Annotated in this window: 55 protein-coding genes (1 of these 55 cut by a window edge); 26 read left to right on the top strand and 29 right to left on the bottom strand. The window is 72.5% G+C overall.

Translation table 11 applies throughout. From position 1 onward, the window contains the following. Window positions 1–15: 15 nt before the first annotated feature. Window positions 16–894 (bottom strand): ABC transporter ATP-binding protein, encoded by an 879-nt coding sequence (locus ACTVAJ_RS00655; protein WP_470386010.1) that lies wholly within the window; start codon window positions 892–894, stop codon window positions 16–18. Beyond that, window positions 894–1739 (bottom strand): ABC transporter permease, encoded by an 846-nt coding sequence (locus ACTVAJ_RS00660; protein WP_470386075.1) that lies wholly within the window; start codon window positions 1737–1739, stop codon window positions 894–896. The genes ACTVAJ_RS00655 and ACTVAJ_RS00660 overlap by 1 nt, the downstream gene beginning before the upstream one ends. 341 nt (window positions 1740–2080) lie before the next feature. Here ACTVAJ_RS00660 and ACTVAJ_RS00665 point away from each other — a divergent pair, with 341 nt between their 5' ends. Together ACTVAJ_RS00665 and ACTVAJ_RS00670 are read left to right on the top strand one after the other, a co-directional pair. Further along, on the top strand, window positions 2081–2842 hold the full coding sequence (locus ACTVAJ_RS00665) for an IspD/TarI family cytidylyltransferase (RefSeq protein ID WP_470386011.1): 762 nt from the start codon (window positions 2081–2083) through the stop codon (window positions 2840–2842). Next, window positions 2839–3624: a glycerophosphodiester phosphodiesterase gene (locus ACTVAJ_RS00670; RefSeq protein ID WP_470386012.1), complete on the top strand. Its 786-nt coding sequence runs from the start codon at window positions 2839–2841 to the stop codon at window positions 3622–3624. The genes ACTVAJ_RS00665 and ACTVAJ_RS00670 overlap by 4 nt, the downstream gene beginning before the upstream one ends. Window positions 3625–3643: 19 nt before the next feature. Here ACTVAJ_RS00670 and ACTVAJ_RS00675 read toward each other — a convergent pair whose 3' ends face one another. Then, window positions 3644–4648, bottom strand: coding sequence for a glycosyltransferase family 2 protein (locus tag ACTVAJ_RS00675; protein ID WP_470386013.1), 1005 nt, complete (start codon window positions 4646–4648; stop codon window positions 3644–3646). 282 nt (window positions 4649–4930) lie between these two features. Here ACTVAJ_RS00675 and ACTVAJ_RS00680 point away from each other — a divergent pair, with 282 nt between their 5' ends. The 4 genes from ACTVAJ_RS00680 (at window position 4931) to ACTVAJ_RS00695 (ending at window position 9786) form a co-directional block, all read left to right on the top strand. Next, a complete protein-coding gene (locus tag ACTVAJ_RS00680; protein WP_470386014.1) occupies window positions 4931–6433 on the top strand; it encodes an LCP family protein in 1503 nt (500 codons plus the stop codon). Window positions 6434–6453: 20 nt separating this feature from the next. Continuing rightward, entirely contained in the window at window positions 6454–7185 is a 732-nt protein-coding gene (locus ACTVAJ_RS00685; RefSeq protein ID WP_470386015.1) for a YIP1 family protein, read from the top strand. 257 nt (window positions 7186–7442) lie between these two features. After that, complete coding sequence (locus ACTVAJ_RS00690; protein ID WP_470386016.1) at window positions 7443–8774, top strand: UDP-glucose dehydrogenase family protein; 1332 nt, start codon at window positions 7443–7445, stop codon at window positions 8772–8774. A 229-nt stretch (window positions 8775–9003) separates the two neighbouring features. After that, complete coding sequence (locus ACTVAJ_RS00695; RefSeq protein WP_470386017.1) at window positions 9004–9786, top strand: TNT domain-containing protein; 783 nt, start codon at window positions 9004–9006, stop codon at window positions 9784–9786. A gap of 91 nt (window positions 9787–9877) precedes the next feature. Here ACTVAJ_RS00695 and ACTVAJ_RS00700 read toward each other — a convergent pair whose 3' ends face one another. The 4 genes from ACTVAJ_RS00700 to ACTVAJ_RS00715 form a co-directional block, all read right to left on the bottom strand. After that, window positions 9878–10288, bottom strand: coding sequence for a VOC family protein (locus ACTVAJ_RS00700; RefSeq protein ID WP_470386018.1), 411 nt, complete (start codon window positions 10286–10288; stop codon window positions 9878–9880). 48 nt (window positions 10289–10336) lie between these two features. Beyond that, a complete protein-coding gene (locus tag ACTVAJ_RS00705; RefSeq protein WP_470386019.1) occupies window positions 10337–10753 on the bottom strand; it encodes a helix-turn-helix domain-containing protein in 417 nt (138 codons plus the stop codon). 100 nt (window positions 10754–10853) lie between these two features. Beyond that, window positions 10854–11360, bottom strand: coding sequence for a 5-(carboxyamino)imidazole ribonucleotide mutase (gene purE, locus ACTVAJ_RS00710; protein WP_470386076.1), 507 nt, complete (start codon window positions 11358–11360; stop codon window positions 10854–10856). Between the two features lie 41 nt (window positions 11361–11401). Beyond that, on the bottom strand, window positions 11402–12559 hold the full coding sequence (locus tag ACTVAJ_RS00715; RefSeq protein WP_470386020.1) for a 5-(carboxyamino)imidazole ribonucleotide synthase: 1158 nt from the start codon (window positions 12557–12559) through the stop codon (window positions 11402–11404). 221 nt (window positions 12560–12780) lie between these two features. Here ACTVAJ_RS00715 and ACTVAJ_RS00720 point away from each other — a divergent pair, with 221 nt between their 5' ends. After that, window positions 12781–13302, top strand: a complete 522-nt coding sequence (locus tag ACTVAJ_RS00720) for a GtrA family protein (protein WP_470386021.1) — start codon at window positions 12781–12783, stop codon at window positions 13300–13302. A gap of 121 nt (window positions 13303–13423) precedes the next feature. Then, window positions 13424–14026: a TIGR03086 family metal-binding protein gene (locus tag ACTVAJ_RS00725; protein WP_470386022.1), complete on the top strand. Its 603-nt coding sequence runs from the start codon at window positions 13424–13426 to the stop codon at window positions 14024–14026. Window positions 14027–14058: 32 nt separating this feature from the next. On the opposite strand, the gene ACTVAJ_RS00730 is transcribed toward ACTVAJ_RS00725, so the two are convergent. Further along, on the bottom strand, window positions 14059–15075 hold the full coding sequence (locus ACTVAJ_RS00730) for a CPBP family glutamic-type intramembrane protease (RefSeq protein WP_470386023.1): 1017 nt from the start codon (window positions 15073–15075) through the stop codon (window positions 14059–14061). A gap of 425 nt (window positions 15076–15500) precedes the next feature. Between ACTVAJ_RS00730 and ACTVAJ_RS00735 the strand changes: the two genes are divergently transcribed. Beyond that, the gene (locus ACTVAJ_RS00735) at window positions 15501–16640 is read left to right on the top strand and encodes an Mrp/NBP35 family ATP-binding protein (protein WP_470386024.1); all 1140 of its coding nucleotides are present in this window, start codon (window positions 15501–15503) and stop codon (window positions 16638–16640) included. Window positions 16641–16806: 166 nt separating this feature from the next. Here ACTVAJ_RS00735 and ACTVAJ_RS00740 read toward each other — a convergent pair whose 3' ends face one another. From ACTVAJ_RS00740 to sigE, 4 genes are all read right to left on the bottom strand, one after another. Continuing rightward, a complete protein-coding gene (locus ACTVAJ_RS00740; protein WP_470386025.1) occupies window positions 16807–18255 on the bottom strand; it encodes a S1C family serine protease in 1449 nt (482 codons plus the stop codon). Window positions 18256–18659: 404 nt separating this feature from the next. Next, the gene (locus ACTVAJ_RS00745; RefSeq protein WP_470386026.1) at window positions 18660–19760 is read right to left on the bottom strand and encodes a transcriptional regulator; all 1101 of its coding nucleotides are present in this window, start codon (window positions 19758–19760) and stop codon (window positions 18660–18662) included. Continuing rightward, window positions 19757–20539 carry a zf-HC2 domain-containing protein gene (locus ACTVAJ_RS00750; protein WP_470386027.1) on the bottom strand — a complete coding sequence of 261 codons (783 nt, stop codon included), beginning with the start codon at window positions 20537–20539 and terminating at the stop codon, window positions 19757–19759. Before ACTVAJ_RS00750 ends, ACTVAJ_RS00745 begins: the two co-directional genes overlap by 4 nt. Window positions 20540–20541: 2 nt before the next feature. Next, window positions 20542–21117, bottom strand: coding sequence for an RNA polymerase sigma factor SigE (sigE, locus tag ACTVAJ_RS00755; protein WP_470386077.1), 576 nt, complete (start codon window positions 21115–21117; stop codon window positions 20542–20544). A 355-nt stretch (window positions 21118–21472) separates the two neighbouring features. Between sigE and ACTVAJ_RS00760 the strand changes: the two genes are divergently transcribed. Beyond that, the gene (locus ACTVAJ_RS00760; protein WP_470386028.1) at window positions 21473–22063 is read left to right on the top strand and encodes an O-methyltransferase; all 591 of its coding nucleotides are present in this window, start codon (window positions 21473–21475) and stop codon (window positions 22061–22063) included. Window positions 22064–22349: 286 nt separating this feature from the next. On the opposite strand, the gene ACTVAJ_RS00765 is transcribed toward ACTVAJ_RS00760, so the two are convergent. From ACTVAJ_RS00765 to ACTVAJ_RS00795, 7 genes are all read right to left on the bottom strand, one after another. Further along, window positions 22350–23840 (bottom strand): leucyl aminopeptidase, encoded by a 1491-nt coding sequence (locus ACTVAJ_RS00765; RefSeq protein ID WP_470386029.1) that lies wholly within the window; start codon window positions 23838–23840, stop codon window positions 22350–22352. Window positions 23841–23942: 102 nt separating this feature from the next. Then, on the bottom strand, window positions 23943–24110 hold the full coding sequence (locus ACTVAJ_RS00770) for a DUF3117 domain-containing protein (RefSeq protein ID WP_017596980.1): 168 nt from the start codon (window positions 24108–24110) through the stop codon (window positions 23943–23945). 380 nt (window positions 24111–24490) lie between these two features. Further along, the gene (locus tag ACTVAJ_RS00775) at window positions 24491–25075 is read right to left on the bottom strand and encodes a hypothetical protein (protein ID WP_470386030.1); all 585 of its coding nucleotides are present in this window, start codon (window positions 25073–25075) and stop codon (window positions 24491–24493) included. Window positions 25076–25262: 187 nt separating this feature from the next. Beyond that, complete coding sequence (locus ACTVAJ_RS00780) at window positions 25263–25727, bottom strand: hypothetical protein (RefSeq protein ID WP_470386031.1); 465 nt, start codon at window positions 25725–25727, stop codon at window positions 25263–25265. A 142-nt stretch (window positions 25728–25869) separates the two neighbouring features. Next, window positions 25870–26643, bottom strand: coding sequence for an LOG family protein (locus ACTVAJ_RS00785; RefSeq protein WP_470386032.1), 774 nt, complete (start codon window positions 26641–26643; stop codon window positions 25870–25872). 152 nt (window positions 26644–26795) lie between these two features. Continuing rightward, on the bottom strand, window positions 26796–27860 hold the full coding sequence (dapE, locus tag ACTVAJ_RS00790; RefSeq protein ID WP_470386033.1) for a succinyl-diaminopimelate desuccinylase: 1065 nt from the start codon (window positions 27858–27860) through the stop codon (window positions 26796–26798). A 160-nt stretch (window positions 27861–28020) separates the two neighbouring features. Further along, entirely contained in the window at window positions 28021–28857 is an 837-nt protein-coding gene (locus tag ACTVAJ_RS00795) for a 2,3,4,5-tetrahydropyridine-2,6-dicarboxylate N-succinyltransferase (RefSeq protein WP_470386034.1), read from the bottom strand. Window positions 28858–29048: 191 nt separating this feature from the next. Here ACTVAJ_RS00795 and ACTVAJ_RS00800 point away from each other — a divergent pair, with 191 nt between their 5' ends. Further along, window positions 29049–29930, top strand: coding sequence for a hypothetical protein (locus tag ACTVAJ_RS00800; RefSeq protein WP_470386035.1), 882 nt, complete (start codon window positions 29049–29051; stop codon window positions 29928–29930). An 81-nt stretch (window positions 29931–30011) separates the two neighbouring features. Here the strand turns inward: ACTVAJ_RS00800 and dapC are convergent, their stop codons facing one another. Together dapC and fdxA are read right to left on the bottom strand one after the other, a co-directional pair. Continuing rightward, window positions 30012–31121, bottom strand: a complete 1110-nt coding sequence (gene dapC, locus ACTVAJ_RS00805; protein ID WP_470386036.1) for a succinyldiaminopimelate transaminase — start codon at window positions 31119–31121, stop codon at window positions 30012–30014. A gap of 178 nt (window positions 31122–31299) precedes the next feature. Beyond that, on the bottom strand, window positions 31300–31617 hold the full coding sequence (gene fdxA, locus ACTVAJ_RS00810; protein WP_017596988.1) for a ferredoxin: 318 nt from the start codon (window positions 31615–31617) through the stop codon (window positions 31300–31302). Window positions 31618–31803: 186 nt separating this feature from the next. Between fdxA and ACTVAJ_RS00815 the strand changes: the two genes are divergently transcribed. From ACTVAJ_RS00815 to ACTVAJ_RS00825, 3 genes are all read left to right on the top strand, one after another. Continuing rightward, the gene (locus tag ACTVAJ_RS00815; protein ID WP_470386037.1) at window positions 31804–32061 is read left to right on the top strand and encodes a putative acetyltransferase; all 258 of its coding nucleotides are present in this window, start codon (window positions 31804–31806) and stop codon (window positions 32059–32061) included. A 242-nt stretch (window positions 32062–32303) separates the two neighbouring features. Next, the gene (locus tag ACTVAJ_RS00820) at window positions 32304–33665 is read left to right on the top strand and encodes a hypothetical protein (RefSeq protein WP_470386038.1); all 1362 of its coding nucleotides are present in this window, start codon (window positions 32304–32306) and stop codon (window positions 33663–33665) included. A 158-nt stretch (window positions 33666–33823) separates the two neighbouring features. After that, a complete protein-coding gene (locus ACTVAJ_RS00825; protein ID WP_470386039.1) occupies window positions 33824–34843 on the top strand; it encodes a site-2 protease family protein in 1020 nt (339 codons plus the stop codon). Window positions 34844–34856: 13 nt separating this feature from the next. Here the strand turns inward: ACTVAJ_RS00825 and ACTVAJ_RS00830 are convergent, their stop codons facing one another. Together ACTVAJ_RS00830 and mshB are read right to left on the bottom strand one after the other, a co-directional pair. Further along, on the bottom strand, window positions 34857–35321 hold the full coding sequence (locus tag ACTVAJ_RS00830; protein ID WP_470386040.1) for a hypothetical protein: 465 nt from the start codon (window positions 35319–35321) through the stop codon (window positions 34857–34859). Window positions 35322–35368: 47 nt separating this feature from the next. Continuing rightward, window positions 35369–36235, bottom strand: coding sequence for an N-acetyl-1-D-myo-inositol-2-amino-2-deoxy-alpha-D-glucopyranoside deacetylase (gene mshB, locus ACTVAJ_RS00835; protein WP_470386041.1), 867 nt, complete (start codon window positions 36233–36235; stop codon window positions 35369–35371). Window positions 36236–36379: 144 nt separating this feature from the next. On the opposite strand from mshB, the gene ACTVAJ_RS00840 reads away from it, so the two are divergent. After that, window positions 36380–38590: a S9 family peptidase gene (locus ACTVAJ_RS00840; protein ID WP_470386042.1), complete on the top strand. Its 2211-nt coding sequence runs from the start codon at window positions 36380–36382 to the stop codon at window positions 38588–38590. A gap of 62 nt (window positions 38591–38652) precedes the next feature. On the opposite strand, the gene ACTVAJ_RS00845 is transcribed toward ACTVAJ_RS00840, so the two are convergent. Next, window positions 38653–40521: a serine/threonine-protein kinase gene (locus ACTVAJ_RS00845; RefSeq protein WP_470386043.1), complete on the bottom strand. Its 1869-nt coding sequence runs from the start codon at window positions 40519–40521 to the stop codon at window positions 38653–38655. 36 nt (window positions 40522–40557) lie between these two features. Further along, complete coding sequence (locus ACTVAJ_RS00850) at window positions 40558–42291, bottom strand: serine/threonine-protein kinase (RefSeq protein ID WP_470386044.1); 1734 nt, start codon at window positions 42289–42291, stop codon at window positions 40558–40560. 239 nt (window positions 42292–42530) lie between these two features. Between ACTVAJ_RS00850 and ACTVAJ_RS00855 the strand changes: the two genes are divergently transcribed. The 5 genes from ACTVAJ_RS00855 to ACTVAJ_RS00875 all read left to right on the top strand — a co-directional run bounded on the left by ACTVAJ_RS00855 (window position 42531) and on the right by ACTVAJ_RS00875 (window position 45513). Next, the gene (locus ACTVAJ_RS00855) at window positions 42531–42905 is read left to right on the top strand and encodes a DUF3054 domain-containing protein (protein WP_470386045.1); all 375 of its coding nucleotides are present in this window, start codon (window positions 42531–42533) and stop codon (window positions 42903–42905) included. 46 nt (window positions 42906–42951) lie between these two features. After that, on the top strand, window positions 42952–43350 hold the full coding sequence (locus ACTVAJ_RS00860; protein ID WP_470386046.1) for a hypothetical protein: 399 nt from the start codon (window positions 42952–42954) through the stop codon (window positions 43348–43350). 10 nt (window positions 43351–43360) lie between these two features. Further along, entirely contained in the window at window positions 43361–44035 is a 675-nt protein-coding gene (locus ACTVAJ_RS00865; RefSeq protein WP_470386047.1) for a TrmH family RNA methyltransferase, read from the top strand. Window positions 44036–44141: 106 nt separating this feature from the next. Next, window positions 44142–44777: a GNAT family N-acetyltransferase gene (locus ACTVAJ_RS00870; RefSeq protein ID WP_470386048.1), complete on the top strand. Its 636-nt coding sequence runs from the start codon at window positions 44142–44144 to the stop codon at window positions 44775–44777. A gap of 91 nt (window positions 44778–44868) precedes the next feature. Then, complete coding sequence (locus ACTVAJ_RS00875; protein ID WP_470386049.1) at window positions 44869–45513, top strand: GNAT family N-acetyltransferase; 645 nt, start codon at window positions 44869–44871, stop codon at window positions 45511–45513. Between the two features lie 202 nt (window positions 45514–45715). On the opposite strand, the gene ACTVAJ_RS00880 is transcribed toward ACTVAJ_RS00875, so the two are convergent. After that, a complete protein-coding gene (locus tag ACTVAJ_RS00880; protein WP_470386050.1) occupies window positions 45716–46312 on the bottom strand; it encodes a TetR/AcrR family transcriptional regulator in 597 nt (198 codons plus the stop codon). 89 nt (window positions 46313–46401) lie between these two features. Between ACTVAJ_RS00880 and ACTVAJ_RS00885 the strand changes: the two genes are divergently transcribed. Genes ACTVAJ_RS00885 through ACTVAJ_RS00895 form a run of 3 tightly spaced genes read left to right on the top strand, consistent with a single transcriptional unit; the run spans window position 46402 to window position 48795 of the window. Further along, window positions 46402–47937: an FAD-dependent monooxygenase gene (locus ACTVAJ_RS00885; RefSeq protein WP_470386051.1), complete on the top strand. Its 1536-nt coding sequence runs from the start codon at window positions 46402–46404 to the stop codon at window positions 47935–47937. Then, window positions 47934–48602 (top strand): MBL fold metallo-hydrolase, encoded by a 669-nt coding sequence (locus ACTVAJ_RS00890; protein WP_470386052.1) that lies wholly within the window; start codon window positions 47934–47936, stop codon window positions 48600–48602. Before ACTVAJ_RS00885 ends, ACTVAJ_RS00890 begins: the two co-directional genes overlap by 4 nt. 25 nt (window positions 48603–48627) lie before the next feature. Then, window positions 48628–48795: an AAA family ATPase gene (locus ACTVAJ_RS00895; RefSeq protein WP_470386053.1), complete on the top strand. Its 168-nt coding sequence runs from the start codon at window positions 48628–48630 to the stop codon at window positions 48793–48795. Between the two features lie 80 nt (window positions 48796–48875). Here the strand turns inward: ACTVAJ_RS00895 and ACTVAJ_RS00900 are convergent, their stop codons facing one another. The 3 genes from ACTVAJ_RS00900 to ACTVAJ_RS00910 are packed head-to-tail and all read right to left on the bottom strand — an operon-like array spanning window position 48876 to window position 52222. After that, a complete protein-coding gene (locus ACTVAJ_RS00900; protein ID WP_470386054.1) occupies window positions 48876–49622 on the bottom strand; it encodes a succinate dehydrogenase/fumarate reductase iron-sulfur subunit in 747 nt (248 codons plus the stop codon). Further along, the gene (locus ACTVAJ_RS00905; protein WP_470386055.1) at window positions 49619–51565 is read right to left on the bottom strand and encodes a fumarate reductase/succinate dehydrogenase flavoprotein subunit; all 1947 of its coding nucleotides are present in this window, start codon (window positions 51563–51565) and stop codon (window positions 49619–49621) included. The genes ACTVAJ_RS00900 and ACTVAJ_RS00905 overlap by 4 nt, the downstream gene beginning before the upstream one ends. Then, the gene (locus tag ACTVAJ_RS00910; protein WP_470386078.1) at window positions 51566–52222 is read right to left on the bottom strand and encodes a succinate dehydrogenase cytochrome b subunit; all 657 of its coding nucleotides are present in this window, start codon (window positions 52220–52222) and stop codon (window positions 51566–51568) included. A 131-nt stretch (window positions 52223–52353) separates the two neighbouring features. Between ACTVAJ_RS00910 and ACTVAJ_RS00915 the strand changes: the two genes are divergently transcribed. The 3 genes from ACTVAJ_RS00915 to ACTVAJ_RS00925 all read left to right on the top strand — a co-directional run. Then, entirely contained in the window at window positions 52354–53373 is a 1020-nt protein-coding gene (locus tag ACTVAJ_RS00915) for a LysR family transcriptional regulator (protein ID WP_470386056.1), read from the top strand. A gap of 302 nt (window positions 53374–53675) precedes the next feature. Beyond that, window positions 53676–54488 (top strand): hypothetical protein, encoded by an 813-nt coding sequence (locus tag ACTVAJ_RS00920; RefSeq protein WP_470386057.1) that lies wholly within the window; start codon window positions 53676–53678, stop codon window positions 54486–54488. 26 nt (window positions 54489–54514) lie between these two features. Further along, window positions 54515–55585, top strand: partial view of a fumarate reductase/succinate dehydrogenase flavoprotein subunit gene (locus ACTVAJ_RS00925; RefSeq protein ID WP_470386058.1) — the 5' portion only. It continues 858 nt past the right edge of the window; only the first 1071 of its 1929 coding nucleotides appear in the window; it begins with the start codon at window positions 54515–54517; its stop codon lies off the right edge, out of view.

A 55585-nucleotide genomic window follows, 5' to 3' on the forward strand; every position in this document is an offset into this window, starting at 1 on the left:
GGGTCCTCGGGCCGGTCAGGCGGCCTGACCGCCCGTGGGCCCCTCGCCGTCCTTGCGCTCGGCCTCGGCCGCGCGCTTCTTCTTCTCCGCCTCGCGCTTCTTGCGCTCGGCGATCTCGGCCCTGGTGTCCTCGTTGTAGGCGTCCAGGGCCGCCTCGATGTCGGTGTCCAGGGCGAGCCCGCCGCCCTTGACGTACAGGCCCCGGTTGCAGAACCTGCGCAGGTCCTTCTCGCTGTGGGAGACCAGGACCATGGTGCGCTGGTTGGCCAGCATCCGGTCGATCGCCTCGTAGCACTTGCGCTTGAACGCCTTGTCGCCGACCGCGAGTACCTCGTCGACGAGCATGATCGGGTGCTCCAGCTGGGAGATCAGGGCGAAGCCCAGCCGCACCTTCATCCCGCTGGAGTAGTGGCGTACCGGGGAGTCGATGAACTTCGACTTGATCTCGGCGAAGTCGACGATCTCCTCGAAGCGCTCGTCGATCTCCTTCTCGGACATGCCGTGCAGCGAACCGACCAGGTACACGTTCTCGCGGCCGGTCAGGTTGTCGTTGAACCCGGCCCGCAACTCCAGCAGCGGCGCGACCTTGCCGCGCACGTGGACCTCGCCCTCGTCGGGCATGAGCACCCCGGCGATGAGCTTGAGCAGGGTCGACTTGCCGGTGCCGTTCTTGCCGACGATGCCCACGCAGTCACCGCGGGCGACCTCGAAGGAGACGTCGCGCAGCGGCCAGAACTCGTCGCCCTCGGCGTTGGGGTCGCGCTTGGAACCGTGGATGAACATCTCGCGCAGGCTGCGCTTGCGGCGCCTGTTCACGGCGAACCTCACACCGAGCCCCTTGGCCTCGATGACCGGTCCGCGGGTGCCCTCGGCGCCGTAGGTGGTCTGCGCCATCACAACTCCTTCAGGACGGACATCTCCAGGCGGCGGAACGTCCAGTATCCGATGATCAGCATCAGGACGGAACCCACCACCGAAGAGGTCAACGCCAGGGTGGTCGGCGTGAGTTCCTCGAACCCAGCGAACCACACCGTCCGGTGCATCTGGAAGATCCCCATCAGGGGGTTGAGCTGGAAGACCGTCGCCACCCAGCCCGGGACGCCGTCCTCGTCCAACACCATGGAGGCGGGGAAGAGGATCGCCGACCCGTAGAAGAGCAGACGGGTGAGGATGCGCGTCAGGCGCTCCACGTCGCGCAGCAGGACGTTGACCGAGGACAGGAACAGCGTGACGCCGAGGCCGAACATGAACGTGAGCACGACGGCCAGCGGCAGCCACAGGAGCAGGCCCTCGACCGAGGGGCGCCCGCCGAGGGCGAACACGAAGACCAGCAGCACGGGCCAGGTCAGCAGGTACTCGACGAACTTGGTGCCCACGGTCGCCGCGGGGAAGATCTCCCGCGGCACCTTCATCGTGGTGATCAGCTTGGAGTGCGTGATCATCGCCCGGGGGGCCTCGCCGAGGATCTGTCCGAAGGTCGTCCACGGCAGGATGCCCGCGACCAGGAACAGCAGGAACGCGCCCTCTCCCGCGTCGGCCGGCATCCCGCGGTTCGCGTTGAGGATGATCCCGAAGACGAAGAAGTAGACCAAGGTCATGGCCATGGGTTCCAGCATCGTCCAGGCGTAGCCGAGTACGGACTGCTGGTACTTGACCTTCAGGTCGCGCCGGACCAGGAGGCCGACGACCTTCCGGTGCTCCCAGACGGCCAGCGTCCTTGACGCCACCGCCACCTCCAAGGGTTGATTCACGTCCGGGTGGCGAAGCGCTCCGGACGGGCGTGTAGGTACTCACCTGCGCGCACCGGGCCGAACGATCACGGTCCCGCCCCCACCGGCCCACGGCACGGTGGGGGCGTGTCCGAGCGAGTGGGGGATGTCGCGGACCGTGCCCGGCCTCGCGACCGTGTCAGAGAAGGTCCGGGCCGAGCACGCCATACAGGCGTCCATAGGGTACCGCCGGGAACGACGGGACGAACCACCGGCCGGGTGCGCATCGCAGGTGTCCAGTAGTGTCGGCGACTGGATTCCCCGTGCGCACTCCCCCGAGCCCGCGCACGCGTCCCGAGAAAGGCGAAGAGATGTCCGCAGCTGCGCGCGTGATCGCCGCGGTCCTGGCCGGAGGGGTGGGCGCGCGCATGGGCGCGGCCACGCCCAAACAGCTGCTCCCGCTGGCGGGACGGCCGATCATCGAGCACTCGATCGCCGCCTTCGAGGCCTGCCCGGAGGTGGACGAGATCGTCGTCCTGATGGTCGCCGAGTACGTGGGCCGCGTGGAGGACATCGTCTCCGGCGCCGGGTTCACCAAGGTCAGCCGGGTGCTGCCGGGGGGCGCCACCCGGACCGAGACCTCCTACGCCGCGCTGACCGCGATGGGGTCGGCCGCCGACACCGACCTGGCCCTGCTGCACGACGCGGCGCGACCGCTGCTGCGCCCGGCCACGGTCACCGCGTGCGTCTCGGCGCTGGGTGAGGCGGGCGCGGTCGGTGTGGCCGTGCCCAGCACGGACACGACCGTGCGGGTGGCCCCCGGCCGGACCGGCGGTGAGGCGATCGTGGCGGTCCCCCCGCGCGCCGAGCTGCGGAGGATGCAGACGCCGCAGGGGTTCCGCCTGGGCGTGCTCCGCCGCGCCTACGGGCTGGCGATGGCCGACCCCGGGCTGGTCGCCACCGACGACTGCGGGGTGGTGCTGCGGTATCTGCCCGAGGAGGAGGTCCGGATCGTTCCGGGTGACGAGGGCAACATCAAGGTGACCAACCCGGGCGACGTCGAGATCGCCGAGACCCTGCTGCGCCGGGCGGGTTCCCCGCACGGGGGCGCGGGCGGGGAGGCGGCGCGGTGAGCAAGCTGTTCGCACCGACCGAGGTGATCGGCCACCGGGGCGCCGGGCGCGGCGTGGTCGGCGGTGCCGCGGAGAACTCCCCGGCCTCCTACGCCGCCGCGGCCGCGGCCGGCGCCGACTGGGTGGAGATCGACGTGCGGCGCACGGTCGACGACGCACTCGTCCTGTACCACGACGCGGCCCTGGCCGACGGGCGGGCGATCGTGGACCTGACCGCCGAGGAGTGCGCGGCGGCGGGGCTGGTCGGCCTGGAGGAGGGGCTGGCCGCCGTCCCGCCCGGGGTGGGCGTGGACGTGGACGTCAAGTCGGTGATGGAGGACGCGGTCGACGCGCCGTCGCGCCGCACGGTGTCGCTCCTGCTCCCCCACCTGCGCAGGGAGGCCCGGCGGCGGCGCGTGTTCGTGTGCTCCTTCGACCCCGGCGTGCTGCTCGCCGTGCGCGAGGACGCGCCGGAGGTACCGACGGCGTGGATGCCCTACGTGCGCAACCCGCTGGACCAGGCGGTGGCCGGAGCGGCGCGGATGGGCTGCCCGATCGTGGCGGTCGACGCGCGCTCGCTCGGGCGGACCGGTGACGCGCCGCGGCCGGGCCGCCGTTCGGTGGCCTACACCGTCGACCTGGCGCACCGGGCCGGGCTGGAGGTGATCTCGTGGTGCCCGGACCCGGTGGACGCGGCCCGGTTCGCCGAGGCGGGGATGGACGCGGTCGTGGTGGACGACGTGCCCGGAACGGTGTCGGCACTCAGGGCGGCCTCGGCGGACGGGCCCGCGACGGTCGGCTGAGCCCGCCACGCACCGGGGGTCAGGAGCTCGCGGTGCGCGACGCCCGCGCGGTGCGCGAGTCGGCGCCGAGCCCGGGCGGGCTGGTGATGAAGCCGACCCCCCAGGACATGTGCATCGTCGCCAGGGCCAGCGGGACCATCGGCAGGCCGGCGGCGGGCAGCCCCTTGGCGAGCGGCACCGACGCCGCCGTGATCAGGGCCAGGTAGGCGGCGGGCACGAGGAACAGCGGCCACCAGAACACGCCGCCGACCAGTCCGGCGACGATTCCGGCCACGGCGACGGGCGGGGCCAGGTAGCGCAGGTTGATCGTGCCCCTGTGCTGGCGGGCGACCACGCGCCGCCAGCGCCCGTAGTGGAAGTACTGCCTGGCCAGCAGGCGCACGTTCCGGCGGGGGCGGTAGGAGACCCGCATCCGCGGCTGGAACCACACCGTCCCGCCGCTGGTGCGGATGCGGTGGTTCATCTCCCAGTCCTGCGCACGCAGGAAGGCCTCGTCGTAGCCGCCGACCCGGTCGAGCGCCGACCGCCGGAAGACGCCCAGGTAGACGGTGTCCGCCGGGCCGCCCTCACCCCCGGTGTGGAAGCGCGCGTTGCCCACGCCCACCTTGGAGGTCATCGCCGCCGCGACGGCCTTCTCCCACGGCGTGGTCCCCTCGGCCGCCATGATCCCGCCGACGTTGTCCGCGCCCGTCTCCCGCAGCGTCTCCACGGCCACCCGCAGGTAGTCCGAGGGCATCATCGCGTGCCCGTCGATCCGGGCCACGACGTCGTGGCTGGAGGCGCCGATGGCCGCGTTGAGTGCGGCGGGGGTCCTGCCCGTGGGGTTGTCCACCACCTTGACCCGGGGGTCGGCGGCGGCGATCCCGTCGGCGACCTCGCGGGTGCGGTCGGTGGAGGGCCCCACACCCAGCACGACCTCCAGTTCGCCCGGGTAGTCCTGGGCGAGGACGTGCTCCACGGCGGCTGCGAGGTGGCGCTCTTCGTTGAGGACGGGCATGACGACGGAGACTGACGGCCAGGACACGGGCACTTCCCAAGGTCAAGACGTGTCGGGACTGGAGGTACGCGCGTCAACGGTACTGCACGCCCGAGGCCCGCTCCGCCGCCCGCTCGCGGGCCCCGGGCACGGGGCGCCGCCCCCGGGGGTTTCCACCCGTTCGCTCCGCCGTGAACGGTTCCCGGCCCGGCCGCGTCACACCCAAACGGGAGAACAACACGCCGGGGGTTGACATCCCGCGCCCTTCGGCGGATCGGGTGACAACCTAAGGATGATGGACACCGCTGCACGGGTGGGACGGGGACACCGATGAGCGACGACAACGCCGGTCGGCAGGGAACGCCGGAGGAGTTCCGGCGTAAGCGTTCCCAGCCGCTCCCACCCGACCAGCACCGCTCGCCCCGGTCGGGGCGGGTGCGGGTGCCACCGGCGGCGGTGCGCCGCCGCCGGACGGGTCTGCTGGTCATGGGGGCGCTGTCGGCACTGGTGCTGCTGGCCTCCGGCACGTCGTGGGCGATCACGGGCTGGATGTCCGGGGCGCTCAACCGCTTCGACGTGTTCGGGGCGCTCTCCGAGGACGGACGCCCCCAGCACGGCTCCGGCGGGCTCACCTTCCTGGTGATCGGCTCCGACTCGCGCGGGGAGATGAGCCGGGAGGACCAGGACGCGCTGAGCGTGGGCTCCACCCCGGGCCGCAGGTCCGACGTCATCATGCTGGTGCGCGTCAACGACGACCGCGACCGCGTCACCGTGGTCGGTATCCCCCGCGACCTGTGGGTCGACATCCCCGGCGAGGGCGAGGACAAGATCAACGCCGCCTACGCCTACGGGGGTCCGACGATGACCGTCCGGACCGTGGAGGCCCTGACCAACGTCCGTGTCGACCACTACGTCGAGGTGGACTTCGAGGGCTTCGTGGACGTGGTGGACGCCCTGGGCGGTATCGAGGTGTGCCTGCCCGAGGCGATCGACGACCCCAAGGCCCACCTGGACATGGCGGCGGGCACGCACGAGGTCGACGGCGCCGAGGCGCTCGCGTTCGCCCGCACCCGCGCCACCGCGCGCGGCGACCTGGACCGCATCGACCGCCAGCAGCAGGTGCTGTCCGCCATGCTCGACCGGGCGATGAGCACCGAGACCCTCACCGACCCCGCGCGGCTGGCCACGTTCCTGGAGAGCGCGCTGTCGTCGGTGACCGTCGACGAGGGGCTGGACGGGGGCGCGCTCAACGAGCTGGCGTACCAGCTGCGCGACCTGGACCTGGAGGAGGTCTCGTTCACCCAGGTGCCCATCGCCGACATGAACCACTGGACACCGCGCGGGGACGTCGCGCTGCTGTGGGACGAGCCCGCGGCGCGCGACCTGTTCGCCGACGTCGGCGCCGACCGACCCATCAGCGGGGGTGAGCCGTCCGAGGACGCCTCACCCGAGCAGCCGGACCCGGCGGACGTCCGGATCCGCGTGTTCAACGGGACCGCCACGCCGGGCCTCGGCGCGCGGACGGACACCAACCTCGGCCGGGCCGGGTTCGACGTCATCGCACCGGCGGCCAACTGGGACCGCCGCGACCTGGCCACCACGCAGATCCGCCACGCCCCCGGGGCCGAGGCCGAGGCGGAGTTCGTCGCCGGGGTCTTCCCCGGGTCGGAACCGGTGGAGGACCGTACCCTGGAGGACGAGATCCAGGTCGTCCTCGGCTTCAACCACACGACGTTCGACGCCCCCGAACGACCGGAGCCCGCGCCGGAGGAGTCCTCGGCGCAGGACGGCCCGCTGGCCACGACGACCGCCCGGGAGAACATCTGCGGGTGAACCCCGAAGGAAGGTGACCCGTGCTCCGCCATCTGGTCGGTCTGCTGGCAGGCATCGCCCTCGCCCCGGTCCTGTGGATCGCCGTCGCCTGGGGCGCCGACCTGCTCCCCCGGATCACCGACGGCGACGTGACCGTCTCCTCCGTGTCGGCCGCGGCGGTGCTGTGCCTGACGGGTGCCGCAGGGGCCTATCTGGTCGCGGGGCGCGTGTCTCCGCTGTGCGCCGCCGCCGGAGGCGCCCTGCTGACGGCGCTCGCGCTGTGGCCGGTCACCGCCCCGGCCTCGGTCGACGCCGCGCTGGACTGGCTCGACCCGGAGGTCTTCCTGTACCCGGGCGGCGCGGGGGCGGCGGTGGCGCTGCCGTTGGGCGTGCTGCTGCTGTGCTCGGCGATGACGCCCACCCGGTGGCGGGCCCTGCGGGACGCCCCCGGCCCCGGACGGGTGGTCGCGAGCGCGAGCCGGGACGACGTGCGCCGCGACGGGGCCGACGGCGTCAGGTGGGGGGACGGGGGGACCGGGCCGGACCGGGCGGGGCACGGTGACGGGGCGGCCCCCGCTGCGACCGACACCATCGAGGACGAACTTCCCGGTGTACCGCACGCCCGTCGGTCGCGGTCCGCGGGTGACGGGTTCGACGGCGACCCCGACCGGACCACCACACCGTTCCGCCGGGGCGGTGGCAGCGGTGCCGTGTGGACGCCGCTCGACGCGGATCCCGAGGAGTTCGGCACGCCCGGCGACGACGGCCGCTGACGTCCGCACCCGCGGTCGGGCGGGTCGCCGACCCCGACCCGGTGCATACCGCCCGCTTCGCACCGGTAATCTGTGCGCCTGACTGTTCACGCCCTGTTGGGGCACGCGCCACACCCCGGCGCGTAGGGTGATGCAACCCCAATGCAGCACCTGTCGGCCCCAATGCCCGTTTCCTGCCCCCGACCGGGGTGCTGACCACATCGAACGGGCACAACCAGCACACGGGCGCGGACGGCGAGCACGGAAGGACTCCACCAGTGGTCGAAGCGGAACGAATGCGCGTCTCGGTCATCGGCACCGGCTACCTCGGCGCGACGACGGCGGCCTGCCTGTCAGAGATGGGTTGCGAGGTTCTCGGTCTCGACGTCGACGAGGCCAAGATCGACATGCTCCGCTCCGGCCGGGTCCCCTTCTACGAGCCCGGACTCGACGAGCTGCTCACCGCGAACCTGCGGACCGGGCGGCTGTCCTTCACGACCTCCTTCGCCGAGGCCGCCGAGTTCGCCGACCTCCACCTCGTCTGCGTGGGCACGCCCCAGCGCGACGACTCGGGCGCGGCCGACCTCACCTACGTCCACTCGGCGATCGAGCAGCTCGCCCCCCACCTCACCCGTCCCGCCGTGGTCGTCGGACGGTCCACCGTCCCGGTGGGCACCGCCGCGACCCTCACCGCCCGGCTGCACGCACTGGCGCCGGTCGGCGAGGAGGCCGAGCTCGGCTGGAGCCCGGAGTTCCTGCGTGAGGGCTTCGGCGTGGAGGACACCCTGCGGCCGAACCGGATCGTGATCGGCACCGACTCCCCGCGCGTGGAGAAGGCCGTCCGCGAGCTGTGGCGGCGCCAGGTCGACGACGGCGTCCCCTTCCTGGTGACCGACCTGCAGACCGCCGAGCTGGTCAAAGTGTCGGCCAACGCCTTCCTGGCCACGAAGATCTCCTTCATCAACGCCATGGCCGAGGTGTCCGAGGTGGCCGGAGCCGACGTCATCCAACTGGCCGAGGCCCTCTCCTACGACGACCGCATCGGCGGCAAGTTCCTCGGCCCCGGCCTCGGCTTCGGCGGCGGCTGCCTGCCCAAGGACATCCGCGCGTTCATGGCGCGCGCCGACGAACTCGGCGTGGAACCCGCCCTGTCCTTCCTGCGCGAGGTGGACGCGATCAACCAGCGCCGCCGCGCGCGGACGATCGACATCGCGCGGCAGCTCATCGGCGACGGCTTCGCCGGTCGTACGGTGACGGTCCTGGGCGCCGCGTTCAAACCCAACTCCGACGACATCCGCGACTCGCCCGCCCTGGACGTGGCCTCGACCATCGCCTCGCTGGGCGCGCAGGTGACGGTGTACGACCCGGCCGCGCTGGACCGGGCCCGCGAGGCCCACCCCGAGCTGCGGTACGCCTCCTCCATGCTGGAGGCGGCACGCGGCGCCGACGTGGTCCTGCTGCTCACCGAGTGGGCGGAGTTCCGCGAGGCCAACCCGGACGAGCTGGGCGAGGTGGTGGCCGCCAGGCGGATCGTGGACGGCCGCAACGCGCTCGACCCGACCTACTGGCGCGCCTCGGGCTGGACCTACCGGGCGCTGGGGCGCCAGTAGGGCCCTCCCGCCGCCCACCGCCCCCAACCGACGCCTGGCGGCGCGGTACCCCTCCCCAGCCCCTCCCCACCGAACTCCACGATCGGCCGGTCCCACGGGACCGGCCGATCGTTCTCCGCCCTCTCCGTGCGTTCGTCCTCCCGGCCGGGACCGCCGTGATTCACTACTTTCCGTAGTGTTTCCGTGACGCCCGGAGGCTCCCGGGTGTCCGAGGACCGAACGGAGTCCGATGGTGAAGATCGCACCGGTGGTCGGTACGGCCATGGCCCTGCTCCTGGCCGGGACACCCGCCCACGGGGAGACGGTTCACGGGGGGACCGGTCCGGAGCGGACCGCGCCCGCGGCCGCGGCCGCGGCCGCGCGGGAGTGCCCGCCGCTCGACCCACCGCCCACGCCCGAGGACCTGGCGGCCCACGTGTGCGGCGACCGCCGCCTGGGCCCGGCGGAGCTGCCCGAGGAGGGGCCGGTCGCCGCCCTGGTCGAGGGGTACGAACCGCTCGGCGGCCTCTCCCCCGTCGAGTTCCTGGACCGGTGGTGGGTGGAGGACCGGGTCGACCCGGAGACCGGTGAGACCTGGAGCGGCTGGGACTACCCCGAGCACAACGGCTTCGTGGTGGTGGAGGGCGAACCGGTCAACGAGCTCCGGGCCCTCGAACCCGGGGCGATGCTCGACCGCTTCGGCTCCCCGTGGGGGACGTTCATGGCCCCGGCGGGCGACCCGTACCAGGCGCGCGCCCTGCCGCCGGACTCCCTCAACACCTGGCCGGAGGGCCCCGAGCACAACTACCACTGCTACGCGGTCACGACCGGGATCACCGCCCTGGTCGGACCGATCGCCCCGCACTTCGAGCAGCCGGGCGGCGGTGAGCAGCTGCTCGTACCCGCCGAGGAGGTCCCGGAGAAGGAGGGTGACGGGTTCGTCCCGGTGAACGAGCTGCTGGAGTGGGACTACCTGGAGCGGCGCCCGGCCGGGGAGTGCGTGTCGCACGACCGGTACTACCTGGCGGGCTGACCCTCCGCGCGGACGGAGCCCGCCGGGGCCTGCGCACCGGCTCCGACGGGTAGCCGTCGCGAGGCGCTGCTCCGGCCCCGGCGGACCGGGCTCAGACGGTCACCTGGGTGATGCGGATGCCGTTGCCGAACGGGTCGCGAAGACCGCAGTCGATGCCGTACGGACGCTCGGTGGGCTCCTCGGTGAACTCGACGCCGCGCGCCAGCAGCGTCTCGTAGGTCTTGCGGCAGTCGTCCGTCGTCAGGATGAACCAGCCGCCCGTCGCGCCCTTGGTCACCAGGTCCCGGACCCGCTCCGCCGTCTCCTCGGACATCCCCGGACCGCCCGGCTTCTCCAGCAGGATCTCCCGCCCGGGCTCGCCGGGGACGCGGACGGTCAGCCACCGCATGACCCCGAAGTCGACGTCGGCGCTGACCTCCATGCCGAGCTTGCCCACGTAGAAGTCGAGGGCCTCGTCCTGGTCGAGGACGAACATCTGTGAGTGCGTGATCGTGTTGAACATGTGTACGACCTTAGTGAGCAGGCCGGAAGAAGACTTATCCGAAACCGCTCAGTCGCCGTCCGGCTCGGCGGGCGCCCCGGACGGCCTCGCCCACGCCATGGCGAAGCACGACGGCACGGCCGCGGCCGCCCCCTCCCGCCGGAACTCCCTCGGCGACCTCCCGACGATGGCGCTGAACGTGCGGCTGAACGTCCCCAGGCTCCCGAAACCGACCTCGAAGCAGATGTCGGTCACGCTGCGGTCGGTCGCGCGCAGCAGGAACATCGCGCGTTCGACACGGCGGCGCTGGAGGTAGCGGTGCGGGGACTCCCCGAAGGTGGCCCGGAAGGTGCGCGAGAAGTGCGCCTCCGACACGTGGGCGATCCGGGCCAGGGCCGGGACGTCCAGGGGCTGCGCGTAGGCGCGGTCCATGGCGTCCCGCGCCCGGAGCATCCGGCGGTTGCTGTCCTCGGTGGCTCGGCTCATGGTGTCATGACACCACGGCCGACCGCCTCCCGCGACCGGCGCCGCGGACGGAACCCGGCTGTCCGGGACCGGCCCCGGACAGCCGTCACGCAACGGCCGGTCAGCGTCCGAGACCGAACCCGGCGGGCCTGCCGTCCTCGGCGACCTCCCGGCGCAGCCGCTCGCCCTTGGCGTAGGCCTGCGACCTGAGCCCCTCCTGGAACCGGGCCATCCGCTCGGACAGGTCCGGGTCACCGGCGGCCAGCATGCGCACGGCCAGCAGACCGGCGTTGCGGGCGGCGCCCACCGCGACGGTCGCCACCGGCACGCCCGCGGGCATCTGCACGATCGACAGCAGCGAGTCCATGCCGTCCAGGTACTTGAGCGGAACCGGGACGCCCACCACCGGCAGGGTCGTCACCGACGCGAGCATGCCCGGCAGGTGGGCGGCGCCGCCCGCCCCGGCGATGATCACCCTCAGCCCGCGACCGGCAGCCTCCGTCCCGTACCGGATCATCTCGTGCGGCATCCGGTGCGCGGAGACGACGTCGGCCTCGAAGGGGACGTCGAACTCCCGCAGGGCGTCGGCGGCCTCGCGCATCACCGGCCAGTCGGAGTCCGAGCCCATCACGATCCCCACGACGGGGCCCCGCCCGTTGGCGCTGTCGGTCACTGGTCGTCTCCTCGCAGGTAGTCGGCGGCGTCGCGGGCCCGCTCCAGCAGGTCCCGGTAGTCGTCGCCCGTCACGGTGACATGCCCGATCTTGCGGCCCGGACGCACGTCCTTGCCGTAGAAGTGCACCTTCACCTCGGGGTCCTTGGCCATGACGTGCAGGTAGCGGCGGTAGACCTCGGGATCCGCGCCGCCCAGCAGGTTGGCCATGACGGTGTAGGGGGCCGTGGTGCGCGGGGCGCCCAGCGGCAGGTTCAGCACCGCGCGCAGGTGCTGCTCGAACTGGGAGGTGCGGGCGCCCTCGATCGTCCAGTGGCCGGAGTTGTGCGGCCGCATCGCCAGCTCGTTGACGACCACGCCGTCGGCGGTCTCGAACAGCTCCACGGCCAGGACACCCGTGACGTCCAGGGCGTGCGCGATCTCGATCGCCAGTTCCTGGGCCCGGGTGGCCTTCTCCTCGCCGAGGCCGGGGGCGGGGGCGATCACCTCGTGGCAGATGCCGCCGCGCTGCACGGTCTCCACCACCGGGTACACCGCGACCTGCCCGTGCGGGGAACGGGCCACCTGGACGGCCAGCTCGCGGGAGAAGGCGACCTTCTCCTCCACCAGCAGGGGGACCTCCTCGGCCACGGCGCGCTCGACGACCTCCGCCGCCTGGCCGGGACCGTCGGCGATCCACACGCCCTTGCCGTCGTAGCCGCCGCGCGCCGCCTTGAGCACGACCGGCCAGCCCGCCTCCTCGGCGAAGGAGGCCACGTGGTCGACGGTGGTGACCGGACGCCACCGCGGGGAGGGGGCGCCGAGTTCGGCCATCCGGGTGCGCATACGCAGCTTGTCCTGTGCGAAGCGGAGGGCGTCACGGCCCGGGCGCAGCAGTCCGCCCGCCTCCTCCACAGCGCGCAGGACGGGTTCGGGCACGTGCTCGTGGTCGAAGGTCACCACGTCGCAGGCCTTGGCGAAGGCCAGGACGTCGTCCAACCCCCGGTCGTCCCCCAGGGTGACGTCACCGCAGACCAGGGCGGCGCTGTCGGTCGGACTGGCGGCCAGGACCGAGAAGTCCACCCCCAGTCCGATGCCCGCCTGGTGGGTCATCCGGGAGAGTTGTCCGCCTCCCACCATTCCTACACGGGGGACAGTGCGGTTACGCTCGCTCACAGTTCCTCAACTCATGCTCGTCCACCGCGGTGACGGGACGGCTCCGCGTGGTGCGGAACCTGGCCGTTTCGGCTCGGAACCCGCGGCCGGGGTCCTGCTCCAGTCCCCGGCTAGAGTCTAGGGCGTGCCCGCTCCGTGCCCCCGAGGGCCCACCCCGCCCCAGGTGGGCGACCCGCCGGGACGTGACGAGCAGACCCCCAACCCGACGGGAGATCCAGTCCGTGCGTGAGTTCCGCAGACGGCACCCCCGCATCGCCGGGCTCACCGGCGAGGTGGGACGGTTCGGCTCCGTGGGGGCCGTCGCCTACGTGATCCAGCTCGGTGTGACCAACCTCCTGTGGGGGCTCGGCACGGACCCCCTCCCCGGCCAGGTGGTCGGCACCGCGTGCGCGATCGCGGTCGCGTTCGTGGGCAACCGGTTCTGGACCTACCGGCACCGGGCGCGCACCGGGTACGCACGTGAGACGGTGCTGTTCCTGGTGATGAACGGTGTCGGGATGGGCCTCCAGCTGGGCTGCCAGGCCGTCGCGGTGTACATGCTGGCGCTGGAGAGCCAGGTGGCGCACAACATCGCGGGCAACGTCGTCGGCGTCGGTCTGGGGACGCTCTTCCGGTTCTGGTCCTACCGGACGTGGGTGTTCCCGCCCCAGGAGCCGGCCGCGTGGGAGGGCGCCGACGAGGCGGCACCGGGCCGGGCCGGGAGTCCGCCGGACACGGACCCCGCGGCGAACCCGCGCCTGTGACGGCCGCCCGCGGCGGCGAAGCCGCGCACGGTGGCGCGGAGCCGGAACGTCGGCACCGGGTGCGACACTGACCGGGTGCCAGGCCGTGTACCCGGCGTTCCCACCGTTGGCGGAGGACCCCATGACGACCGATCCGCGCCCCGTGACCACCGCGGCCGCCGACATCGTGCGGGGGGTGCGTGACGACCGGCTCACGTCCCCGACCCCGTGCACCGGCATGACCGTCGGCGCGCTCCTCGACCACGTCGACGGCCTGTGCGCGGCCTTCACCGCCGCCGCGGCCAAGGAGTTCGGCGGGACCGGCGCGGGTCCCGCGGCCCCCGACGCGTCGCGTCCGGACGCGGGCTGGCAGAAACGGATCCCCGCCCGGCTCGACGGACTGGCGCACGCGTGGCTCCCGGAGGCGGCGTGGGCCGGCATGACACGGGTGGGCGGCCTCGACCTGCCGGCCGAGGTCGCCGGTGCCGTCGCGATCGACGAGGTCCTCGTCCACGGCTGGGACCTGGCCGTCGCGACCGGCCAGGCCTTCCCCGGTGCCGACCCCGCGCTGGCGGACGCGGTCCGGACCGCCCTGGACTGGGTGCGGCGGACGGCGGCCGACAACCCCGGGGGCAGCCCGGGCCTGTTCGGACCGCCGGTGGCCGTGCCGGACGACGCGTCTGCGTTCGACCGGTTGCTCGGACTGACCGGACGGGACCCCTCCTGGAGCCCGGACCGGAACTGAGCCCGGCGCCGCGCACCGCCGCGGGGGCCCGCTCAGGCCGCCGTGACCGCGCTCGTCCGGCGCAGACCGGAACGCCGGGCGAGCCACATGACGGTCAGGGCGTAGCTGGCCATCAGGCCCGCGGCGAGGGCCAACCCGAACGGGCCGCCCATCCCCGGCGGCCCGGCGCCGATCACGATCCCCGTGCCGATCGCCGCCGTCCGTCCCTCCAGCACGCACAGGACGAGCTGGACGAGACCGTTGACCAGGTGCAGTCCGACCGCCGCCTCCAGCCCTCCGGTACGCCAGGTCAGCCACGCCGTGCTGGTCCCCATCACCGTGAGTGTCGCCGTGGTCCACACGTCGCCGGGGTAGGCGGAGGCGTACAGCGCGGCGAACAGGGTCCCGCTGGCGAGGATCGCCGGGGCCGGCGATCTCAGCACCCGGGCGATCGCACGGTCACCGCCCGGGGCGCGGGCGGGCGAGCCGAGTGAACCGACCAACTGCATGACCAGGCCCCGCAGGGTGACCTCCTCGGCCACCGACTGGAAGGGCACCAGCAGCAGGATGACGAGGACGGACACCGACACCGCCGCCACCTCGGCCCCGCCGGACACGCCGCCGGACATCGTCCCCGTCCGGAAGTCGTCCGACAGCAGCAGGTAGAGCAGCACGCTCACGGCGACGGGAACCAGCGCCAGGGCCACGCAGCGCCCCAGCCACGCCCACCTCATCCGTCCCTCGACCGACATCAGCGTGCCGACGCGACGCCACTGCACCACCCGTACGACGAGCAGCACGATGGGGATGAGCAACGCGGCCGAGACCAGACCGATCGCCAGGCCCGCGATCTCCCCCACGCGGGCCGAACCCGTCCCGAGCCCGGCGCCCTCCGCGAGGGCGACGATCGTCATCGCCAGGGTGACGGCCACCCAGAGGAAGAACAGCAGGAACGCCAGGACCAGGATCGACAGGGGCGGCACCCACCAGCGGTACCGCGAGCCGCGCGCGAGCCTGTGATAGGGCTCACCCTCCGGCGCGTCGGCGGGGGTGAACCCGCTGGTCCGCACCGGGCGCGGCGGCGGCCAGGCCCACACGCCGGGATCCGGGTTGACCGCCGGATGCCCTCCCGGGGGCGTCAGCCGGCCTCCCCCGGGCGGTCCCGCCCAGGTCTGCTCCTGAGCCCACGCACCATCGGACCGCCCCTCCGGCCCCTCCGGGGCGGCGGGCCAGGACGAACCAGGCGGTGGTGGCGCATTTCCCATGGTGCGCAGAGACTACTATCCGGGCTTGTATTGCCAGCGTTAAGGGCACGCCGTTAACGCCTGGTCACGGTAGGGATCGTCCCTTCCGGTCCCCTGTTCGGCCGCCCCGTCCGCTCCCCCGGCCCCTACCGTCCCGGAATAGCCCCGCACCCGCCCCCCGTTGGAACGGATGGCACGTGGGAGCGACACCACAGGCCAAGACCCCGTTCCGCTGACCTACGATTGGGTACATGTCCTCCACACCATCCACCGAGCAGGTGCACAAGGCCCTGGCCACGGTGCAAGACCCGGAGATCCACCGCCCCATCACCGACCTCGGCATGGTCAAGAGCGTCGACATCGCCGACGACGGTGCCGTGCGTGTCGGCATCTATCTCACGGTGGCCGGCTGCCCCATGAAGGGCCGCATCGAGAAGGACGTGACCGAAGCGGTGACCAAGGTCGCCGGGGTCACCTCCGTCGCGGTCGAACTCGACGTGATGAGCGATGAGCAGCGCAAGGAGCTCCAGACCAAGCTCCGCGGCGGCCAGGCGGAGAAGGAGATCCCCTTCGCCAAGCCGAACTCCCTGACCAGGGTCTTCGCCGTCGCCTCGGGCAAGGGCGGGGTCGGCAAGTCCTCCGTGACCGTCAACCTGGCCGCCGCGATGGCCGCCCAGGGCCACAAGGTCGGCGTGGTCGACGCCGACATCTACGGCCACTCGGTGCCGCGCATGCTCGGCGCGTCGGACTTCCCGACCAAGGTCGAGGACATGATCCTGCCGCCGACCGCGCACGACATCAAGGTCATCTCGGTCGGCATGTTCACCCAGGGCAACCAGCCGGTCGTGTGGCGCGGCCCCATGCTGCACCGCGCACTCCAGCAGTTCCTCTCCGACGTCTTCTGGGGCGACCTCGACGTCCTGCTGATGGACCTGCCCCCCGGCACCGGTGACATCGCCATCTCCGTCGCGCAGCTCCTGCCGTCGGCCGAGCTCCTCGTGGTGACCACCCCGCAGCAGGCCGCCGCCGAGGTCGCCGAGCGCGCGGGCGCCATCACCGCCCAGACGCACCAGCGCATCGCCGGTGTCATCGAGAACATGTCGTACTTCGTTCCGCCGGAGGGCGGCGAACCGCTGCACCTGTTCGGCGAGGGCGGCGGCCGGACCGTGGCCGACGCGCTGACCAAGACCCTCGGTACCGACATCCCGCTCCTGGGCCAGGTTCCGCTGGACACCCGCCTGCGCGAGGGCGGCGACGAGGGCAAGCCCCTCGTGCTGACCGACCCCGACGCCGAGGCCAGCACGGTGATCTCGTCGATCGCCGAGAACCTGGTGGGCAAGCCGCGCGGACTGGCCGGCATGCAGCTGGGTATCTCGCCCGCCGGTCGCTGACCTGTGCTTGTTGTGGGCCGCCGCGTCGCCCTGGCCCGTGTTCGGACGGTGAGCGGCCGGACCGGCCGATAGCGACGGCGACGCTCCGTGGGAGTGGACGACGCGGCGCAGGCCCCGGAACCGCGTTCCGGGGCCTGCGCCGTCTCCGCCCTCCCGCGGGCGTCCGTCAGTCGTTGGAGGAGCCGAGCACGACGGTGGTCGTCTCCTCCGCGCCGTCGCGCACGTACCCGACCTCGATCTCGTCACCCGGCGAGCGGTCCCGCAGCATCGCGAGCAGCTCCTGACCGGAGTTGACCCTGCGGCCGTCGAAGGACGTGATCACGTCGCCCGCGGCCAGGCCCGCCTCGTCGGCCGGACCGCCGCGTTCCACGGCGTCGGAGCCGTCCGCGATGACCGCCCCCGCCCGGGGGCTCTGGAGGTCGAGCTCCACCCCGATGTCGGCGTAGGCGGCGGACCCGTTCCCGATGAGCCGCTCGACCACGCTCTGCGCCTCGGAGGACGGGATCGCGAAACCGAGGCCGATGTTGCCGGAGCCCTCGCCCATGGAGCCGCCCATGGTGACGATCATCGAGTTGACCCCGATCACCCGCCCCTCCAGGTCGACCAGCGGCCCCCCGGAGTTGCCGGGGTTGATCGCGGCGTCGGTCTGGAGCGCGTAGAACCGGCTGGCGTTCTCCCCCTCGGGGCTCACCGGCCGGTCCGTGGCGCTGATGATGCCCTGGGTGACGGTGCCCGCCAGGCCCAGGGGCGCGCCGATCGCGATGACCTCGTCGCCCACGATGACCTCCTCCGAGTCACCGAACTCCAGCGGCTCGACGTCGATCGGATCCGCCAGGGACAGCACCGCGAGGTCGGAGCTGGGGTCGGCGCCGACGATGCTCGCCTCGGACAGGCTGCCGTCGCTGTACTCGATCTCGATGCCGTCCTCCTCCAGCACCGAGGACACGTGGTCGTTGGTGACCACGTAGTTCCCCTCGATGACGAAGCCCGATCCGCCTCCGGGCACACTGGGGTCGGCGCTGCCGATGTACACGACGCTGGGGCTCACGCGCTGGGCGACGCCCGCGATGGTGTCGGGGTCGCGCTGGGGCGCCTCGGGCGGCGGCTCGTTCATGACCGGCCCCTGGTCCTCGGGCGCGGCCTCCTGCCCGGCCCCCGGGTTGACCAGTGCGCCCGCGACCCCGCCCGCGCCGCCGGCGATGAGGGCGACGACGAGCATCCCGGTCAGCGCCATCCACACGGGCACGCCGCGCCTGCTCCGTCCGGGCCCCGCCTGCGGTGGCACCCGGACGCCAGCCGGGCCCTGCGGGGCCGGGACCGGCTGGGTGTGGAACTGCTGCGCCTGGGGCTGCTGGTTCTGCTGGGAGGCGGGGGTGAACTGCGGCGGCTGGTTCGGCTGTGCCTGCCCTCCCTGGGGACCGTGCGCCCCCGCCGGGACCTGCGGCGCCTGCTGCTGGGCCTGTGCCACCTGGTGCTGGCCCACCTGGGCCGTCCGGACCGGTGGGGGCTGACCGTACGGGTGCGCCGCACCCGGGTCGTGCTGGTTCGGTGGGGGGGACGGGTTCGGCGTGGTCCCGGACTGGTCGCCCGGGCCGGGGGTCGGGGTGGGGTTCATGGGATCTCCGCTGCCGGGGGGCGAGTGCTGGGGGAAGGCGTTGCCGCGGCCGGGGGAACCGGCCGCCTGTCGGGAGCCGACGGCCGTGGTGGAGGCGCCCGTCGGCGGGAAGGCGCCGACGAGAGCGCCCTTCCCCTGGTGCGTGGGGTCGGTGTGGGAGGGGGCCGGTGACCCACCGGGGGGCGGGGACGGAGTGGCCGGAACCGGCCACCGGGGGAGTTCCGCAGGTTCCTGGCCCGGGACGGACACGACACCGCGCCCGCCCGGCTCGGGGGTTGTGCCACGGCTCGACGGGGCGGCCGCGTCCGGCTCCGCCCCCCGCGCAGAGCCGCCGTAGTCCTCGCTCAAGACCTGCTCCGTACGTCTGTTGGTCGGGGTCGGCGCGCGGCGCGTCCGGATGGGCGTCAGGGAACCCCCCACCTGGACAGACCACGCTGCACTCTGGCCCAGAACCCGGAGCCCTCGGGCCCCGGCAGCGCGGTCACCGCGGAGGAGGCCAGCCCCGCGGGTGCGTCCGCGAGGACCGTGAAGACGAACCCGTCGGACTGCCACACGCTCTGGTACTGACCGACGTCACCGCCGAAGATCGTGTCATGTTGTGTTGTGACGTCACTTCCCCCCGCCCCGGTTCCGGCGTATCCGTCACGAAGTGTGGAGGGATGTTCCGTTCCCAGCTTCCCACGCTGAGTGAAGACGGACACCTGGGACAGACCATCCGAATAGATGGCGTGTACGACACGCTGCTCCCCCAGGTAGGTCGACCTGGCGTCCACCAGCCGCAGGTTCCACGTGAGGTATTCGGGAAGACACCATCCGCGTTCTCGGAGCCCGTCGCGTTCGGGGACGGTCAGGGCGTCGCCCCAGGGCTCTCCCCCGACGGCACCCTCCGGCCAGTCGCCCTCGCCGACACGTACACCGGTCAGCCGCGAGCTGAGGGCGACCTCGCCGGACTCCGTGTGGACGGTGCGGCCGAGGAGGACCCCTGTCTCGTCGTCCACCCAGAACCGGCCCGCGACGGAGCCGTCCGAGCGGTCGGCCTCGACCAGCCTGACCGGACGCCCGTCCAGTTCGGCGGGCCCCTCGTCGGTGACGCGGTAGGTGTCCTCCAGCATCCGGAGCAACCGGTCGTCGAGTGACTCCAGCGCCGAGGAGTCGGACACCACGAAGGCGCCCTCGCGGTCGTGGAGGGGCGCGAGCGCGATCCCCTCCCCCGGACGGCTCACCACGCGCAGACGGATCTCCCACGCCGTGTTCTCGTCGTCCTCACCGTTGGCATGGATCCCGGGAGCGGCCCCGGACACCGTGCGCACCGCGGTGTAGGCGAGTTCGTCCTCGGTCTCCGCGGCGCGCCGCAGCACCGGCATCCCGTCGTCGGCTCCCTCGGCGGGCACCCCGGAGGACGCGGGGTGCGCGGCGGCGGTCAGGCACAGGGCGCACAGCACCACCAGGGCCAGCAGGGCCGCCGGAGCGGAGGACGGACGGGAGGAGGGCTCCTCCGCGCTCACCGGGTGGTGTTGGTCCGGTCGGCCGGGTCCGGCTCCCCGATGGTCTGGGACTGGCCGCCCAGAGTCCCCACGGACTCGGGCGCCTCCACCTGCGGCTCCGTGGCCGAGGGACCGACCACCGGGATGTTCCGGCTGGTCACCGCGTGTTCGACCGCGTAGTCGGCGAGCCGGGGTTCGATGACCGGGGTCTGGTCGTCGTCCCCTCCGGCGACGAAGGCCGAACCGAGCAGGGCCGTCGCCACCGCGACCCCGGCGAAGGTGTAACGGCCGCCCGGGATGGGCGCGAACAGGTGGGCGAGACGCTCGGCCCCGCGACGACGCGCGGCCCCGGTCTCCGCCTCCGGCTCGTCGGCCGTCCGCGTCCCGGAGGGTGGGGCGGCCACCGGCCCGGGGTCGGCCGCCACGGGGCCGGGGTCGACCGACTCCGCGGCGAACGGCCCACCGAGGGGGTGGTCGCCCAGGCGACGGCCGCCGATCGGACGTGAGGCCCCCAGGGGAGGGCTCTGACCGAATCCGGCTCCGCCGGGCGGCGGGCCCGGACGGCCCCGACCGCCCGGGGAGACTCCCGTGTCCCGGGACAGGCTGGTCAGACGGCCCAGGAAGTCGTGGTCCGGCTCGGGTTCGCCGAGGCCGGTCAGGCGCCGCTTGAGCCTGCGCATCATGTCGGCCTCGAACCGGCACGACTCGCACTTGGCGAGGTGGATCAGGGCGCGCTCGTGCTCGCTCTGGCCGAGCTCGCCGTCGACGAGCGCGGAGAGGCGCTCTCCGAGATGGTCCATGCTCACTCCGCCTCCCCGTTGGTCACGTGTGCGCCCCGCGCCTCCGTCTCGGCGGCCAGGGCCCGCCGGTGTTCCAGGGCGCGGCGCAGCTGGGCGCGGCCCCGGTGGATGCGGCTGCGGACGGTTCCGAGCTTGACGTCGAGCGTCGCGGCGATCTCCTCGTAGGAGAGGCCCTCGATGTCACACAGGACGACGGGGGCGCGGAACTCGGCGGGCAGGGCGTCCAGGGCGCCCTGGACGTCGGCGTCGAAGTGCCGGTCGTCGTAGCGCTGGGCGGGCGAGGGCTCCCGCCCCTCCAGACGCTCGTCGGCGTTGTCGGCCAGGCCCTCGAAGCGGATGCGCGCCTTGCGGCGCGCCATGTCGAGGAAGAGGTTCGTGGTGATGCGGTGCAGCCAACCCTCGAAGGTGCCGGGGGTGTAGTTGGCCAGGGAGCGGAACACCCGGATGAAGACCTCCTGGGTGAGGTCCTCCGCGTCGTGCTTGTTACCGGTGAGCCGGTAGGCGAGCCGGTACACCCGGGGTGAGTGGACCCGGACGACCTCTTCCCAGCTCGGGGGTTCCCATGCCTCGAATTCCACGGCTGGGCCGGTCTCTGGCACCGCTGCTCCCTTCGTCCCTTCGACGCGACGCACGAGGCCCGGTCGGGGGAGGTGGTTCGTGGCGGTCAACGTGCGTTCCTCCCGATTCAACGCCGGGAGACGCCCGTTAAGTTCCCACCGCCACGCTCGGAGTTCACGCCGGATCAGGCTAATCTTGCGCCAGGGACGTGACCCGATCGCGAACAACACACCACGGTGTGTGACACATCGCTGTTCAGGAAACCCGACCACAACGTGACCACCGCAGCGGGAGGCCGTCATCACGAGCACGGATCAGAGCGCGGCCCGGATCACCTGGGTCCGCACCGAGCAGAACCGGTTCGCCGGGGACGCCGTGGGAGACGGGCCCCTGGCCGACGCCTACACGGTGGCGGAGCGGTCGTCGGCCCCACCGGTGGATCCGATGACGGGGGCGGCGCTGCGCTTCCTGGCCGCCGCCATCGGTGCCCGGTCGGCCGTCGAGGTCGGCACCGGGTGCGGTGTGTCCGGAGTGTGGCTCCTGCGGGGCATGGCACCGGACGCGATCCTCACGACCGTGGACACCGACGCCGGGTACCAGACCCACGCCCGCACGGTGTTCTCCGCGGAGGGGTTCGGCACCGGGCGGGCCCGGCTCATCCGGGGGCAGGCCATGGAGGTGCTGCCGCGGCTCACCGACGGCGGGTACGACCTCGTCTTCGTGGACGCCGACCGGGAGGGCTACCTCCGCTACCTGGACGAGGCACGGCGGCTGCTGCGCCCGGGCGGCGTGGTGGTGTTCAACGGATCCCTGACCGTGTCCGCCGAACCGGACGGACCGCTGCGCGTGCCCGACCCCGCCGAGACCGTCATCCGCGAACTGGTCCAGCGCGTACGGGAGGACGAGGGTCTGGTGCCGCTGCTGATGCCGGTGGGCGAGGGGTTGCTGGCCGCCATCCGGCCCTGAGCCCGACCGTCGGCCGTCCGCGGCCCGGTCCTGGATCTGGCGGCGGGGACGGGGACGACCGTGGCCGCGGCCCTGCACACGCCGGACCTGTCCGCCTGCCGGGCGGACACGGTGGTCGCGGTGCGCGAGGGCCGCGTGGCGGCTGCCGGGCCTCCGGCCGGGGTGTGCGTGCCAAAGGTGCCGCACGAGGCGTCCGGTGTGGACGGCACCCCGGCCGAGGATCCGGTGACCGGCCGCCCCCCGCCTCACCCGTCCGCCCCCGGGAGCCGGGCGCGGCGCACAGGCGCTAGCGGGAGGCGAGCCAGCGCAGGAGGGTGCGCGTGGAGAACGCGGTTCCGCCCTTGCTGAGGATGCCGTTCTCCTGCATCGAGCGGCCGGGACCGGCGATGTCCAGATGGGCCCAGGGCACGTCGCCGGTGAACTCCCGGAGGAACAGGGCCGCCTCGGTCGCGCCCGCCGGGCCGAAGTCCCTGCCCCGGGTGCCGATGTTGGCGAGGTCGGCCACCCGGGACTCCGTGGTCTCGGTGTAGGCGTCGGTGAGCGGCATGCGCCACAGCGGCTCACCCGAGTCCCGGCCCGCGCGCTCCAGCTCGGCGGCGACGGTGTCGTCGTCGCTGTAGAGGGCGCCCGTGCCGGTGCCGAGCGCGACCTTGGCCGCGCCGGTCAGCGTCGCCACGTCCACCAGGAGGTCGGGGTCGAGCTCGGAGACCGCGTATCCGATGGCGTCGGCCAGGACCAGACGGCCCTCGGCGTCGGTGTTGAGGACCTCCACGGTCCTGCCCGAGTAGGTGGTCAGCACGTCGCCGACCCGGGTGGCGCTTCCGGAGAAGGAGTTCTCCGCCAGGGGCAGCAGGCCGGTGACCCGGACCGACGCGCCGACCGAGGCCAGTGCCGACAGCACGGCGAGCACGATCGCCGAACCGCTCATGTCGGTCTTCATGAGCATCATGTTGTCGTTGGGCTTCAGCGACAGACCGCCGGTGTCGAAGGTGATGCCCTTGCCGACCAGCACCACGTGCTCGGTCGGGTTCTCCGGTGTGTAGGAGAGCTGGACCAGGCGCGGCGGCCGGGAGGAGCCCTGGCCGACGCCCAGGATGGCGCCGAAGCCCCCGTCGGTGAGGGCCTCCTCGTCCCAGACCCGCACCTGGAGGCCCTTCTGCGCGGCGACCTCGCGGGCCCGGGCGGCCATCCACTCCGGGTCCTTGGCCAGGGAGGGGGTGTTGATGAGGTCGCGGGCCAGGGCGGTGGCCCCGGCGAGGTCGGCACCGCGGCGCAGGGCGTCCGCGAGTTCCCCGGCGCCGTCGCCGACCACGTCGATGGCCTCGGCCGGGCGCCTGTCCTCGGGCGTCTCACCCGTCTTCATGCTGAACGTGTACGAGGCGAGCAGAGCGCCCTCGGCGAAGGCGGTCGCCGCCTCGGTGTCCGCGCCCGGCCAGGCCAGGGCCACGCGGCTCCGGCCCCTGGACGCCCGGGACAGGGCCGCTCCGGCCTTCCGGAGGTCGTCGGGCGATCCCGACCCCACCCCCAGAAGCGCCAGCCGCGCCAGGCCCTCGTCCCGGGACACCGGGAACTGGACGAGCTCGCCGGGCTTCCCGGTGAGCGAGTAGTGCGTGAACAGGTCGGTGAGCGGAGCGGGAAGGTTCCCGCCCAGCCCGCTCTCGGCCACCCCTTCGGCCGTCGTGGGACCGTCGTCCGCGAACACGGGCAGGACCAGCAGGTCCGCGGTGGATTCGGCGAGGCTTCCCGGTCGGGACTGGATCTGCGTGGCGAAGGGCACGGGCCGCTCACAATCGTTCACTCAGTTGGGAGGTGTACAACCTCGGGGGTCGTCAGGGGCGTCCGGCCCGGGGGTGGGGGTCACGGGCACGGAACGTCGTGGCTAACCGACGACTCCCTTGAGCGCGTCCCGGAGCTCGACCGCCTCGTCCGGTGTCAGTTCGACGACCAGGCGTCCGCCGCCCTCCAGGGGGACTCGCATGATGATGCCGCGACCCTCCTTGGTGACCTCCATCGGCCCGTCGCTGGTCCTCGGCTTCATCGCCGCCATGCCATTCCCCTTTCTAGATGTTCCTCGCAGGTGGCCGGGGCCGACCCACGGCACCGGCGCCGATCCGACGGGCGGTTCGGTTCCGGAACCGTGGGCCGGGTCCGTGTGACTCGCGCCCGCGTGAGGTCAGGGACGTGAACCACTCTTCGACCATTATCTCGGAGGTTGGCCCCCGTGTGTGCGCCAGGCGACGGCCGCGCGTGCGCGCGGGCGTCCACCTGCGAGAAATCGTTGGTCAGTAAAGGTTATATCGGTACTGACCGAATTCCGATGAGAGCGTGAGGGGCCGACCGGTCTCCTGCCCCGGCGCGGCCGGTCGAAACAGGGCATCCGGCCATTCCGGGATCACGCCGCTGACCGGGGATTTCCTCCGGAACGGGTCAGTCCATGGCTCCGGTGGAGGTCATCCGGGTCCCCTCGTCCGTGACGGACGACCACTCGGCCATCAGGCCCCGTTCGTCACCGTTCGGCCACAGGGTCAGCTCCGCCTCGTCGACGCAGCGCTCCTCGGGGTCGGCGACCTCGGTGTAGGCGTACACGACTCGGTCCTCGTCGCGCGCGGACAGCTGGAGCGTCCCCGAGCAGGCGAAGGTCGTCCAGGCGGTACCTCCGCGCTCGGCGCCCTCATCGATGCGGACCTCGGCGTGCCAGTCGGCGACGTGCTGGCCCTCGGTGTCGACCTGGGTCATCTCGCCCGCCCAGGACCCGACGAACCGCTCCAGGTGCGCGGTCTCCCCCGCGACCTCGGGTTCGTCGTCCCCCACGAGGGTCAACGCGGCGGCGATGCCACCGGCGAGCACGAGGGCCGCCAGCACCACGCCGGACACGACGGTGACCCGGCGGCGGCGCCTGAGGGTGCTGCGGGTCGATCGGGGGGGTTGCCACAGGGACATCTGGCGGACGGGGCTGGGAGAACCGTTGCTCCCGCCCTCGGACCCCGGATCGAGATCGGCTGCTGTGTCCATCCTCGCCATCCTGACCGAAGCTCCTCCCGCTCCGGTGGAACGGGGGGTACGTGTGTACAGCGAACGAGAATAGGGCACAGGAAACCGACGCGGCGGCCGACGACGGGACGTGTGCTGTGACACACGACATACACGGCGCTCCGGACGTGGTGGCGCGGGGGCGCCGCCGGACCGCGGGCGAGCGGTGTCAGCCCTGGCCGGAGGCGGTGGAGGCGCTCTCCGCCGACGTGTGGGCCGTTCCCTCGACCGCACTCCCCGGCGCGGCCGGCCCGTCTGCCCTCTCCGGAGCGTAGGCGTCACCGGGCAGGCGCCGGGCGCCGTCGGGCCCGTGCCCCTCGGGGACGTACGGGGCGTCGAGCCGGGAGAGCCGCCACTCCAGTTCCTCGATCCGCGCCTCACGCTCGCGCAGTGTGGCGGTGAGACGGGCGAGGAGTTCGTCGACGGCCCGGACGTGGTAGCCCCACATCGACAGGGGCAGCAGGAGCCGACCGAGGTCGGCCGACCCGACCGGACGGTCCGCGGGCAGGTCCAACGGGGGGTAGTCGGCCTCGAAACGGGCGAGCTGCCCACCCTTGCCGAGCACGACGTAGACGACTCCGACGAGCACGGCCAGGGCCGCGGCACCGACCAGGATCATGATGAAGACAGGCACGGTTAGATGCTCCCACGCCCACCCGTCGCCCGCCACCACCCGTGGGCAGCCGCTGCGCGGAGAAGCACGGGCCCACCCTCAACCGACGCCCGACGGCGCAGCACCCCACCGTCGCCCGCCACCACCCGTGGACAGGGTCCGCTCAGCCGACACCCGGCGGGATCTCACCGTTGCGCTGGGCGATGTCCAGGTGCGCCTTGCGGATGATGTCGACGATCTCGTCGGGGTCGTCGGTCAACTGGAACAGCTCCGTGTCCGCCGGGCTGATCAGGCCGTTCTCCAGCAGCCGGGACTCGACCCACTCGTGCAGGCCGCCCCAGAACTGCGAACCGACCAGGACCACGGGGAACCGCGTCACCTTGTTGGTCTGGACGAGGGTGACCGCCTCGAACAGCTCGTCCAGCGTTCCGAAACCGCCGGGGAGCACCACGAAGGCCTGCGCGTACTTCACGAACATCGTCTTGCGGACGAAGAAGTACCGGAAGGTCATCCCCACGTCGATGTACGGGTTGAGGGACTGCTCGAACGGCAGCTCGATCCCCAGCCCGACGGACATGCCGCCCGCCTCCTGGGCGCCCTTGTTGGCGGCCTCCATCATCCCCGGACCGCCACCGGTGATCGTGGCGTACCCGGCCTCCGCCAGCCTTGCGCCGACCTGCACACCCAGCGCGTAGTGGTCGCTGTCCGCCTTCACCCGGGCCGACCCGAACACGCTCACCGCCGACGGCAGCTCGGACAGCAGACCGAACCCCTCGACGAACTCCGACTGGATGCGCAGCACCCGCCAGGGGTCGGTGTGGACCCAGTCCGTCGGCCCCCGCTGGTCCAGCAGGCGCTGGTCGGTGGTGGTCTGGGGAATGGCCCGCCCCCGGTACGTCAGCGGACCCGCGTGCCGAATGTGTTCCTCTTCCGTCATGCTCGTAAAGCTATCCGAGCGGGGGCGGACCGCGCCTGAACCGCGCGTGTACCCGGGGTGGCCGAAAACGGCCGATTCACCATCCGGCCACCCGGAAAACCCTGGTCACCGGGGGCGGGCGGTGGCCACCGCCCGCCCCCGGTGACCCTCCGTCAGCGCGATCCGCCGAGCCAGGCCACCATCCGCTCCTCGGCCTCGCGGATTTTCGCGATCTCGGCGTACTCGTCCCTGGTGTGGGCCAGCAGCGGGTCGCCGGGGCCGTAGTTCACGGCGGGGACGCCCAGTTCGGAGAAGCGCGACACGTCGGTCCACCCGAGCTTGGCGCGCGCCCGCCCCTCCCCCACCGCGGTGACGAAGGCGGCCGCGGACGGGTCGTCGAGCCCGGGACGCGCCGGGGCGGCGGCGTCGGTCACCGTGACCTCGAAGCCGTCGAACACCTCGCGCAGGTGCGCCTCGGCGTCCGCGACCGACAGGTCGGGAGCGAAGCGGTAGTTGACCGTGACCGCGCACTCGTCGGGGATGACGTTGCCCGCGACACCGCCCTCGACGGCCACCGCGTTGAGGCCCTCGTGGAAGCGCAGGCCCTCGACCTCCGGCTCACGCGGGGTGTAGGCGCGCAGGACGTCGAGGACCGCCCCGGCCCCGTGGATCGCGTTCTCGCCCATCCAGGAGCGGGCGCTGTGCGCGCGCCTGCCCCGGGTCACGACCCGCACGCGCATCGTGCCCTGGCAGCCGCCCTCGATGACGCCGTCCGTCGGCTCCATGAGGATGGCGAAGTCGCCCGCCAGCCACTGGGGGTGGTGCAGCGCCAGACGCCGGAGGCCGTTGCGGGAGGCGTCGACCTCCTCGTTGTCGTAGAACACGTACGTGACGTCGTGCACCGGCTCGGTGACCAGAGCGGCGAGCTTGAGCTGGACCGCGACCCCGGCCTTCATGTCGGAGGTGCCGCAGCCGTACAGGCGGCCGCCGTCCACGTGCGAGGGGACGTTGTCGACGATGGGAACGGTGTCGATGTGACCGGCGATCACGACCCTGCGCGGGCGGCCCAGGTCGGTGCGGGCGACGATCGCGTCACCGTCGCGGGCGACCTTGAGGTGCGGCAGGGCGGACAGGGCCCGCTCGACCGCGTCCGCCAGGGTCCGCTCGTCGCCGCTCTCGGAGCGGATGTCCACGAGGGCGGCGGTCAGGTCCGCCGCGTCGGAGGTCAGGTCCAGCATCGTCTCGCCCCGTTCGGTTCGTCGTCCGTCGCTCGCGCCGCACCGCGTTCCCGGACGCGTACGCGCCGTCAAGCCTAGGGCGTGTTCCGCGGCGCACGCCCGAAAGCGCGGAGCGCCCTCCGAACCTGCCGGAAGGGCGCTCCACGGGGCTGCGCCCGCGTCAGGCGTTGACGCCGTGCTCGCGGAGCAGGTCGTTCAGGGCGAGCTTGTCGTGCTCCTGGCCCTTCTCCAGTCGCTTGAGCACCAGCAGGACGGGCATGCCGAAGTCGCCGCCGGGGAAGCTCTTGACGCGGTTGGCGGTCACGCAGACCGACCAGGCCGGGGCCTCGCCGCGCGGCAGCTCCTCACCGGTCTCGGCGTCGAAGACGCGCGTGGAGGAGGTGAGGATGGTGCCCGCGCCGAGCTTGGCGCCGGTACGCACCCGCGCGCCCTCGACGACCATGCTGCGGGAGCCGAGGAAGGCGTCGTCCTCGATGATGACCGGGGAGGCCTGCGGCGGCTCCAGGACACCGCCGACGCCGACGCCGCCGGACAGGTGGACGTTCTCGCCGACCTGGGCGCAGGAGCCCACGGTCGCCCACGTGTCCACCATGGTGCCGGAGCCGACGTGGGCGCCGATGTTGGTGAAGGACGGCATGAGCACGACGCCCGGGGCCAGGTAGGAGCCCCAGCGGGCGATCGCGCCCGCGACGACGCGGACGCCGTCGAAACGGGTCTTCAGCGGCATGCGGTCGTGGTGGTAGAAGTCGCCGACGTGCGACTCCTTCATGTCCAGGACCTTGAAGCCGAGCAGGATGGAGCGCTTGGCGCGCTCGTCGACCACGACCTCGTCGGTGCTGGGGTCGACGAAGGCGACGCGCGCCTTGCCCTCGTCGATCTGGTCGATCGCGCCGATGATGGTCTCGCGCGCGTCGGTGTGGCCGGGGGTGAGTTCGGAGCGCCGCTCCCAGAGTTCGTCGATCCGGTCCGGCAGCGGGCTTGTGTACGAGCTGGTCATGTGTACCCACGTTAGCGGTTGCGCGGGGGTACACCGCTGAGGCCCCGACCCGTTCCCTGCGTGACGCTGCGTGCGGGCCCGTACCGACGACTACACTTCGGCCGAGGCGCGCGACGCGCCCCACGCGCCGCACGAACGGCCCCCCGTCACGTGCGACGCGCTCCACCCGTCACCGACCCGATGGTTCGCCCGTGCCCAGTAAGCGTCGGAAAATCTCCGCGTTCGTCAAGATCCTCCTGGCCCTGTTCCTCGTGTGTGGCGCCCTCGTCGCCGGGGGCTACTACGTGCTGACCACGGTCGAGCCGCTGGACCCCGTGGAGGAGGCACCGGAACCCGCCTGCCGCCTGGACCTGGCCGAGGGCGAGTACGACCTGGAACCCGAGCAGGCGGTGAACGCCGCCACGGTCGGCGGGGTGGCGTTCAGCCGCGACCTGCCCGACGAGGCCGTCACTGTGGCGTACGCGACGGTGTGGCAGGAGTCCACCTTCTACAACCTGGAGTTCGGCGACCGCGACTCGGTGGGCCTGTTCCAGCAGCGGCCGTCGCAGGAGTGGGGCGACCCGGAGCAGATCCTCGACCCGGTGTACGCCAGCGGCGCGTTCTACGACGCGTTGGCCGACATCGGCGGCTGGGAGGAGCTGCCCGTGTTCGAGGCGGCCCAGGCCGTGCAGCGCAGCGCCGACGGCTACGCCTACGACCAGCACGAGACGCTGTCGGCGGACATGGCCGAGGCGTTCACCGGCGCCCTGGGGCCGGCGATGACCTGTTGGTACGACGCCGACACCATGGAGGCCTCGCTGGCCTCGGAGGCCGACGTCACGGGCGCGAAGGCGGAGATGGCCCGCGTGTTCGGCACCGACCCGGCGGAACTTCCCGTGGCGGAGGACCCGAGCACGGGTGACCTGGGATGGGCGATGACGCTCTGGGCGGTCGCCCACGCGCAGGAGTACGGAATCACCACGGTGACCTACGGCGACCAGCGTTGGCGCGCGTCCGACGGGCTCGACGGCGCCGAGGCGTGGACGACCCTCGGCGACGGCACCGACACCGAGGGACGCGTCGTCCTCGGGTGAGGCCGCAGCGGCCCCGACCCAAGCCCGGGGAGCGTACTCCCCGGGGGCGGGACGGCCGCGTTCACCGTGTCCGCTGCGCGGCTAGGACGCCAGGCGCCTGACCGCCGCGTCGACCCGCTCGTCGGTCGCGGTGAACGCCACCCGGACGTGCCGGGCGCCCGCCGTGCCGTAGAAGTCTCCGGGGGCCACCAGGATGCCGTGTTCGGCGAGGGCGGCCACGGCGCCCCAGGCGTCGTGTTCGGGGTGGCTCGCCCACAGGTACAGACCGGCGTCGGAGTGCTCGATCCGCCAGCCCGCGCCCTCGAAGGCGGCGCGCAGGCGGCTGCGGCGCGCGCGGTAGCGCTCCTTCTGCTCGGCGGCGTGGCCGTCGTCGTCCAGCGCGGCCCGCATCGCGGCCTGCACCGGAGCGGGGACGATCATGCCCGCGTGCTTGCGCACCGCGAGCAGCTCCCCGACCAGGGCCGGGTCGCCTGCGACGAACGCGGCGCGGTAGCCCGCCAGGTTGGAGCGCTTGGACAGCGAGTGCACGGCGAGCAGGTTCTCGTGCGAACCGTCGCACACGTCCGGGTGCAGGATCGAGACCGGTTCCCTGTCCTCCCAGCCGAGGTCCAGGTAGCACTCGTCGGAGGCGACGACCGCCCCCCGCTCACGCGCCCACTGGACGACCTTGCGCAGGTGGGGGATGTCGAGTACGCGGCCGGTGGGGTTGCTCGGCGAGTTCACCCACACGAGCCCGACCCGCGCCGGTCCGAGCGCGGTCAGGCCGTCCGAGGCGACCGGGGTGGCACCCGCCATGCGGGCGCCGACGTCGTAGGTGGGGTAGGCCAGTTCGGGGTGGACGACCGTGTCTCCCTCACCCAGGCCGAGCAGGGTGGGCAGCCAGGCGACGAGTTCCTTGGAGCCGATCGTCGGCAGGACGGCGTTCTCCCCGACCCGGACGCCGTGGCGGCGCGCCAGCCACCCGGAGACCGACGCGCGCAGCTCGGGGGTTCCCCAGGTCATCGGGTAGCCGGGTGAGTCGGCGGCGTCGGCCAGGGCCTGGCGCAGGTTCGGCGGCACCGGGTCGACGGGGGTTCCGACGGAGAGGTCGACGATGCCGTCGGGGGTGGCCGCGGCCGTGCGCTTGTACGGGGCGAGCCTGTCCCAGGGGAAGGTCGGGAGCCGGTCCGTCACGCGTCGCCGTTCGGCCATCGGTGCGTTCTCCATCAGGATCGGGAGGGGTCGGGAGTCAGGGCTGGAACAAGTGTCGCGCCGACCCCCGGCCGGGGGTCGGCGCGACACTCACGTTCGGCTGTCCGCGCGGGGACAGCACCCTCTGCGCCAAGGGGGTGCGTCTGACCGACCGGTGCGGGTCGGTTGTCCGGGCCTGCTAGGCCTGCGGCGGGAGCTTGGCGACGAGCGGGTGGTCCCGCTCGATCTTGCCCACCTTGGAGGCACCGCCCGGCGAGCCGATCTCGTCGAAGAAGTCGACGTTGGCCTTGTAGAAGTCCTGCCACTGGTCGGGCAGGTCATCCTCGTAGTAGATGGCCTCGACGGGGCAGACGGGCTCGCACGCACCACAGTCGACGCACTCGTCCGGGTGGATGTAGAGCATGCGCTCGCCCTCGTAGATGCAGTCCACAGGGCACTCGTCAATGCACGCCTTGTCCAGCACATCGACACAGGGCTGCGCGATGACGTAGGTCACGTCGAACTCCTTGATCTCACCCCCGCACTCCACGGAGGGAGGCGGGGACCTTCGGAGTCCGGGTGGGGGGCCGGCGTGCGGGCGCCGACTCCCCCGGTTCCCGGGCTCCGCAAGCTGTTGGCACAGATGTCGTTCTCCTAGTATGGCGTCGGAGAATACCCAGCGCACAATCGGGGGTGGCGTTCGATGCATCTGAGGGGTCGTCTGGTGCACCGGATCACCCGTGAGGACGTAGGAAAACGGGTGTCCGTCCGAATCCACCTCCCCGACCGGGGTTTCACCGATATCGTCGGTGTCGTGGAGTCCTGGACGGACGGTGTGCTGACCCTGCGCCGCCGCGACGGCTCGGGGGTCGAGGTCGCCGAATCCGACATCGCCGCCAGCCGTGTCGTTCCCCCCGTGCCCCCGCGACGACGCGACGGGCGTCCCCCACAGGCGCCCTGACGGCCGCACCCGCTTCCGGTTCCACGACGGAACCGAACGACCCTCGGCATCCTCGGACGGAACCCGGGGATGCCAGATCATGCCTGAACACAGGCATTCTTCTCCCCGTCCGGGGTAGGAGACGGCAGAGTCCCGCCGTGAGCACGAGCCAGCTCCGCGCGGGACACAGGAGAGCACCGCGCCCCGGCGTCACCCCACGCTGAGCGGGCGCCCGGCACGGCGGGAGGTGGTGAGCGCCCATCATGCGCGAAGCAGTCGCGTCCGCCCTCGCGGAACTGGCCGGACGGGACGAGCGGGCGGCCGGGGCCGCGCGCCAGGCGTTGGACACCCTGTCCCCCGACCACGGCATCCAACAGCTCACCCAGTACTCCGTCCAGCGGTTCTGCTGGTTCGAGCTCCCCGCCCGGTTCCCCCGGTCCACGGACGACCGGGTGTTCACGGCCCGCTCCCTCGGCACACTCTTCTCCCTGCTCGAACTCCACCGCTACGCCCAGGTGTGCTCGGCGCCGGAGACGGTCACGCTGCTGTCCGTCCACGACGACGACCACGACGCCGGGGTGTCCATGTACGAACGGCTCATGTGGGAGTCGGGCGTGGAACCACCGGACCTGCCCGAACTGACCTGGGGCGGCGCGGTCGGCGACGCCGAGATCCGGGCGCGCCACGAGACCGCCGCCGCGCTGGAGCTGGCGATCTCGGTCGGTGACGTGCGCCCGGGCAAACACGGATGGCGGACGGCACAGGAGCGGTTCGCGCGGTCCTTCCTCACCCAGCCCGACCGGCGGGGGCTGAGCCACCTGGACCGGATCCGGGAGGAGCGGGTGCGCGCGTGGATCGGATCGCCCGTGCATCCGCACAGGCAGCGTATGTGGCCGCTGGTCGGTCAGATCATCGCCGGGGCGGACGTGCCGCGCGCCGTGGACACGGCCATGGCGCCGCTGCGGAGGCTGCTGGACCTGGCGTCGGACGGGATCGCGCTCACCCAGATCGGGTACATCACCCCCGGCGTGGTCCGGCAGATGTGCGCGGACTTCGGGTGGCGGACCTCGCCGGACCCGCCGCGCAGCGAGACCGACGCCACCCAGTTGATCGCCCTGCACCAGGTGCTGCGCGGGATGCGGGCGGTACGCAGGTCGGGTCGGCGGCTGGTGCTGACGCGGCGTGGCCGGCAGCTGCGCGAGGACCCCGAGGCGCTGTGGTGGGCCGTCACCGAGACCCTGTGCCGTACCGGCGGGATCGAGCAGGCGGCCGCGGAGACGCTGTTGGGCGTCCTGTTGGCGCGGTCACCGCAGGGCACCGGTTCGCACGCCCGGCGCGGGGAGTCGGACGTGGCGGCGGCGGAACGGGCGCTGACGGAGTCGGGGTGGGTGCCGACGGAGGTCCCGGTGTCCGCGGGACGGCACGCGGCGGCGCACCGCAGGACCGCGGAGACCGCTTCGGACCAGGTGCGCGCGCTGGTGATGGCGGTCGGTTGGCTGCTGGAGACCCTGGGGCTGCTCACGGAGGACGACGGCGACGGCCACCGGGAGCTGACCGTGCCGGGGCGGTCGTTCGCGATCGCGTGCCTGCACAAGTCCGCGGTGGCGCCGCGCGCGGTGGTCTAGGCGGTGTTCGCCCTGGTCCTCCGCTTCGCTTAGGCCAGCGCCGCAGGCGTCCGCCGAGGGTGGCGGCCCCCACCCGTTCGCGAGGCGACCCTGGGCGATGGTGGGCGAGGGGAGGGCCTAGTCTGGACCGCGAACCACCCGCGATCAGCAGGAGCACCATGCCCACGCCCGAGACGCCGCAGAGCGCGGACACGACCGACGGGCCCGGACCGGACACGGCCCCAGGCGCCGAGGGGGCGCGTGGTGCGGACCCGTGGGAGCGGATGCCCCAGGACGCGCTCAACGTCCCCGGCCTGAGCGAGGACACCGAGGGCGGGCGGGCCGAGGACGAGGGCGCCGCGAACACGGGCCCCATCGGCACCGCACCGTCCAAGGTCGGCGCGTCCGGAGGCTGGTCGGACTTCCTGCCCAGCCCGGTGTTCGTGCTGCTGCTGGGCCTCATCGGTTTCGCGGGCTGGCTGTCGTGGACCGCGGCCGAACTGGACTGGGCGGCCGAGGAGACGAGCGTCACACCCCTGGTCCCGCCCCTGCTCATCGTCCTCGGGTGGATCGTCTCGGCGGCCGTGCACGAGTTCGGGCACGCCCTCGCCGCCTACCTGGCCGGTGACCGCTCCCTGCGCGGCAGCGGCTACCTCAGGCTCAACCCCTTCGCCTTCCGGGAGACCTTCGGCGGCCTGATCCTGCCCGTGGTCTACCTGTGCCTCAGCGGTGTGGGGCTGACCGGCCCGCCCACCTACGTGAAGTGGGACCGGATCCCGGTCGCGCGCCGCGCCGCGGTGGTACTCGCCGGTCCGCTGGCCAGTCTCGTGCTGGCGGCGGCGCTGACGGTCACCGTGTCGCTCCTCGTCCCCCCGGGCAACGACACCACCAACTGGGCGATCGCCTCGATGGCCTTCCTGTCGTTCGCGAACCTGTCGGCGGCCGTGGTCAACCTGCTGCCGGTCCCCGGCCTGGACGGGTTCGAGCTGCTCACGCCCGCGCTGTCGGACAGGGCCACCGGTTTCCTGCGCGTCAACGCGCTGTACTTCTCGATCGCGGTCTTCGCGCTGCTGTGGGCACCGGGCGTCAACGACGCCTTCGTCAACGCCTTCTACTGGTTCTACGACCTGGTCCTGCCGAACCCGGTGTACCCGGGCACGGTGTTCCTGGGCCAGGTGCTGTTGCAGTTCTGGTCCTGACGTCCCCGGAGCGTCAGCGGCGGCCGTCGGCCCGTACGGGGCCGCGGCCGCGCGCGTTCCGGACCGAGCTGACCACCACGGCGGCGGCCAGCGCCAGCATCGATCCGAGCTGGTAACCGTTGTGGATCATGTGGCCGGTGAGCACGATGTCGCCGCCGGGCGTGTAGCCGATCACGACGAACAGGGAGAGCACGAACCCGATCGTGAAGGCCATCGCGGCGTCCGGCGTCCCGCTCCCCCACGCCAGGAGTCGGCAGCCCGCGTACAGCAGTGCCGCGTAGACCAGGAGCGCGGCCACCGCGATCGTCGGTACCGGCTGTCCCGCCTCCCAGTAGCGGGTCAGCCATCCCGCGCACAGGGACGACACGAGTCCGACCACCGCGCCCAGCGGCGCCACCACGGCGAGCGTCCCGAGGTACACCAGAACCGAGGTGCCGCGGAACCGCGCTGCCCCCGTGTCGGTCTCCGGCGTGGTCATGTCAGTGGAGGATACGCGGCCGGTCCCACCGGATCCGCTGGCGCCGCTCACAGGCCCGCGAAGAGGTCGGTCTCGAACCCGCCGCCGACGGTCCGCGTCGTCGGCCCCATGAGCAGGGTGAAGTGCTCCACCGCGTCGATCTCCTGAGCGATGTCGTTCGACAGCGCGAAGCGTTCACCCTCCACGGTGATCTGGGTGGCGTGCGCGCGCATCGCGAGCGTCTTGGCCGCCCAGTGGTCGGTGGCGTCGATCCGCGTGGTGACCGCGGCGTCGGGCGTGCCCAGGGCGATGTCGGACACCCGGGAGGGCGGTGTGAAGGAACCGGACTCCTCGGCCAGGCGGGAGATGGACGCCTCGATCCGCGACACGGGTTGGGCGATCGCGTAGAGCTTGCGGACCCGCCAGGGGGTGCCCGGCATGGTGCGTTCCCCCGCCTTGACGCAGGCCCGGCGTGTGACCCGGTGCGCCTGGATGTGGTCGGGGTGGCCGTAGCCCCCGTTCTCGTCGTAGCTGACCACCACCTGCGGTCGTGTCTCGCGGATCATCTCCGCGAGAAGGGTCGCGGCCTCCTCGACGTCGGCCCCCCAGAAGGCACGGGGGTGGTCGTTGGCAGGACCACCGACCATGCCCGAGTCGCGGTAACGGCCGGGACCGCCGAGGAACCGGTGGTCGCGCACGCCCAGCGCGACGCAGGCCTTGTCGAGTTCACCGACGCGGTACTCGCCCAGCGTGTCGTCGCGGTCGGCGGTCAGGTGCGCGAGGTCGTCGGGGACGACCTCCCCCTCCTCGCCCAGGGTGCAGGTCACGAGGGTGACCTCCGCTCCCTCGGCCGCGTACTTCGCCAGCGTCGCTCCGGTGACGATGCTCTCGTCGTCGGGGTGCGCGTGCACCATCATCAGTCGCCTGTCCATCACGTAGCGAACGATACCGGGCGAGCCGCCCCTCCTCCGCCCCGGCGAACCCGGAACCCGGGTCCCGCGTCCCGGGCCCGGAACCCGGGTCGGGGCTCACCGCGGCCAGCGCGACGCGGCGCCCCGGTGATGGTCCACAATCGCCCTATGAGCTTTCCTCGCCAACTGGCCCGAACCCATCGCTTCACCATCGGTGTCCCGTACGCGTTCGAGATCTCCCCGGACGGGCGGCGTGTCGCCTTCCTCAGGGGACGGGACGGTGTGGACACCGCCACCTGCCTGTGGGTGCACGAGACCGAGGAGGGTACGGCCTGGGTGGCCGCGGACCCCCGGGCGCTCGGCGCCGACGACGAGAACCTCCCCCCGGAGGAGCGCGCCCGCCGCGAGCGGCTGCGGGAGAGCGGCGGCGGCATCGTCTCCTACTCGGTGGACGACGCGTTCACCCGCGCCGTGTTCACCCTCTCGGGGCGGCTCTTCTACGTGGATCTGGTGGGTGACGACAACACACCGCGCGAACTCCCCGCGACGCGTCCGGTCGTGGACCCCCGGATCAGCCCGCGCGGCGACCGCGTCGCCTACGTGAGCGGCGGGGCGCTGCGCGTGATCGACGTCGCCGCCGCCGAGGAGGACCACGGGGACCGCGTCCTGGCCGAGCCCGACGGCGAGCACGTGACGTGGGGTCTGGCCGACTTCGTCGCGGCCGAGGAGATGAGCCGGTACCGCGGCTTCTGGTGGGCCCCCGACGGCGGGGCGATCCTGGCCACGCGGGTCGACGAGGCCGACGTCGCCCGCTGGTACGTGGACGACCCCGCCAGCCCGGAGCAGGAGCCGACCGCCCTGCGCTATCCGGCGGCCGGGACGGCCAACCCGGAGGTGCGGCTGGCGGTGCTGACCGTCGGGACGGCGGGCCGGCACCGGGAGGAGGGCCCGGGCGCGCCCGTGTGGATCGAGTGGGACCGCGCGGCGCTGCCGTACCTGGTACGCGCGGGCTGGACGACGGGCCCCGACGGCACGCCGACGGTGGTGTTCACCGGGCAGAGCCGCGACCAGCGCACGATGACGCTGTTCAGCGCCGACCCGATGACCGGCCTGGTCGCGGACGTGCGCACCGACACCGACGACGTGTGGCTGGAGATCGTGTCGGGGGTGCCCGACCACACCGCCTCCGGTGACCTGGTGTGGGTGGCGCGCGACCCGGAGCACGGCGAGCGGCGGGTGTACGTCGGCGGCCAGCCGGTCAGCCCGCCCGACGTGTACGTGCGGTCGGTGGTCGACGTGGACGGGGACCGGATCCTGTACTCGGGGTCCCCGGTCGGGCGCCCCGGGAACGTGTCCCTGTGGCTGGTGGACCTGCCGACGGGTCTGGCCGCGCCGGTGGAGGTGCCCGGGCACGGGTGCTCGACCGCCTCCGACGCGGAGGCGCACAGCGGGGTGCGGTCGGGTCGGCTGCGCGGCGACACGCTCGTGGTGCAGCACCGGTCGATGGACTTCCCGGGCGTGCACACCCTGGTGTTCCGCAACGCCACCTCGGAGACGCAGCGGGAGCGGACCGAGATCGAGAGCTTCGCGCAGACCCCCGACCTGCCGGAGCAGCTGCGGGTGCGGACGTGGCGGGCCGGTGAGCGGGAGATCCCGACCGCGCTCGTGCTGCCGTCCTGGTACCGGGAGGACCTGCGTCCGCTCCCCGTGCTCATGGCGCCGTACGGCGGCCCGCACGCGCAGCGGGTGCTCAACGCGCGGGGTGCGTTCCTGACCGCGCAGTGGTACGCGGAGCAGGGCTTCGCGGTCCTGATCGCGGACGGTCGGGGCACCCCCGGCGTCGGGGTGGAGTGGGAACAGGCGATCCACCTCGACCTGGCCACACCGGTCCTGGAGGACCAGGTGGCGGCGTTGCGGGACGCGGCGGAGAGGTACCCCTTCCTGGACACCTCGCGGGTGGGGATCCAGGGGTGGTCGTTCGGCGGGTACCTGGCGGCGCTGGCGGTGCTGCGCAGGCCGGACGTGTTCCACGCGGCGATCGCGGGCGCCCCGGTCATCGACTGGGAGCTGTACGACACGCACTACACCGAGCGGTACCTGGGTACGCCGCAGGACCAGCCGGAGGCCTACGAGGGCAGCTCGCTGCTGACGGACGCGGCGAAGCTGGAGCGGCCGCTGATGATGATCCACGGTCTGTCGGACGACAACGTGGTGTTCGCGCACACGCAGCGGATGTCGTCGGCGCTGCTCGCGGCGGGGCGCAAGCACACGGTGCTGCCGCTGTCGGGGGTGACGCACATGCCGTCGGACCCGGTGGTGGCGGAGAACCTGATGCTGCTCCAGGTCGAGTTCCTCAGGGACAACCTGACCGGGGAGTAGGCGCGGCCGACGAGGGCCGGGGCCGGGTGCGGGTCGTGAGGGCCCGCACCCGGCGTCGCCCGTCAGAACCCGGGGCCCTGGGCCTCCGACCGGCTCGCCGCGATCTCGGACTCGCCGGGAAGTTCGATCTCCACCGGCTGGTCGAACTGGACGAACACAAAGTCGTAGGTCGCGACGCCGGAGGGGTTCCCGTCCTCCTCGGGCCCCTCCCAGCGCAGCTCGGTGCGGTACGTCAACGGGTACCCGTCGTCCCCTACCCAGAGCTCAAAGGCGACCTCCGGCTCGTCCCCCTCGTAAGCCGGTTCGCGCATGAAGGAACCCGTGTAGTGGTGGCCCTCACGCGAGGCCAGATCCCTGCCCCCTGCCATGCGTACCGGAACGAAGTCGGCCCGCACGCGGTCAACACCCCGGTAGACGGCTTCGGCGCCGTCCTGGACGGTCTCGTCGAGCTCGTCCAGCGCCGCCTCCCACCGCCCTCGGGGCCCCGTCGCGGTGTCCTCCTGGGTTGGGTCCCGATAGAAATTCCGGTCGTAGCCCTCGCCGTCCGCGCGGGAGGACTCTGTGAACCGAAGGACATCATCCGGCCCCTCGCCGATCTCCACCCGCCCGTCGGTCATCCCTCCGACGACCAACAGCTCCAGGTACACGGGGTCGGGGTCCTCGGTGTACTCGTAGTACACGAACTGCCCGTCGCCCACGTCACCGCTGTCCTGCGAGCTGAACGCGGCGAAGCTCGGCGCCTCCCGGGCGAGCCGGACCGCCTCCGCCACGACCGCGTCGAAATCCTCGGGAGAGGTTCCGGCCACGGGACCGCCCTCGTCCGCCCCCGTCGATGGTGCGGCTTCGTCCGCGGGACCCGCCTCCCCGCCGGGGCGGAGGACCACCAGCCATGCCGCGACGAGGACGACGGCCGCAAGAGCCGCTGTCAGCGCGGTCGCCACCGCGATCCCCCGACCGCGCCTGGACCGGCGCACCGGACGGGGCTCCGGTGCCGTCACCCCGCGCCACTCGGTCGCTAGCAAATCGGGCACGAGCCGCGTGGGCGGAACATCACGCGCCGGTTGGACCCGGGTGGCGTTCCATCCGCCGGTGAGCTCCGCGAGCGCCTCCGCGGCGGTGGGCCTCGCCTCCGGGGACTTGTCCATCGCGCGGCGAACCAGGTCGAGGAGTTCCGGCGGCACACCCTCCAGGTCCGGTTCCTCCTCACGGGTGCGGTGGATCAGCGCCTCCGCGTTCCCCGTACCGAAGGGGTTGCGCCCGGTCGCGGCGAAGGCGACCAACCCGCCCCAGGCGAACATGTCCGAACGCGCCGTGGCCTCCTGGCCGAGGTACTGCTCCGGCGCCATCCAGCCGGGCGTCCCCATCAGGCCGCCCGTCCGTGTCAGGGCGGTCGCGTCGGCGGCGCGCGCGATACCGAAGTCGAGCACCTTCGGCCCCTCCGGCGACAGGATGATGTTGCCCGGTTTGAGGTCGCGGTGCACGATGTCCGCCTCGTGGATGGCGGCGAGGGCCTCCCCCAGTCCGACGGCGAGCGAGAGCAGCAGCCCTCCAGCCAGGGGCCCGTTGGCCCGGACGTGCTGGCGTAGGGTCCGCCCGCGCACGTACTCGGTGGCAAGCCAGGGGGCGCCGGCCCGGACGTCGGCTCCGTAGAAAGCCGCCGTACAGGTCGCCCGCACCCGTGACACCAGTTCGACCTCGCGGGCGAAGCGGGCGAGGAACTCGGGGTCGGCTGCGAACTGCGGATGGATCACCTTGACCGCGGCGCACGAGCCCGCCGGGTCGACCCCCGCGTACACCGCGCCCATGCCGCCGGCGCCGATCCTGCCGACGACACGGTAGTTCCCCAGTTGCCGGGGGTCGGTGGAGCCGGGCGGGTCGATGCCGGGCGGGAGGCGGTCCTGGTCGAACGGGCGGGGGGCGTCAGGGGACATGGGCACCTTCACGCGGAGGGGAAGCGGGGGGCAGGGTCACTCGGAGCAGCGGTCGGTCTGGCCGTTTCCGGCTGAGGAGGCTCCCAACGGTTCGAGTTCGAGGGCCTCATCGATGTTCTCGGGACGGAAGCAGACGCCGCCGGGGTAGTCGGCTGGAATCGCACCGTCGTCCTGGACCCCTGCGGGTAGGTAGTACACGGGCAGCGTCCTCTCCACGTCGAGGTCGAGGACGAGCCTCGCGGTGGGGTTGCGTGCGCTCAGCACGTGGACGTTGCCGCCTCCGGTCTGCAAGGTGATGTCCAGATCGTCCTGGCCAGCGGTGATCCGTTCGTCCCACCCGAAGTCACCCTCGGAGATCTGTACCTCACCGAAGTCGAGCAGGTACTCGGCCGTGACATTGACGAACGCGCCGTCCCCGACCATATCCGTGGCGGTGAACGAGAGCCGCACCTGGTCGAGTCCCTCACCCCCGCCCGAGGCCGACTCCAACCGGCGCAGGAGCGCGGCGGAGGTGTCCGACGCCGGTTCCACCACCACACGGCCGTTCTCGTACAGGTCGTGGTACTCCTCGGGCACGTCGGAGGGCACACCCGAACCCACCTCCTGGCCGGTGGTGGATCCGTCGGCGACGTCCGTCCCCGACACCCGCTCCCCAGCACCGGTTCCCACCTCATCGCGGACCAGCGTCCCAACCACTGCGACGGCCAGCACCACCAGCGCGGTCACCGCCGCGCCAACCGCGAGCGGGACGCGCCGCCGCACCACCCACGACCGCCTGCGCGGCGCGCACCGCCGCCACTCCTCCACCGAGGAGTCAGCGATCGGTATCCGGGTCCACGCCTGGCCCATGACGGCCCTGATGTCGACGTCACCGCCCCCGGTCACCTCGGTGGGCGCCTCGTCGGGGTGCAGCGGAGCGGACACCTGACGCATCGCGGTGACCGCGTCGGGACGCCGCTCGGGGTCCTTGTCGAGCGCCCGTTCCAGCACCCTCCGCAGCCCGTCCGGGACACCGTCCAGGCCCGGAGGCTCGGACAGGATCCGCGCGGCCATCGTGTCGGAGGAACCCGAGCCGTGCGGGTGGCGGCCGGTCGCGGCGAAGGCCACCAGCCCGCCCCAGGCGTACATGTCCGAGCGCTCACTCGCCGGAGCACCCCGGTACTGCTCGGGAGCGATCCACCCGGGCGTCCCGACCAGGCCGCCGGTCCGCGTCAGCGCCGTCTCCTCCACGGCGCGGGCGATCCCGAAGTCGAGCACCTTGGGGCCGTCCGGCGACAGGATCACGTTCCCCGGTTTCAGGTCCCGGTGCACCACCCCGGCGGTGTGGATCGCGGCGAGGGCCTCGGCCAGCCCGATCGCCAGAGCGGTCAGTACACGCCCGGTGAGCGGCCCGTGCGTTCTGACGTACTCATCGAGGGTGGGGCCGGGAACGTACTCGGTCGCCAGCCAGGGCAGGTCGGCCCCGGGGTCGGCGTCCAGGAAACGGGGTGCGCAGGCGGCCCGCACCCGGCGGACCAACGCGACCTCACGCGCGAACCGCTCCCGGAACTCGGCGTCGGCGGCGTACACCCGGTGCACGCACTTGACCGCTGTCCGGCGGTCGGCGTCGTCCAGAGCCGCGTACACCGTCCCCATCCCGCCCACGCCGATCCGTCCGACGACGCGGAACGTCCCGACGCGACGGGGTTCATCGGCGGTCAGGGGCTCTATCCCGGTGGGCAGGGCAGGATCTGGTCCGGCGTGCGAAGCCAGGGGTGGGGTTGGGCGCATACGTCGGCCGATCTGTCACTCGGTGGCGGGTCGGGATAGGGGAGGGACCGGGGACGGCCCGACGGCCGCCCCTCGGGGACTGACGCACGTGACGCGCGTGGGGTTCACGTTACGGCCCGACAACGTCACCCGACACGCCCGGGACCGCCCGCACTCGTCCGGAACCGCCCCGGGAACACCGTCCCTCCCACCGCCCGCCCCGCCGAACACATCGCCGACGGCGGCCCTAGCCTGGGGGTATGCGTTCCTTCGCGGTGCCGCTCGCGCTGGCGGCCGACCTGGTGTGTGTACTCGCCTTCGTCGTGATCGGCAAGACCGACCACGGGACCGGACTCACCCTCCCCGCCGTGGCCTCGACCGCGTGGCCGTTCCTGGCCGCCCTCGCCCTCGGCTGGCTGGTCACCCTGGCGTGGCGCTCGCCTGTCCGGATCTGGCCAACCGGGGTGTTCGTCTGGGCGGTGACCGTGGCCGGCGGCAGGGTGCTGCGCCTGGCCACGGGCGAGGGAGCACCTCCGAGCTTCGTCATCGTCACCGCCGTCTTCCTCGCGGTGACCCTCCTCGGCTGGCGCGCGGTGGCACTTCTGGTCACCAGGAGGCGACAGCGGGCCGCCTGACGGGGAACACTGGGGGTGAACCGCCCCCGCCCGGAGGAGAACTCCCGTGCCCGACCCCTCCACCATCGCCCTCGCCACGGCCGTCGCCACCGGCACCGTGGCCAAGATCGCCGAGGTCGTCAGCCAGGCGACCATCGACGACTTCAAGTCCTTGCGCAAAGCCCTCTTCCGCTACTTCCGCGGCGACCCCGAGGCCCAGGAGGCGCTGGACGAGGCCCGGCTCGAACCGGACGACGAGGGGGCGATCACCGTCGTCGCCGAACACATCGAGCGCGCGGCCGGGGCCGACCCGCAGATCCGGCGGCTGATGGAGGCCCTGAACGCCGGGGCCCCACAGGTGACGTACGGCGCTGTGCACAACGAGATCAGCGGCGACATCGGTCACCACCAGACGGTGATCCAGGTCGGGCACCTGCACGGAGGCATCAACCGGTCAGATCCGTAAGCTGGAGGGGATGAACGAACACGCCGCGTCCGACACCGCTCCGCCCCCGTCCCCGTCCTCCGGGGAGGACGAGGCCCGTGAGGTCGGTGTGGGGCCGTGGACCGGCCCCTGGCCCGAGGACGACCGCTACGACCCCGAACTCCTGGCCGGGGGCGACCGCCGCAACGTGGTGGACCGCTACCGCTACTGGCGGCGCGAGGCGATCGTCGCCGACCTCGACACCGTGCGGCACCCGTTCCACGTGGCCGTGGAGAACTGGTCGCACGACTTCAACATCGGTTCGGTCGTGCGCACCGCCAACGCCTTCGGCTGCGCGGCCGTGCACATCGTCGGCCGCCGCAGGTGGAACCGTCGCGGCGCCATGGTGACCGACCGCTACCAGCACGTCCACCACCACTCCGACACAGCGTCGCTCCTGGGGTGGGCCGGGGAGCGGGGGCTCCCCCTGGTCGGGATCGACAACCTGCCCGGCGCGGTCCCGCTGGAGACCCATCCGCTGCCCCGCGAGGTCGTCCTGGTGTTCGGACAGGAGGGCCCGGGGCTGTCGGAGGAGGCCCGCAAGGTGTGCGAGGCGGTGCTGTCGATCGCGCAGTTCGGGTCGACGCGGTCGATCAACGCCGGTGCCGCGGCGGCCGTGGCGATGCACGCCTGGGTGCGGGCGCACGTGTTCGACCAACGGGTGTGAGCACACGGCCGCTGTGAGACGGGCCACCGCCTCCCGCCCCCGGATCCTTCGTGACAGTCCCGTGATCTACCATGTGCGGAACGCCCCCTATCGGAGAGTTCTTGGGATGAGCCCGATCGTCACCGCAGCCGCCCGCCCCGCAACGATCGACGACGTGCCCGCCGTGGCCCGGGTCCTGAGCCGGGCGCTCCACGACGACCCGCTCTTCCGGTGGCTCTTTCCCGACGACGGGCAGCGGATGGCCCGTACCCGGCGCTTCTTCGCGTTGACGGCGGGCTTCGGCTACGTACCGTACGGGGACACCCGCGTCGCCGCGGTGGCCGACCGCGCCGCGGAGGCCCCGGTGGTCCGGGCGGCCGCGCTGTGGGCGCCGCCGTCGACCAACCCCGAGGGGCCGCTGGTGTCGCTGCGCACCTGGCCGCACTGGGGGCCGCTGGTCGGTCGGGCCCGGATGAGCGCCTTCGTCCGCGTCTTCGCCGAGTGGAAGATGGCCGCGCCCCAGGAGCCCCACCTGTATGTGGCGGCGCTGGGCGTCGACCCCGCCGCCGAGGGCACCGGTCTGGCCGGGGAGCTGCTGTCCGCGGGACTGGAGCGGGCCGACGGCGCGTACACGCCCGTCTTCACCCAGACGCTCGACCCCGCCGCCACGGCCTTCTACGAGCGGTTCGGCTTCGAGGTGGTCCGCGAGGTCGAGCACCCCGGGATCGGAACCAGCCGCTTTCTCCTGCGCACCCCGATGTGAGGAGAATTCACGAACGACCGGCACGCGTACCCCCACGCGTCTAGCATGAGCGGTGACCCGAACCCCGCACGCACGGGAAGAGGCAGCGCGCATGACCCCCACGGCTCCGGCGGACGCACGCGTCCGCACCGCGACGATGGGCGACGTACCGGGTGTGGCGCAGGTCCTGGGCCGCGCCTTCCGCGAGGACCCGCTCTTCCGGTGGTTCTTCCCCGATGACGCGGAGCGCCCCGCGCGGACCGTCCGCGCGTGCGCGCTGATCGCCGGGTTCGACCACGTCCCGGGCGGGACCGCCAGCGTGCACGCCTCCGGCCGGGCCGCGGACCGGCCGCCGGCGGTCCACGGCGCTGCCCTGTGGACACCGCCGGGCGCCCGCGCGAACGGACCGGCCGCCGTACTGCGCTCACTCCCCCACTGGGCGCGCCTGCTGGGGATGTCCCGGATGCGCGGGGTCGTCCGGTTCATGGGTGAGCTCCGCGCGGCCGCCCCCGAGGAACCGCACTGGTACCTGTCGATGCTGGGCACCGATCCGGCGGTCCGGGGCACGGGGGTGGGATCGCGGCTGCTGCGCGACGGTCTGGCCCGCGCGGACGCCGACGGGGTTCCCGTCTACCTGGAGACGATGAACCCGGTGAACCTCGGCTTCTACGAGCGCTACGACTTCCGGGTGGTGCGCGCGGTCAACGAACCGTCGGCACCCCCGGCCTACTGCATGCTGCGCCCCTCCGTGGTCTGAACCCCGGGCAGGCGCAGCACGCTCTCCCGCACCACCGCCGCGGCGGTCGCCGCGTCCATCCGCCCCTCGTACACCTGCGCCCCCGCCGCGTGGCCGAGCAGCGTGACGGCTTCGCGCAGCCACGGTACGGGCGGTGCGGTGTCGAACTCGCCTTCCGCACGGCCCCGGGCGAGGAGGCGGTCCGGCCGCCCGGCCGCGACGGTCAGGGGGCGAGCAGACCGGCCGCCAGGTCACGCGCGGCCCTGCCGTAGTCCGCGGCGGACAGCTCGGGGTCCCAGGCCCGCTGGAGGATGTAACCCTGGACGACACCGAGCACCACCCGGGCCGCGGCCAGCGGGTCCACCGACTCCGGGACCTCCCCCTCGGCCTGGCCGAGGGCCACGCGTTCGCGCAGTTGGCCGACCACGCCGTCGACCCCCTCGCGCAGCGCCTCCCCCAGCGCGGGGTCGCGGAGCGCCTCCCCCCACGACTGGACGGCCAGGCGCGTTCGGGAGTCGGCCCGGTCCATCGCCTCGATGGTGGCGGGCAGATCCCCGACCAGCTCGGGAAACGGCCGGCGCCGGGCGACGGAGTCGCGCACCGCGCCCTGCACCGCACCGATCGCGTCCAGGGCGATCGCGACGATGATGGCGTCCTTGCCCGGGAAGTAGCGGTACACCGCACCCGGCGACAGACCGGCCTCCTCGATCACGTTCCGCATGGACGTGCGGTGGAAGCCGTCACGCGCGAAGCACGCGGCCGCCGCCGCCAGGATGTGCTCGCGCCGCTGCGCCAGATAGGCGTCGGAGACTCGTGGCATGCGCACATCGTAGAACGAACGACCGTTCTTGACAGACCTCCCGCCGTGGAGGAAGCTAAAAAGAACGAACATTCGTTTTAGGAGATGTCATGATCGACGTCCTCATCGTGGGGGCCGGCCCCACCGGACTCGCCCTCGCCGCGCGCCTCCTCCAGTTCGGGGTCCGCGCGCGGATCATCGACCGGCACGCGGGCGTGCTGGAGCTGACCAAGTCCGCCGCCCTGCACGCCCGCACCCTGGAACACCTGCGCGACCTCGGCGCGGCCGACGCGGTCCTGGCCGAGGGCCAGCGCGTGGACGTCCTGACGCTGCGGACCGGGCACCGGGACCGCATCGCCGTCGACTTCCGGACCCTGGCGGAGACCGCCTACCCGTTCATGGTGGACATCCCCCAGGCACGTACCGAGCACCTGCTCATCGACCTGCTCGCGGAACGCGGCGTGGAGGTCGAGCGGGAGACCGCGTGCACCGGCCTCGAACAGCACGCCGACGGGGTGCGCGCCACCGTGGTCACCGGCGGCCGGTCCCAGGTCCTGGAGGCCCGCTGGGTGGTCGGGTGCGACGGCTCCCGGAGCACCGTGCGCGAACTCCTGGGGATCGGCCGCACCGGCGCCCCCTACGCCGACGACTGGGTCCTGTGCGACGCCGTCGTCGACTGGCCCCTGCCACGGAACGAGATGACCTTCTCCGGGGACACCGAGGGCATCTTCGGTGTCTTCCCCCTGCCCGGCGACCGGCGCTACCGCCTCGCCTACACCGCCACCCCGGGGGTGGAACCGAGCATCGAGGACGCCCGGCGCTGCATGGCGCGCACCGGGATCGACGGGAGCATCGAAGCGGTCGACGAGTTCTGGACCTTCTCACTCGCCCACCAGCAGGCCGTCCGCTACCGGAACGGGCGGGTGTTCCTGGCCGGGGACGCCGGGCACGTCCACACACCGTTCGGCGGCCAGGGCCTCAACCTGGGCGTCGGCGACGCGATGAACCTGGCCTGGCGGCTCGCGGCCGCCGTCCGCGGCGCCGACCCCCGGGTGCTCGACGGCTACCAGGACGAGCGCCATCCCATCGCGGCCGAGGTCATCTCCTTCACCCACCGGGGTGCCCAGGCCATGCTGCTGCGCGGCGACCCCCGCCGCCACCTGCGCGACGCGGCGCTGACCCTGCTCCAGTCCTCCGACCGGGCGCGGCGCGCCTTCGCCCGCCGGTTCTCCCAACTCGACCACGGCTACCGCCGCGCGGCGGGGACCGGCGGCCGCGCGGGCGGTCCGGTCGGCGGGGACCGGCTGCCCGACCCGGAGTTCTACGACGGCCTCGCCCAGCGCACCCGCCGCCTGCACGACCTGCTGCCGCACGACCGGCACACCCTCCTGCTCACCGACGCCGCCCAGGCCGAGGGCCTGTCCGTCCCCGAGTCCTGTGCCGTCCGCCTCATCACGCCCGACTGGGCGGCGGCGCGCGCCGACCACGGCGTGCCGACCGCGCTCGACCGGGGGCGCTCCGCCGCCCGCCTGTACGGTTCCGCCTACCTGGTCCGGCCCGACCGGCACGTGGCCCGCGCCGGGACACCGGCCGACCTGGCGCCCGCCCTGGCCGACCTGACCGCACCCGGGGAGGGGGGCCGATGACCGCCGACGTCGTCCCCGTCCCCCTGGGCGCGTCCACCGCCTACGCCGTGCGCGGAAAGGGCACCGTCCTCGTCGACACCGGTTTCGCCGGAGGCGAGGATCGGCTGCTCAGGCGCCTGGCCGGGGCCGGTGTCGACCCCGCCTCGATCTCCCTGATCGTCCTCACGCACTGCCACCCCGATCACGCGGGAGGGGCCGCCGCGCTCCGTCGGCGGCTCGGGGTCCCGGTCGCGGTCCACGAGGCGGAGGCGGCCTGGGCCGAGTCGGGGACCAGCGAGTTCTACACGCCGCTGAGCCTGTTCGGGCGGATCCTGTCGCGCACGCTGGACACGCGCTTCCCGGCGGTCACCCCGGACGTGGTCCTGACCGACGGCGCCGAGCTGGACGCCCACGGGGTCGCGGTGGACGTCCTGCACACCCCGGGGCACACCCCCGGTTCGGTGAGCCTGCGGCACCGGGAGAGCGGGGAGGTCCTGGTCGGGGACCTGCTGGCCGGGAGCATGACGCGGCGCGACCGCCCCGGACTCCCCTTCCTCGCCCAGGACCCGGCGCTGCTCCGGCGCGGCGTGCGCCGGGTTCTGGGCACACGGCCCACACGGTTCCTGTTCGGGCACGGCCGGCCGGCCTCCGCGGCCTCGGTGCGTCGCTTCCTCGACTCCGAGTGACACCCCCGGCTGCCAGACCGCCCCCATGCTGACTGTCATGAGCGGGCTGCCCGGAACCGGGAAGAGCGTCCTCGCCCGCGCGCTCGGGGAGGAACTCGGCGTACCGGTGTTGGCCGTCGATCCGGTCGAGTCCGCCATGTGGCGGGAGAACGCCGACCGGGACGCCGGACCCCTGCGCCGCCTGTCGGAGTAACCTCCCCCGACACGCGCGGGGGCCGCGCCCCCGGCGTTCACCGGCAAGGGCGCGGCCCCGTGCGACTGAGGGGACCGGCGTCAGCCGACACCCTTGCTGAGCGAGCCCAGCAGGTCGCGGTTGAGCTGGGAGATGGTGTCCAGCGGGATGCCCTTCGGGCAGACCGCGGCGCACTCACCGATGTTGGTGCAGCCGCCGAAGTCCTCCTCGTCGTGCTGGTTGACCATCCTCACCACGCGCGAGGCCCGCTCGGGCTGCCCCTGCGGGAGCATGCCCAGGTGGGTGACCTTCGCGGCGGTGAACAGCATGCCGGAGGCGTTCGGGCAGGCCGCCACGCACGCACCGCAGCCGATGCAGGTCGCGGCGTCGAACGCGCGGTCGGCGTCCGGCTTCGGGATCGGGTTGGCGTGGGCGTCCGGGGCGGTACCGGTCGGGGCGCTGATGTAGCCGCCCGCCTGGATGATCCGGTCGAAGGCGCCGCGGTCCACGACCAGGTCCTTGACCACCGGGAACGCCTTGGCGCGCCACGGCTCGACGGTGATGGTGTCGCCGTCGTTGAAGCTGCGCATGTGCAGCTGGCAGGTGGTGGTGACCTCCGGGCCGTGGGCCTCGCCGTCGATCACGACACCGCAGGCACCGCAGATGCCCTCACGGCAGTCGTGGTCGAAGGCGACCGGGTCCTCGTCCTGCAGGGTGAGCTTCTCGTTGAGGACGTCGAGCATCTCCAGGAAGGACATGTCCGGCGAGACGTCCGAGAGCTCGTAGTTGACCATCCGGCCCTCGTCGCCCGGGCCCTTCTGGCGCCATACGCGCAGGGTGATGTTCACTTGTAGCTCCGCTGCTTCATCTCGACGTACTCGTACTCCAGGGCTTCCTTGTGGAGCACGGGCTTGCTGTCCTGGCCCCCGAACTCCCAGGCCGCGACGTAGGCGAACTCGTCGTCGTGACGCAGCGCCTCGCCGTCCTCGGTCTGGCTCTCGGAGCGGAAGTGGCCGCCGCAGGACTCGCGGCGGTGCAGGGCGTCGATGCACATGAGCTCGCCGAGCTCCAGGAAGTCGGCCACGCGGCCGGCCTTCTCCAGGGCCTGGTTGAGCTCGTCGTTGGTACCGAGCACCTTGACGTCGCGCCAGAACTCGGCGCGCAGCTCGCGGATGCGCTCGATGGCCTTGGTCAGGCCCTCCTCGTTGCGCTCCATGCCGCAGTAGTCCCACATGATGTGGCCGAGCTCCTTGTGGAAGGAGTCGACGGTGCGGGAACCGTTGATGGAGAGCAGCTTCTCGATCCGGGAGGTGACCTGCTCCTTGGCCGCGGCGGCGTCCGGGTGGCTCTCGTCGAGCTGCTCGAACGGGCCCTCGGCCAGGTAGTCGTTGATGGTGTTCGGCAGGACGAAGTAGCCGTCCGCCAGACCCTGCATCAGCGCGCTGGCGCCCAGGCGGTTGGCGCCGTGGTCGGAGAAGTTGGCCTCACCGGTCACGAACAGGCCCGGGATGGAGCTCTGCAGGTCGTAGTCGACCCACAGTCCGCCCATGGTGTAGTGCACGGCCGGGTAGATGCGCATCGGAACCTCGTACGGGTTCTCACCGGTGATGCGCTGGTACATGTCGAACAGGTTGCCGTACTTGGCCTCGACGGCGGCCCGTCCCATGCGCTCGATCGCGTCGGCGAAGTCCAGGTAGACGCCCAGACCGCCCGGGCCGACGCCGCGGCCCTCGTCGCACACGTTCTTGGCGGCGCGGGAGGCGATGTCACGCGGCACCAGGTTGCCGAAGGCCGGGTAGATGCGCTCCAGGTAGTAGTCGCGCTCGTCCTCGGGGATCTGGCGCGGGTCGCGGTCGTCGCCGCCCTTCTTGGGCACCCAGATGCGGCCGTCGTTGCGCAGCGACTCGCTCATCAGGGTCAGCTTGGACTGGTAGTCGCCGCTGACCGGGATGCAGGTCGGGTGGATCTGCGTGTAGCACGGGTTGGCGAAGAGCGCGCCCTTGCGGTGCGCGCGCCAGGCGGCCGTGACGTTGCAGCCCATGGCGTTGGTCGACAGGAAGAACACGTTGCCGTAGCCGCCGGTGGCCAGGACCACGGCGTCGGCGAAGTGCGTCTCGATCTCGCCGGTGACCATGTCCCGGGCGATGATGCCGCGCGCCTTGCCGTCCACGACGATGACCTCGAGCATCTCGTGGCGGGTGTTCATCGTGACCGTGCCCGCCGCGACCTGGCGCTCCAGGGCCTGGTAGGCGCCGATCAGGAGCTGCTGCCCCGTCTGGCCGCGCGCGTAGAAGGTGCGGGAGACCTGGACACCGCCGAAGGAGCGGTTGTCGAGGAGGCCGCCGTACTCGCGGGCGAAGGGCACGCCCTGGGCGACGCACTGGTCGATGATCTCGACCGACGTCTGGGCCAGGCGGTAGACGTTCGACTCGCGGGAGCGGAAGTCGCCGCCCTTGACGGTGTCGTAGAACAGCCGGTGGATGCTGTCGCCGTCGTTGCGGTAGTTCTTGGCCGCGTTGATGCCGCCCTGCGCCGCGATGCTGTGCGCGCGGCGCGGGCTGTCCTGGTAGCAGAAGGACGTGACGTTGTAGCCCGCCTCGCCCAGGGTCGCGGCGGCCGAGGCCCCGGCCAGGCCGGTGCCGACGATGATGACGGAGAGCTTGCGCCGGTTCGCGGGGTTGACCAGCTTGGCCGAGAAGCGGCGCTTGTCCCAGCGCTCGTTGATCGGGCCCTCGGGCGCCTTCTCGTCCCGGACGGGCTCGCCCTCGATGTACAGGTCGTTGTCAGACAATTAGCTCACCAGTCCAAAGGTGACCGCCAGAGGCGGGAGAAGGAAGCCGACGGTCACGACCAGCGCGATGGTCACGGCCACGGCGTTGATCTTGCCCTGACGGCTGGCCTTGTTGGCGCCGAGCGTGGCGGCGCCGCTCCAGATGCCGTGCCGCAGGTGGAAGCCGGCCGCGATGACCGCCGCCACGTAGAACAGCGTCACGTACCAGTACGCGGGCTGGAAGCCGTTGACGAGCCGCTCGTAGGGGCTGTCGGAGGCACCGCCCGGAGCGATGACGTTCACCGTCAGGTGCAGGATGTGGAAGATCACGAAGAGCGCGATCAGGACGCCGCCCCAGCGCATGGTGTAGGAGGCGTACGAACGCTGCACGCGCTTGGTCACCTGGTAGCGCCGGACGCCCCCGCGTGCGCGGTTGTCGCGCATGGTCAGGGCGACCGCGCAGTAGATGTGGATGAGGACGCTCGCGAGCAGGACGACGCGCGCGATCCACAGGAAGCCCTCGTGCGGGAGGAGCGGGTAGCCGAGGTCGCGGAGCCCCTCGGCGTAGCCGTCGAAGGCCGACTGGCCCATGAAGACTTTGAGGTTGCCGTACATGTGCGCGATCAAATACAGCACAAGGATCGCACCGGTGACCGCCATCGCTGACTTGAGCGCCACCGTGGACCCGTAGGCCGTAGACCGCTTCTTGGTCAAGGTACTGTTCGCCACAGCCTGCCACTTTAAAATCGAGTTAAGTCTGACGTCCAAGTCATCAGGACGCTGGTGTCCATAGCTCTAGGCTATGGAGCATGCAGTTCCAGCAGCTCGCGTACTTCGTCGCGGTAGCCCGTACACGCCATTTCACCCGCGCAGCCGAGCTTTCGCGCGTCGCGCAGCCGAGCTTGAGCAAACAGATCCGGAGCCTTGAGCGGGAGTTGGGCGCACCGTTATTCAGTCGTGCCAGGGGAAACATCACACTCACGCCGGCGGGTGAGGCGCTCCTGCCGCTGGCCCAACGCATGCTGACCGACCTGGAGACGGCCCGCCGCGAGGTGGCGGAGCTGGCCGGGGTCCGCAGGGGGCGGGTGCGCCTGGGCGCCACCCCGTCACTGTGCGCGGGACTGCTGGCCGACGTGCTCGCGGACTTCCATACCCGCTTCCCCGGGATCGAACTCCAGGTGGAGGAGAGCGGTTCGCGCGACCTCATCCGCGACCTGGGCCGCGGCGAGCTGGATCTGGCGCTGATCATCCTCCCGCTCCAGAGCAGCGACCCGGACTTCGCCACCACCCCGATCCTGCGGGAGAACCTGGTGGTGGCCAGCCCGATGAGCCAGCCCTCGCCCAACGGCCGCGCCTCGATCCGGATCACCGAGCTGGAGGGCCGCCCCCTGGTGATGTTCCGGCGCGGGTACGACGTGCGCGAGGCGACGCTGCGCGCGTGCCGCGCCGCCGGGTTCGAGCCCGAGCTGGCCGTCGAGGGCGGCGAGATGGACGCCGTGCTCCGGTTCGTCGAGGCGGGCCTGGGGCTGGCGGTCGTGCCGAGCATGGTGCTGCGCAACCGCCCCGGCCTGCGCGGGACGCCCCTGGCCCGGCCCCGCCTGCTGCGGACGGTGGCGATGGCGCACCGCAAGGACGTGGAGCCCTCGCACTCGGCGGACGCCTTCCGCCGCCACCTCAACCGGTACCTGCTGAACCTGACGCCGCAGGAGCTGGGCCCGGATCTGGAGGTGCTGATCTCGGCCACGGACGCGGGCGCGTCCGGGGAGGCGCCGGAGGGCGACGAGGGGTCGGCCTCCGACCCTCAGGCGCGGAAAAGGGACCGAAGCTAGCAGGTTCCTCCCGGTTCACCCCCATACCACAATGGGCGAATTTTCCAAAAAGACCATTTGCGACAAATGACGCCAATAGCACCAAAACTTCAACTCGGAGTGGCGTATTTCACATACGTTCCCCCCGTGTTTCCCCGCCGCTGGAACGTGACCGTGATCACAGCGTCCTAACGTTGCGTTGCAGACCGGCTTCGCTCCTGCTTCTCCCCAGCCGTCCAGCACGCACGGAGAGCGGCCGCGGCGACGGGGCGCACGACGGCCCCGTGCGCCCGGGGCTCTCCACGAAAGAGGTGGAGACCACGGTGACCTCGACCGACAGCGCGCGACCGGGCAGCGGCCGGGCGCGTATCGCCCCGCGCACACTGCGCACCGACCGATGGTGGCTCGCCCCGACCCTCACCACCCTGGGTCTGGCCGCCTTCCTCGTCTACGGAACCGTCCGCGTGCTCCAGCAGGACCACTACTGGGTCCAGGAACACCACTACCTGACACCGTTCTACTCTCCGTGCCTGGCACAGCAGTGCGCGCCGGACGCGGCCCTGTTCGGGCGGCTCCCCGTGGAGTTCCCGCCCCTGATCCCCTACGCCCTGGTCAGCCTGCCGATCCTGCTGCTGTTCCGGGTGACCTGCTACTACTACCGCAAGGCCTACTACCGGTCGGTCTGGCAGGCGCCCACCGCGTGCGCCGTGCGCGAGCCGCACCGCTCCTACACCGGCGAGACCCGGCCGCTCATGCTCCCCCAGAACGGCCACCGCTACTTCTTCTACGCCGCCTTCGCCATCACCGCGATCAACACCTGGGACATGGCGGTCGCCTTCGCACACGGCACCGACGGCGGCTTCGGGATCGGGGTCGGCAACCTGGTCATGCTGCTCAACGTGCTCATGCTCTGGGGGTACACGCTCAGCTGCCACTCCTGCCGCCATGTCTTCGGCGGGCGGCTGCGCACCTTCCGCGCCCACCCCGTCCGGTACTGGATGTGGACCCGGCTGTCCACGCTCAACAACCGGCACATGTACTTCGGCTGGTTCAGCATCGCCACGCTCATGGCCACCGACGCCTACATCGCCCTCGTGTCCAGCGGCACCATCACCGACCTGCGGATCCTCAACTGAGCCCCGGGGAAGGAAGACACCGGTACATGCCCTCCACAACAGAACCCGACATCACCCGGTACTCCTACGACGTCGTGGTGATCGGCGCGGGCGGAGCCGGGCTCCGCGCCGCGATCGCCGCCCGTGAGCAGGGGAAGCGCACGGCCGTTATCTCCAAGTCGCTGTTCGGCAAGGCGCACACCGTCATGGCCGAGGGCGGTGCCGCCGCCGCGCTCGGCAACGCCAACCCGCACGACGACTGGCGGACGCACTTTCGCGACACCCTGCGCGGAGGCAAGTTCCTCAACGATCCCCGCATGGCCGAACTGCACGCCCGCGAGGCGCCCGAGCGCATCCTGGAGCTGGAGTACTGGGGCGCGCTGTTCGACCGCACGAAGGACGGGCTGATCAGCCAGCGCAACTTCGGCGGACACGAGTACCCCCGGCTCGCGCACGTGGGCGACCGCACCGGTCTGGAGATGATCCGCACCCTCCAGCAGCGGATCGTGGCGCTCCAGCAGGAGGACGCGGCCGAGTTCGGCGACCCGGACGCGCGGCTGCGGGTCTTCGCCGAGACCGCCGTCACCCGGCTGCTCACCGAGGAGTCCGCCGACGGCGGCCCCGGCCGGATCCTCGGTGCCTTCGGGTACCGGCGCGTGGACGGCGGCTTCGTGGTCTTCGAGGCGCCCACCGTCGTGCTCGCCACCGGCGGGATCGGCAAGGCGTTCCGCACCACGTCCAACTCCTGGGAGTACACCGGGGACGGGCACGCGCTCGCCCTGCGCGCCGGGGCCGGCCTCATCAACATGGAGTTCGTCCAGTTCCACCCGACCGGCATGGTCTGGCCGCCGTCGGTCAAGGGGATCCTCGTCACCGAGTCGGTGCGCGGCGACGGCGGGGTGCTGCGCAACTCCGAGGGCAGGCGGTTCATGTTCGACTACGTGCCCGACGTGTTCCGCTCCCAGTACGCGGAGACCGAGGAGGAGGCCGACGGCTGGTACGACGCCCCCGCGGGCCATCGGAGGCCGCCCGAGCTGCTGCCCCGCGACGAGGTGGCGCGGGCGATCAACAGCGAGGTCAAGGAGGGCAGGGGCTCCCCGCACGGCGGCGTGTTCCTG

The sequence above is a fragment of the Nocardiopsis sp. KDC1DS13DA1 genome (assembly GCF_055632325.1).

Excerpts from the sequence above, each read along its gene's own strand:
- ACTVAJ_RS00655 (WP_470386010.1), bottom strand. The coding sequence starts at position 894 with ATGGCGCAGACCACCTACGGCGCCGAGGGCACCCGCGGACCGGTCATC.
- ACTVAJ_RS00665 (WP_470386011.1), top strand. The coding sequence starts at position 2,081 with ATGTCCGCAGCTGCGCGCGTGATCGCCGCGGTCCTGGCCGGAGGGGTG.
- ACTVAJ_RS00680 (WP_470386014.1), top strand. The coding sequence starts at position 4,931 with ATGAGCGACGACAACGCCGGTCGGCAGGGAACGCCGGAGGAGTTCCGG.
- ACTVAJ_RS00695 (WP_470386017.1), top strand. The coding sequence starts at position 9,004 with ATGGTGAAGATCGCACCGGTGGTCGGTACGGCCATGGCCCTGCTCCTG.
- ACTVAJ_RS00700 (WP_470386018.1), bottom strand. The coding sequence starts at position 10,288 with ATGTTCAACACGATCACGCACTCACAGATGTTCGTCCTCGACCAGGAC.
- ACTVAJ_RS00705 (WP_470386019.1), bottom strand. The coding sequence starts at position 10,753 with ATGAGCCGAGCCACCGAGGACAGCAACCGCCGGATGCTCCGGGCGCGG.
- purE (WP_470386076.1), bottom strand. The coding sequence starts at position 11,360 with ATGGGCTCGGACTCCGACTGGCCGGTGATGCGCGAGGCCGCCGACGCC.
- ACTVAJ_RS00725 (WP_470386022.1), top strand. The coding sequence starts at position 13,424 with ATGACGACCGATCCGCGCCCCGTGACCACCGCGGCCGCCGACATCGTG.
- ACTVAJ_RS00735 (WP_470386024.1), top strand. The coding sequence starts at position 15,501 with ATGTCCTCCACACCATCCACCGAGCAGGTGCACAAGGCCCTGGCCACG.
- ACTVAJ_RS00740 (WP_470386025.1), bottom strand. The coding sequence starts at position 18,255 with ATGAACCCCACCCCGACCCCCGGCCCGGGCGACCAGTCCGGGACCACG.
- ACTVAJ_RS00750 (WP_470386027.1), bottom strand. The coding sequence starts at position 20,539 with ATGGACCATCTCGGAGAGCGCCTCTCCGCGCTCGTCGACGGCGAGCTC.
- ACTVAJ_RS00770 (WP_017596980.1), bottom strand. The coding sequence starts at position 24,110 with ATGGCGGCGATGAAGCCGAGGACCAGCGACGGGCCGATGGAGGTCACC.
- ACTVAJ_RS00775 (WP_470386030.1), bottom strand. The coding sequence starts at position 25,075 with ATGGACACAGCAGCCGATCTCGATCCGGGGTCCGAGGGCGGGAGCAAC.
- ACTVAJ_RS00785 (WP_470386032.1), bottom strand. The coding sequence starts at position 26,643 with ATGACGGAAGAGGAACACATTCGGCACGCGGGTCCGCTGACGTACCGG.
- dapE (WP_470386033.1), bottom strand. The coding sequence starts at position 27,860 with ATGCTGGACCTGACCTCCGACGCGGCGGACCTGACCGCCGCCCTCGTG.
- ACTVAJ_RS00795 (WP_470386034.1), bottom strand. The coding sequence starts at position 28,857 with ATGACCAGCTCGTACACAAGCCCGCTGCCGGACCGGATCGACGAACTC.
- dapC (WP_470386036.1), bottom strand. The coding sequence starts at position 31,121 with ATGGCCGAACGGCGACGCGTGACGGACCGGCTCCCGACCTTCCCCTGG.
- ACTVAJ_RS00815 (WP_470386037.1), top strand. The coding sequence starts at position 31,804 with ATGCATCTGAGGGGTCGTCTGGTGCACCGGATCACCCGTGAGGACGTA.
- ACTVAJ_RS00820 (WP_470386038.1), top strand. The coding sequence starts at position 32,304 with ATGCGCGAAGCAGTCGCGTCCGCCCTCGCGGAACTGGCCGGACGGGAC.
- ACTVAJ_RS00825 (WP_470386039.1), top strand. The coding sequence starts at position 33,824 with ATGCCCACGCCCGAGACGCCGCAGAGCGCGGACACGACCGACGGGCCC.
- ACTVAJ_RS00830 (WP_470386040.1), bottom strand. The coding sequence starts at position 35,321 with ATGACCACGCCGGAGACCGACACGGGGGCAGCGCGGTTCCGCGGCACC.
- ACTVAJ_RS00840 (WP_470386042.1), top strand. The coding sequence starts at position 36,380 with ATGAGCTTTCCTCGCCAACTGGCCCGAACCCATCGCTTCACCATCGGT.
- ACTVAJ_RS00845 (WP_470386043.1), bottom strand. The coding sequence starts at position 40,521 with ATGTCCCCTGACGCCCCCCGCCCGTTCGACCAGGACCGCCTCCCGCCC.
- ACTVAJ_RS00850 (WP_470386044.1), bottom strand. The coding sequence starts at position 42,291 with ATGCGCCCAACCCCACCCCTGGCTTCGCACGCCGGACCAGATCCTGCC.
- ACTVAJ_RS00855 (WP_470386045.1), top strand. The coding sequence starts at position 42,531 with ATGCGTTCCTTCGCGGTGCCGCTCGCGCTGGCGGCCGACCTGGTGTGT.
- ACTVAJ_RS00865 (WP_470386047.1), top strand. The coding sequence starts at position 43,361 with ATGAACGAACACGCCGCGTCCGACACCGCTCCGCCCCCGTCCCCGTCC.
- ACTVAJ_RS00870 (WP_470386048.1), top strand. The coding sequence starts at position 44,142 with ATGAGCCCGATCGTCACCGCAGCCGCCCGCCCCGCAACGATCGACGAC.
- ACTVAJ_RS00875 (WP_470386049.1), top strand. The coding sequence starts at position 44,869 with ATGACCCCCACGGCTCCGGCGGACGCACGCGTCCGCACCGCGACGATG.
- ACTVAJ_RS00880 (WP_470386050.1), bottom strand. The coding sequence starts at position 46,312 with ATGCCACGAGTCTCCGACGCCTATCTGGCGCAGCGGCGCGAGCACATC.
- ACTVAJ_RS00885 (WP_470386051.1), top strand. The coding sequence starts at position 46,402 with ATGATCGACGTCCTCATCGTGGGGGCCGGCCCCACCGGACTCGCCCTC.
- ACTVAJ_RS00890 (WP_470386052.1), top strand. The coding sequence starts at position 47,934 with ATGACCGCCGACGTCGTCCCCGTCCCCCTGGGCGCGTCCACCGCCTAC.
- ACTVAJ_RS00895 (WP_470386053.1), top strand. The coding sequence starts at position 48,628 with ATGCTGACTGTCATGAGCGGGCTGCCCGGAACCGGGAAGAGCGTCCTC.
- ACTVAJ_RS00915 (WP_470386056.1), top strand. The coding sequence starts at position 52,354 with ATGCAGTTCCAGCAGCTCGCGTACTTCGTCGCGGTAGCCCGTACACGC.